This is a genomic window from Mesorhizobium sp. CA5, from assembly GCF_020165105.1.
GTDB lineage: Bacteria > Pseudomonadota > Alphaproteobacteria > Rhizobiales > Rhizobiaceae > Mesorhizobium.
In genome coordinates, this window is the sequence record NZ_JAIUHJ010000014.1 from 114,261 (window position 1) to 167,478 (window position 53,218).

Genomic DNA, 53,218 nt, shown 5'->3' on the forward strand with positions numbered 1-53,218 from the left:
CACCGCCGCCTCGATCAGCTCGAGGAAGCGGCGCATCGCCTGGCGAGGTGGATAAAGACGGTGTGAGAAAGGCGGCTTCAGCCGCCTGACTTCGGCACCAGCAGCGGAATGATCCGGTCGCTCTTGGCGACGGCGGGACGGCCGGAGCTGGCATAGGGAATGCCCAGCGCATCCCAGGTCTCGACCAGCGCATCCTGCAATTGGGCGATCAGCGCGTCCGAATGGAATGGCGTCGGCGTGATGCGCAGCCGCTCGGTGCCGCGCGGCACCGTCGGATAATTGATCGGCTGGATGTAGATGCCGTGCACGCCAAGCAGCCGGTCGCTGGCCATCTTGCAAAGCTCGGGGTCGCCGACCTGCACCGGCACGATATGCGTGGCTGAGTCCATCACCGGCAGCCCGGCCGCGGCAAGCACCTGCTTGGTGCGCGCCGCCTGGCGCTGCTGCGCGTCGCGCTCGGTCTGCGAGCGCTTGAGATGCCGGATCGAGGTGGTGGCGGCCGCGGCGATCGCCGGCGGCAGCGCGGTGGTGAAGATGAAGCCCGGCGCATAGGAACGCACCGCATCGATGACGGCGCTGGTGCCGGCGATGTAGCCGCCCAGCGTGCCGAAGGCCTTGGCCAGCGTGCCCTCGATGATATCGATGCGCTCGGCCAGGCCTTCGCGTTCGGTGATGCCGCCGCCGCGCGGCCCGTACATGCCTACGGCATGGACCTCGTCGATATAGGTCATGGCGTTGTAGCGCTCGGCGAGCTCGACAATCTGCCTAATCGGCGCGATGTCGCCGTCCATCGAATAGACGCTTTCGAAGACGATCAGCTTGGCGCGCTCGCGCCCCGCGGCCTGCAAGAGGCTCTCTAGATGCGCCACGTCATTGTGGCGGAAGATCTTCTTCTCCGCGCCCGAGCGCCGCACGCCTTCGATCATCGAGGCATGGTTGAGCTCGTCCGAGATGATCAGGCAGTTGGGCAGAAGCCTGGCGATGGTCGAGATCGAGGCCTCGTTGGAGACGAAGCCGGAGGTGAAGACCAGCGCTGCCTCCTTGTCATGCAGGTCGGCGAGCTCCTGCTCGAGCTCGACCAGCGGGTTGGAGGTGCCGGAAATGTTGCGGGTGCCGCCGGCGCCCGAGCCCATCTTGGCGGCCGCGTTCTGGAAGGCGGCAATCACGTCCTCGTTCTGGCCCATGCCGAGATAGTCGTTGGAGCACCATACGGTGATTTCCTGGGCGCGGCCGTTGGAACGCCAGATGGCGCGCGGGAACTTGCCCACGATGCGCTCCAGGTCGGCGAAAACGCGGTAGCGACGCTCGGCGTGGAGCTGGTCGATCGCATCCTCGAAGAACCGCTGATAGTTCATGTCGACTTCCCAATTTTGCGCCGGATCATAATCACTGCCCCATGCCGCGTCCACCGCGCCCAACCGGTCAAAATGCCACGCCCGTGCCCTGTTCCTAACGATGCCGGATCGTGGCCTATTCCCTGCTGTTTGAAGCAACTTGGTTTCAGTACGATGCCTCGGGCGCGACGAACTGTTACGGACTTAACACATAGGGAGGCTAGTGGGCTTGCGGCGGGTTTTCCAGCGCGGTGGCTGTTGAGACAGTTTCCGACAAATCTTGATCAGCGAGGTAGATGATGACGGTTTTGGTGACAGGCGGTGCCGGTTATATCGGCAGCCACATGGTCTGGGAACTGCTGGACGCCGGCGAGAGCGTCGTGGTGCTCGACCGGCTTTCCACCGGTTTCGAATGGGCGGTCGCCCCGGAAGCAAGGCTCACCGTCGGCGATGTCGCCGATCGTGATCTGGTCGGCCGGATCATCCGCGACAACAAGGTCGACGCCATCATCCACTTCGCCGGCTCGATCGTGGTGCCGGAATCGGTCGCCGACCCGCTTGGCTATTACGAAAACAACACCTGCAAGACCCGCACGCTGATCGAAACGGCGGTGCGCGAGGGCGTGCCGCATTTCATCTTCTCCTCCACCGCCGCCGTCTATGGCGGCGCCGGGCTGGAGCCGGTGCGTGAGGATGCCCGCCTTGCGCCGGAATCGCCTTACGGCCTTTCCAAGCTGATGAGCGAATGGATGCTGCGCGATGCAGCGTTGGCGCACGACATCCGCTATACGGCGCTGCGTTATTTCAATGTCGCCGGCGCCGATCCAAAGGGCCGGACCGGACAATCGACGCCCGGCGCCACGCATCTCATCAAGGTCGCCTGCGAGACCGCGCTCGGCAAGCGGCCCTTCATGCAGGTCTTCGGCACCGATTATGCGACGCCGGACGGCACCTGCATGCGCGACTACATCCATGTCAGCGATCTCGCCGCCGCGCACCGGTTGGCGCTGCAGCGGCTGCGTGATGGCGGCGGCAGTCTCGTCGCCAATTGCGGCTACAGCCACGGCTATTCGGTGCTCGAGGTGATCGACAGCGTGCGCCGCGCCTTCGGCCATGACTTCGATGTGCGCATGGGGGACCGCCGGCCGGGCGACGCCCCCGCCGTGGTCGCCAATTCCGAGCTTGCCCGCAAGGAATTCGGCTGGACGCCGCAGCGCGACGATCTCGACCTGATCGTCAACGACGCGCTGGCCTGGGAACGGATCCTGACGACCAAGAACTCCGTTCGAAACTGATCTGTTGGGCCAAGGGCTCGTCCGGCGCGTTTGGACGCGGTATTGAGCCTCATGCAGCGGCGGCGCGCGGGCCCGCCGCTGCGATGATGCTTGAGGGAACGGCATGAAGGTCTTGGTTCTCGGCGCCGGCGTGGTTGGCACGGCGGCCGCCTATTATCTGGCAAGGGACGGTCACGAGGTGACGGTGATCGAGCGCCATGAAGCGGTGGCGCGCGGCACTAGCCAGTCGAATGCCGGCCTGGTCTCGCCGGGCGACGCCACAGCCTGGGCTTCGCCCGCGGCGCTGAAGACCTTCCTGCGCGCGCTCTGGAACCACGATCTCGGCATCAAGGTCAGGCTGCGCCTCGATCCCTATTTCTATGCCTGGAGCCTGCGCTTCCTGCGCGAATGCACGGTGACCCGGCTGCGCGCCAACACCGACGTCAAGTTGAGGCTCGCGCTCCATTCTCGCGAGTGCATCAATCAATTGTCGGAGGAAACCGGCATCCATTATGACGAGCGCAAGAAGGGCATTCTCTACTTCTTTCGCTCGCAAAAAAGCCTGGACACCGGCACCGACAATTACCGCTATCTGGGCGAGCACGGCCTGCCGATCGAGATCGTCGACCGCGAGCGTCTGGTCGAGCTGGAGCCTGGTCTTGCCGGCGTGAAGGAAAAGATCGCCGGCGGCATCTATTCGCCGATCGACCAGACCGGCGATTCCAAGCAGTTCACCGACCGGCTCGCCGCCTATGCAGCCGAGAGGCTCGGCGTGAAGTTCCTGTTCGGCACGACGGTTGAGGGCTTTGACATTGAGGGAGATCGGGTGCGCGCGGTGATGACCTCGGCAGGACCGGTCACCGGCGATGCTGTCGTCATTTCCATGGGACCGGAAAGCGGCCTGCTCGGCCGCCGCTACGGTATCGACCTGCCGGTCTATCCGGTGAAGGGTTACACCGCGACCATCCCGCTCGAGGACGAGAGCAAGGGGCCGACCATGGGCGGCGCCGACGAGGACCGGCTGATCGGCTATTCCAGGCTCGGCAATCGCCTGCGCATGTCTTCGACGGCCGAATTCACCGGCTTCGACCGTAGCTTCAAGCCGGGCGATTTCCGGACCATCCTGGAAACCGGCAAGGATCTTTTTCCCGGCGCCTTCGACGAGAAGAAGGCCCTGCTCTGGGCCGGCCTGCGGCCGATGATGCCGAATTCGGTGCCGGTCATCGGCCAGGCGAAATACCGCAATCTCTATCTCGACACCGGCCACGGCCATGTCGGCTGGACCATGGCCTGCGGCTCGGGGCAGTTCCTAGCCGATGTCGTCGCCGGCAGAAAGCCGCAGATCGATCCGCGGGGACTGCTTTACGGGACGGCGCGCTGAAGGCTTTTAATTGCCGAGGTCGGCGCTGCCCCTCATCCGCCTGCCGGCACCTTCTCCCCGTTGAACGGGGAGAAGAGAGCTGTGGCCATGCCGACACGCATTTCCGCGGCGTTGAAAATTGGCGAAATCGCCGGTGACGGCCTCTTTCTCCCCGTCACTATACGGGGAGAAATGCCCGGCAGGGCAATGAGGGGCAGAGCCAACCTATCAAGTAGAGCGGCGCCAAGCCCGAGCATATCCGCCCCAGGACTGATCGGTCGGTGGTTCCGTGCGCTCACCCTTGCTCATCGCGATGACGCGATCTGAGGCTAACAAGGCCGCGCCGATGCTGGTCCCGGTCGAGGTCTCTGACGCAATGACCGGTCGCTCGGTAGCTGCCGCCAGCATTCTGATGAAAAGCGGGTTCTGCGCGAAAGGTCCCTCGACGGTCGTCGGTCCGTCGCCGCCGATCAATTCCAGGCAGGTCGCGGTCGTCAGCGCCAGATAGAACGAGATGGTGGCGAAGCGCTGGCCGGCGCTTAGGTTCTCGGCATTGACCCATTGCGCGCCGCGATGCGGAAACGGTCCCGAACCCCGCTGAGTGGCAGGCAGGAGCAGCACCTGCCGCGCCAGAACGGCGGCAACATCGTCTTCGCTCCATTCCTGGCTTTGGCCGTCGGTCAGAAGCGAGAACTCGCGCCCACCCATGAAGCGCGCCGAAGGCACCGGATCGCCGAGCGCGTTGACATTGACCAGGGTGTCGCGCGCCGGGTCGAGCTCGACCCTCCTGCCGCCCACCGCCATCGACACCACCCATGTGCCGGTCGAGACGACGGAGAAGGGCGGTGTGTCGGATAAAAGGTGCGGCAGCAGCGAGGCGTTGGAATCGTGCAGTCCGCAGAACACGGGCGTCTGCGGGTCGAGCCCTGTCCGCCGCGCCAGCTCCGGCAGGATCGGGCCAAGCCGATCCTTTGCCGGTCGCACCGGCGCCATCAGCCGGCGCCAGCCCATCCTGTCGACCAGCGACGAGTAATCGGACGTCCAGGGATTCCAGAGATCGGTGTGGCAGCCGAGCGAGCTCACCTCATTGGCGGCGACGCCGGTCAGCCGCAGCGCCCAATATTGCGGATACATCAGCATCGCGGCGGCCATAGCGAAGTCCGCCGGGAAACGCTTCTGCTGCCAGAAGAACTGCGCGCCGAGATTGAGACCGATGGGCAGCCGCGGCGTGCCGGTTTCGCCGAAGGGCGGACGCACGGCGTCATAATCGGCCGCAAGCTGGTCGGGGCCGTCGAATTCGTAATCGAGCACAGGCAGCACCAGTTCGCCCGAGCCGTCGACCAGCGCGCCGGTCGCGCCATGCGTGGTGATCGAGATTGCATCGATCCGCCGTTCGCGGTTGAGATCGGCGAGGCTGTTTAGGATGAACGTCCACAGCGCCTCGACATCGTGATGCGGGTAGGGCGCCTGCCGCACTGGCGCGTTGGCGATACGGCGCAGCCCAATCTCGCTCAGCGTCGCGAGATCGACCAGCGCCATCTTGGCGTTGGTCTTGCCGATATCGATGACGGCGACGATCATGCCATATGGAACACGGTTTCCAGCGGCGCCGCCACCGGCTCGTTGTCGGGTTTGGTCTCCATGACATCGGCCATGTGCGCCCACCAGCGCTGCATCACCGGGTGCTTCGGAAGATCGGCCATGCCGTGATCATCGCGGCGCCACAGCACCCCGAACAGGATGTTGGTCTCCTCGTCGAGATGGATCGAATAGTCGGAGACGCCGGCCTCTCTCAGCAGCGCGACCAGCTCGGGCCAGATCTCGTCATGCCGGCGCTTGTACTCGGCCTTCATGCCGGGATTGAGCTTCATCTTGAAGGCGTATTTCTCCATCAGGCGAAGCGCCCTTCGCGCAGCCGCCGCCAGACGATCGGCAGCGCAATGACGATGATCAGCAGCAGGCCGATGAAGATCGACATGACAATGCCGGGCACATTGAGCAGTCCGAGGCCGAACGTCACCAGCCCCATGATGAAGGCGGCGAGCACGACGCCCAGGATGCTGCCGGCGCCGCCGAGGATCGACACGCCCCCCAGCACCACCATGGTGATCGCCTCGAGCTCGTAGCCCTGCGCGATCGACGGCCTTGTCGAGCCGAGCCGTGAGGTGATCAGCACCGAGGCGATGCCCGACATCAGCCCGGTCAGGCAGAACAGGATGAATTTTATGCGGTCGACGCGCACGCCGGAGAACTGGCAGGCGACGGGGTTGTTGCCGATGGCGAAGACGCGGCGGCCGAAGCTCGTGCGGTGCAGCACGAACCAGTAGATCAGCGCCGCGACGAGGAACAGCGCCAGCTCGAACGAGAAGACCCACCAGACATAGCCCTGGCCGAAGAACGCGAAGCCTTCCGGATAGCCTTTGTAGGCCTGGTCGCCGAGGATGATGAAGGCGATGCCGCGAAACAGGCTCATCGTGCCGATGGTGACGACGATGGAAGGCAGGCCGAGCCGGGTGACAAGCAGCCCGTTGCAGGCGCCGCAGCCCAGTCCCACGACGACGCCGATTGCCACCAGCACCGGTGTTCCCACGCCGGCCTGCAGGGCCATGCCCATCATCGTCGAGGCTAAAGCCACGATCGCCGCGACCGACAGGTCGATCTCGCCCGAGATGATCAGCAGCGCCATGGCTAAAGCGATCAGGCCCTTTTCGGTGAAGTTGAAGGTCAGGTCCGACAGCGACCATGGATCGAGGAAGTAGGGCGAAGCAAAACTGTTCACCGTGAAGATCAAGACCGCGATGATGACGAGCAGCGCCTCCCAGGAGAAGATCGCTGACGACAGCGGCTTGTCGAGCCGGTCGGGGATACGGCGCGGGGCAGGGGTGTCGGTCATGCCGCTTCCGCCTTTCTCAGGATGATGCGGCCCTGCCGGCGCTCGCCGCGCGCGTTGAGCACCACGGCCAGGATGATGGCGCTTCCCGAAATCGCCATCTGCCAGAAGGGCGAGATATTGATGACCGGTAGCGCGTTGGAGATGATGCCAAGGAAAAGCGCGCCCAGCACCGCGCCGCCGACCGAGCCGATGCCGCCGGCGATCGAGATGCCGCCGATCACGCAGGCGGCGATGATGTTGAGCTCATAGCCGTTGGCGACCTCGACTGAGGCGATGACGTAGCGCGAGATCCACAGATAGCCGGCGAGCCCGCCGATCATGCCGGAAATGCAGAACACGATGAATTTGGTGCGGCCGACATCGATGCCGGCATAGACCGAGGCGGTCGGGTTGACGCCGATGGCGTAGATCGAGCGGCCGATCTGCGTGCGCGTCATCACCAGGAAGAACAGCGCGATCACGATGATCGCGATCCAGGACAGCACCGGCAGGCCGACGAAGGCGGCGCGCTGGAAATTGATGAAATCCGAGCTCATCTGGTCGGCATTGACCCAGGCGCCGCCCGAGACGACGAAGGTGGCGCCTCGATAGATCGTCAGCGTGCCCAGCGTCACCACGATCGACGGGATGTTCAGCCGCCACACCAGGAAACCGTTAATGGCGCCAAGCACCAGGCCAACGGCGAGAGCGATCACGATCAGCACCGGGATCGGGATCGCCGGATGCGCGGCGTTGAGCATCGCCACCACCATGCCGGTGAAGCAGAGGTTGGACGCCATCGAGAGATCGATCGAGCGCGTCAGGATCACCACCATCTGGCCGAGCGCCAGGATCATCAGGATCGAGGTATCGTTGAACACCTGGCGCAGATTGGCGGGGTCGGCGAAGCCGGGGAAGCGTGTCGAGATCAGGCCGATCAGCACGACGATGCCGGCGAGCAGCCAGATCTCGCGATATTTGAGGAAGCTCTTCATGCCGCGATCCCCGCCGCCGTTCGAACCAGCGTCTCGGCGTCCAGCCATTTGTTGTCATAGGTCGCCGCGATGCGGCCTTCGCGCATGACCACGACGCGGTCGGACATGCCGAGGATTTCCGGCAGTTCCGACGAGACCATGATCACCGACAGGCCTTGCGCGACCAGTTCGGCCATGAAGCCGTGCACGGCGGCCTTGGAGCCGATGTCGATGCCCTTGGTCGGCTCGTCGAGGATGATCACCTTGGGCGTGGTCGCCAGCCATTTGGCGATAACGACTTTCTGCTGGTTGCCGCCGGAAAGCGTGCCGACATCCTGGCTGAGCGATGAGGCGCGCAGATCAAGCCGCTCGGTGTAGGAGCGGGCGAGCGAAAACTCTTCCGCGAGCCTCAGCACGCCGGATTTCGAGGTGCGCTTCAGCGACGGCAGCGACACGTTCTGGAAGATGGGCAGGCCGATCACCACGCCTTGCTTGCCGCGCTCTTCCGGCACGTAGACGATGCCGGACTCGATCGAATCCGCCGCCGACTTCGGTGCGATCGTCTTGCCGTCCAGCGAAATCGCGCCCCGACTGGTGCGGGTGATGCCGGCGATAGCCTGCATGACCTCGCTGCGCCCGGCGCCGACCAGCCCGTAGAAGCCGAGGATCTCGCCCTTGCGCAATTCGAAGCCGATGTCGTCGAACTCGGTCGGATGCGACAGGCCCGAGACGGACAGCACCGGCGCGCCGATCTTCGGCTCGCGCTGCGGAAAGATATGGTCGACGTTGCGGCCGACCATCATGCGCACAATCTCGTTCTGGCCGGTGTCCTTGAGCAGGCCCTCGCCGACCATCTCACCGTCGCGGAAGACGGTGTAGCGGTCGGCGATGCGGTAGATCTCGTCGAACTTGTGGCTGATGAAGAGCACCGCCTTGCCTTCGCTCTTCAGGAATTCGATCAGGAGGAAAAGCTCCTCGATCTCCTTCATCGAAAGTGCCGCGGTCGGCTCATCCATGATGACGATGCGCGCGTCGATCGACATGGCGCGTGCCACCGCCACCAGATGCTTATTGGCGATGCCGAGGTCCTTCAGCCGCGCGTCAGCGTCGATATGGCCGGCGCGCATCGTCTCCAGCACCTCGCGGGCGTTCTTGCGCATGGTGCGCCAATCGATGGTGCCGAAGCGGGTGCGCGGCGCATGGCCGAGAAAAATGTTTTCGGCGACCGAAAGATCATCGAACAGCACTGTCTCCTGGTGGATGGCGGTGATGCCGTGGCCGAAGGCGGCATGCGCGCTGGGCAGCGTCGTGGTCAGGCCGTCGATGCCGATCTCGCCTGAATCGGGCTGGTAGATGCCGGTCATGATCTTGACCAGCGTCGACTTGCCGGCGCCGTTCTCGCCGATCAGCGCCGTCACCTGTCCGGGATAGAGCGACAGGCTGACATTGTGCAGCGCGCGCACGCCCGGGAAACTTTTCGAGATGCCTGAGAGCGTCAGGCGAGGAGCGGAGGCGGGGAGCCGCTCCTTTACCGTGCCGTCATGGGCCGTCGTGTCCATAGTCGTATCAAGCCCGGTCAATCTATTGCGTGTAGACTTCCCCTCACCCGACCTCCGCTTCGCTCGGTCGACCTCTCCCCGAGGGGAGAGGAGATTTCCGAGCTTGGCTCCAGGCCCTTCTCCCCGGCGGGGAGAAGGTGGCCGCGAAGCGGCCGGATGAGGGGGGCAGCGCCATCAGTCCGAGATCAATAGATCTTGGAGAACTTCTCGATGTTGGTCTTGTCGAACTGGAAGGGCGGAGCCATCGCGGCCGAGTTGGTGTCGTCGAGCGTCACCTTGCCGACGCGGCCGATCGACAGCGTGGCGCCGGGCTTGGCTTCTTCCTTCTTCACCGCCAGGTCATGGGCGAGGTAGATCGCCGAATAGCCGAGGTCGATCGGGTTCCAGAGAGCGACAGCCTGCGAAGCGCCGTTGTCGATGAACTTCTTGAACTCCGATGGCAGCGCGAGGCCGGTGACGTTGACCTTGCCGATCAGGTTCTCGTCGGTGACAACCTGCGCGGCGGCGACGACGCCCACCGTGGTCGGCGCGATGATCGCCTTGAGGTTCGGGTAGGACTTCAACAGGCCCTTGGCTTCATCCGTGCTCTTGGCCGAGTCGTCATCGCCATAGACAGTGGCGACCAGCTTGATCTTCGGGAACTTCTCCGGCAGCACCTTCTTGGCCGCTTCGATCCAGGCGTTCTGGTTGGTCGCGGTCGAGGAGGCCGACAGGATGGCGACATCGCCGCCTTCCGGCAGATAATCGGCGGCGAGCTTGATGATGGTCTCGCCGATCAGATTGGTGTCGGACGGGTTGAGGTGGAGCTGGCGGCCTTCCTTGGCGACGCCCGAGTCCCACGAGATCACGGTGATGCCGCGCTCCATCGCCTTCTTCAGCACCGGCACCAGCGCGTCTGCATCATTGGCTGAAACGGCGATCGCATTGACCTTCTGCGCGATCAGCGAATTGATCACCTCGATCTGGGCTTCGGCGGTAGCCTTAGTCGGACCGGTATAGATGACATCGACATCGCCCAGTTCCTTGGCCGCTTCCTCGGCGCCCTTGTTGGCGGCGTCGAAGAAGCCGTTGCCGAGCGACTTCACCACCAGCGCGATCTTGACGTTCTCGGCATAGGCGGCATTCACGAACATGGCGGCGGAAAAGGCCGCCGTAACCAGCAGTTTCTTCAAAAAGCTCATCGAATATCCTCCCTTGAGCGTTGCATTCCATCGCCGCTGCGGGCGCGAGTTTCCTCAGGCCTGCAGTGAAGATTCCTCCTTGTCGCTTGACTGTCCGCGGGCGACGATCAGCGCCACGCCCGCCGTTTCCAGCATCTTGGCCTCGCGGTCCTCGATGCCGTCGTCGGTGATCACGGTTGCGATGCGCGACAGCCCGCACAGGATAAGGCTCGAGCGCATGCGGAATTTCGAGGAATCGACCAGCACCACCAGTTCGTCGGCCTGGTCGATCAGCTTCTGCTCCGCCTGGATCAGAAGCGGGTCGCCTTCCATCAGCCCGAGCGGCCCCAGCCCCTGCGCGCCCATGAACATGCGTCGCGCATAGAAGTTGCGCGTCACGTCATTGTCGAAGGGCGACAGGATGATGTTCTGCTCGCGGTAGATCGTACCACCCGACAGCATCACCGTGTTCTTCGAGTGCTTGAGCAGATGCTCGGCGATCGGGAAGGAATTGGTGAAGATCGGCATGCGGCGTCCGGTCAGGAAATGCACCATCTGGAAGGTGGTGGTGCCGCCATTGATGATGATCGGTTCGCCGTCCGCGCAAAGGTTCACGGCTTCGCGGGCGATCGCCCGTTTCTGCGCGGCGTTCAGCGTCTCGTTCACGGAAAAGGGCCGGCCGGCGAGGCCGATGAATTGCGGCGGTGAGATCGCCTCGGCGCCGCCGCGCACGCGGCGCAGGCGCTTTTGCACATGCAGCGCCGCGATGTCGCGCCGGATCGTCGCCTCGGAGGAGTCCGTCAGCTCGACCATCTCCTGCACCGTCACCACAGGCTTTTCCTGGACGGCGGACAGTATGATCCTGTGGCGCTCTTTCTCGTGCATGGTTCCTCCCTGCCCAAGCATCAGGCCTTAGAAAACGCGCAGTGTCAATCATTTCCGATCACATATTTCCATTGTGCAGTGCAATATGATCGATATTGATCGTTTGTGATTGACAAGCGCGACGCTTGCGTAGACATTCCCGGGCGAGAAATGAGGGGCGCGGCGCTCGCGCCTCAGGGAGGACACCTATGCTCGACAAGCGCTCCGGCTCGCGCCTCGCCAATCTTTGGGACGATGCAAAAGCCGAAGGGATGAGCGGTCCCGAGCTCCTGGTCTATCGCTCGAACACGCTGGGCTCCGACAAGCGCGTCACCAATTATGGCGGCGGCAACACCTCGTCCAAGGTCTGGCAGAAGGATCCGCTCACCGGCGAGGATGTCGAGGTGCTGTGGGTCAAGGGCTCGGGCGGCGACAGCGCCTCGATCAAGCTTGACGGTTTCGCCACCCTCTACATGCAAAAGCTGCGCGCGCTGAAAGGCCTTTATCGCGGCGTCGAGCACGAGGACGAGATGGTGAGCTATCTGCCCCACTGCACCTTCAATCTCAATCCGCGCGCGGCCTCGATCGACACGCCGCTGCATGCCTTCGTGCCTAAGGCTTGCGTCGACCACATGCATCCTGACGCCATCATCGCGGTCGCCGCCGCCAAGGATTCCAAGGCGATCACCAAGGAGATTTTTGGCGACGCCATCGGCTGGCTGCCGTGGAAGCGGCCAGGCTTCGAACTCGGCCTGTGGTTGGAGAAATTCTGCCTCGAGAACCCTGATGCCAAGGGCGTCGTGCTGGAAAGCCATGGCCTGTTCACCTGGGGCGACACGCCCAAGGAGTGCTACGAGACGACGATCTCGGTGATCAACCAGGCGATCGACTGGTTCGAGCGCAAATCCGAGGGCAAGGCGATCTTCGGCGGCGAGGTGGTCCAATCGCTCGACGCTTCCGCGCGCCGCGCCATCGCGGCCAAGCTGATGCCGCGGATCCGCGGCCTCATCTCCGAAAAGAGCCATAAGCTCGGCCATTTCGATGACCAGCCCGCCGTGCTCGAATTCGTCAATTCGAAGGACTTGCGGCCGCTGGCGGCGCTCGGCACCTCATGCCCCGATCACTTCCTGCGCACCAAGATCCGGCCGCTGGTGATCGAGTTCGATCCCGCAAAGCCGGATGTCGATGCCGTCATCGCGCGCCTGGCCGACGACATCGCCGAATACCGCGTCGGCTATCAGGCCTACTATGACAGCTGCAAGCATCCGGACTCGCCCGCCATCCGGGATCCCAATGCCGTGGTCTATCTGATGCCGGGCGTCGGCATGTTCACCTTTGCCGGCGACAAGGCGACGGCACGCATTTCCGGCGAGTTCTATGTCAACGCCATCAATGTCATGCGCGGCGCCTCGACGGTCTCGTCCTATGTCGGTCTGCCTGCCCAGGAAGCCTTCGACATCGAATATTGGCAGCTTGAGGAAGCCAAGCTGCAACGCCTGCCGAAGCCGAAAGCACTCGCCGGTCAGATCGCGCTGGTCACCGGCGGCGCTGGCGGCATCGGCCGCGCCACCGCCACCCGGCTCCTGCGCGAAGGCGCCTGCGTGATGCTGGCCGACATCGACGAGGCCGCGTTGGCCAGTGCCAATGACGAGCTTTCGAAAGCCTACGGCAAGGACTTCGTCCGTCCGGTGCGGATCGACGTGACGTCGGAAGATCAGGTCGCCTCGGGCTTTGCCGAGACGTCGGTCGAATTCGGCGGCATCGACATCCTGGTGTCCAACGCAGGTCTGGCCTCCTCGGCGCCGATCGAGGAGACGACGCTGGCCTTGTGGAACAAGAACATGGACATCCTGTCCACCGGCTATTTTCTCGTTTCGCGCGAGGCGTTCCGGTTGTTCCGCGCCCAGAAGATCGGCGGCAATGTCGTCTTCGTCGCCTCCAAGAACGGGCTTGCCGCCTCGCCGAACGCGTCCGCCTATTGCACGGCCAAGGCTGCCGAGATCCATCTGGCCCGCTGCCTCGCTCTGGAAGGGGCGGAGGCGCAGATCAGGGTCAATGTCGTCAATCCGGACGCCGTGCTGCGCGGCTCCAAGATCTGGACCGGCGAATGGAAGGAACAGCGCGCCGCCGCCTACAAGATGTCGACCGACGACCTCGAGGAGCATTACCGCTCGCGCTCGATGCTGAAGCGGTCGGTCTTCCCGGAGGACATCGCCGAAGCGATCTACTTCTTCGCCTCCGATATGTCCGCCAAGTCGACCGGCAACATCGTCAATGTCGACGCCGGCAACGCGCAGAGCTTTACGCGCTAAGCTTCCTTCTCCCCGTTCCACGGGGAGAAGGTGCCGGGAGGCGGATGAGGGGCAGCGCCAGCCGAACGCATTCTTGGGAGGAATAGCTTTTGTCCGAAGTGATCATTTCAGCCGACCTCGTCGCTAAGCACAACGCCGCGCACCAGGCCGATCTCGAGCGCGACTACGCCGCGCTAGGCGAGCGCCTTGACCGGCGCGGTATCGCCATCGATCCGATCCGCGACAAGGTCGAGAAATTCGGCGTCGCGATCCCGTCCTGGGGCGTCGGCACCGGCGGCACGCGCTTTGCCCGTTTTCCCGGCGCCGGCGAGCCGCGCGATATCTTCGACAAGATCGAGGACTGCGCCGTTATCAGCCAGCTGACGCAGGCAACGCCCACCGTCTCGCTGCACATCCCGTGGGACAAGGCCGATCCGAACCGGTTGAAGCAGGCGGCGTCCCGCTTCGGCCTCGGCTTCGATGCCATGAATTCCAACACCTTCTCCGATGCCAAGGACCAGAAGCTCTCCTACAAGTTCGGCTCGCTGTCGCATGCCGATGCCGGCACGCGCCGCCAAGCGGTCGAGCACAATCTTGAATGCATCGAGATCGGCAAGACGCTTGGATCGAAAGCGCTGACGGTGTGGATCGGCGACGGCTCCAACTTCCCCGGCCAGGTCAATTTCGCAAAGGCTTTCGAGCGCTATCTCGACGCCATGCGCGAGATCTATGCCGGTCTGCCGGATGACTGGCGGCTGTTCACCGAGCACAAAATGTATGAGCCGGCCTTCTATTCGACGGTCGTGCAGGACTGGGGCACCAACTACATCATCGCCAAGGAGCTCGGCGACAAGGCCTTCTGCCTGGTCGATCTCGGCCACCACGCGCCCAACGTCAACATCGAGATGATCGTGTCGCGGCTGATCCAGTTCGGGAAGCTCGGCGGCTTCCACTTCAACGATTCCAAATATGGCGACGACGATCTCGACGCCGGCTCGATCGACCCCTACCGCCTGTTCCTTGTCTTCAACGAACTGGTCGATGCGGAGCTCGCCGGTGCCAAGGGCTTCGATCCCGCGCATATGCTCGACCAGAGCCACAACGTCACCGATCCGATCGAGAGTCTGATGCTGTCGGCGGTCGAGGTGCAGCGCGCCTATGCGCAGGCGCTGCTGGTCGATCGCAAGGCGCTGGAAGGTTTTCAGGATGCCAATGATGCTTTGATGGCGACGCAGACGCTCAAAGTCGCCTATCGCATAGATGTCGAGCCGATCCTCGCCATGGCGCGGCTGAAGAAGGGCGGCGCCATCGATCCGGTCGCTGCCTATCGCGGGGCGGGCTACCGGGCGAAGGTCGCGGCGGAGCGGCCGGCAGTCGCGGGTGGCGGCGGCGGGATTGTGTAGTCAACTTCCTGTCGATCCAACGGGCGACGGCAGCGCTTGAGCACCCCCCTCTGTCCTGCCGGACATCTCCCCCGCAAGGGGGGAGATCAGCAGTTCCGCCGACGGCGCTGTTTCTTCAACGTTGGTGATTGGCGAACGCGATGGCGACATCCGATCTCCCCCCTTGCGGGGGAGATGGCCGGCAGGCCAGAGGGGGGGTGTGAAGGATTGCCAACCGTCACAATTGGCTGGACTCACCCACCTCAACGGTCTTTCCTAGGCGTCCCCCAACGCCAGGAGCACCGCCATGCCCTTGACCCGCCGGACGCTGATCGCCGTCAGCCTTTCGCTCACCTTTGCCTTCACGCCGACCACCGTCTTCGCCGCTTCGCCAACTCCCGCCAAAGGCGAGCACGGCATGGTGGTGACTGCCCAGCATCTTGCAACCGAAGTCGGTGTGGACGTGCTGAAGAAGGGCGGCAACGCGGTCGATGCCGCGGTTGCCGTCGGCTATGCGCTCGCCGTAGTCTATCCCAATGCTGGCAATATCGGCGGCGGCGGCTTTATGACCGTGCGCATGAAGGACGGCCGCACGACCTTTCTCGATTTCCGCGAGCGCGCGCCGCTCGCGGCGACCAAAACCATGTATCTCGACAAGGACGGCAAGCCGATCAAAGGCGCCAGCCTCGACGGCTATCTGGCGGTCGGCGTGCCCGGCTCGGTCGCGGGCTTCGAGATGGCGCATGAGAAATACGGGACCTTGTCGAGACAGGATCTGATGGCGCCGGCGATTGCCTACGCCAAAGACGGCTTCGTGCTTAACCAGGGCGATGCGGCTTCGTTCGCCGGCAGCGCTGACCGGCTGGCGAAGGACCCGGCGGCGGCCGCCATCTTCCTGAAGAAAGACGGCAAGCCTTATGGAATCGGCGAGAAGCTCGTTCAGCCGGACCTTGCCGCCTCCCTTTCGGCGATCTCGGAAAAAGGCCCGGACGCCTTCTACAAAGGGTCGATTGCCGATGAAATCGTCAAGGCGAGCGGCGCGAAAGGCGGCATCCTCGCCAAGCCTGATTTCGAGCAATATGCCGTGCGCGAGCTGAAGCCGGTGACCTGTTCCTATCGCGGCTACGAGATCATTTCCTCGCCGCCGCCGAGCTCGGGCGGCGTCATCATCTGCGAGATACTCAACGTGCTGGAGGGCTATCCGCTCTCCTATCTCGGCGCCGGCTCGGCCGAGACGGTTCACGTCATGGTGGAAGCCATGCGCCACGCCTATGTCGACCGCAACTCGGCGCTCGGCGACCCTGATTTCATCGACAATCCGGTCTCGAAGCTGGTCGACAAGGCTTATGCGAAAGACATCCGCGACAAGATCGACCCGTTCCGCGCCGGCGTCTCGAAGGAGCTGATGCCGAAGGGCTTCGGCGAGTCGAAGGAAACCACGCATTATTCGATCATCGACAAGGACGGCAACGCGGTGGCCGTCACCTACACGCTGAACGGCTCCTTCGGCGCCGGCGTCGTCGCCGACGGCACCGGCATCCTGCTCAACAACGAGATGGACGATTTCACCCAGAAGCCGGGCGTGCCGAACCTCTACGGCCTGGTGCAGGGCGAAGCGAACGCCATTCAGCCGAAGAAGACGCCCTTATCCTCTATGAGCCCGACGATCGTCACGAAGGACGGCAAGCCGTTCATGGTCATCGGCAGCCCGGGCGGCTCGCGCATCATCACCATCACGCTGGAGGCGATCATCAACGTCATCGACCACGGCATGGACATCCAGCAGGCGATCGACGCTCCGCGTATCCACCATCAATGGCTGCCGGACACGGTCTATGTCGAGCCATTCGGGCTGTCGCCGGACACAGAGAAGCTGCTTGCCGGCATGGGCTACCACCTCGATCTCAGCGACCAAACCTGGGGGCAGGCGGCTGGCATCCTGGTCGGTGGCAAGAGCCTGGCACAGATCGAGAAAGGCGGCGGCGCGCGCTACAACGGCGCCATCGACAGCCGCGCTGCCGCCGGTGAGGCGCTGGGATATTAATTGATCAGATGACCAGCGTGATGGTCGAAGCGATCAGCATCACGGCGGCGATGGCGACGAACAGCGCATAGATGCGCGGCCGGTCGAGTAGCAGCGCATTGCCGGAAATCCAGGCCGCCGTGGCGCCGCCGAGCGCGAACAGGAAGCCGTTGCGATGGCCGAAGGACATGGAGGCAGCCATCAGGCCGCCGATGATCAGCGCGCCGAAGACGATGATGACGGCGACCGCGTATTTCTCGAAATCATTGCCGCCACCCATCGCCGGCCCCATCGCATTGAGATTGGGCAGGTCGTCAGGGTCGAAGGGACTGGTCGAGCCATATTCGTCTTGGCCGAGGGATTCGCGCATCATTCGTTCTCCGCTGGGCGGCAACAAACCATCAACGCCTGCCGAGCGCAACCCGGCAAAACCGCCACGCCGATGCATTCGCTGCCCGGCTGATGCCGACGTGCCACGGTTTCCCGGTCGGTTTCAACGGCGCAGCGGCGTTGCGGTTCCCACAGCATGATGCCGAAAGATGCGAAGGGTTTTCCGACGATATCAGCTCCATCTCTGGCCCTGATCTACTTGGAAAAATCACTGCGCACGATGCCGTGCCGTTGCAGCTTGTCGTAGAAGGTTTTGCGCGGGATGCCGAGCGCCTCGATGGTGCGCCGGACGTCGCCGTCATTACGGCCAAGTGTCTCGCGGATGAGTTCGGCCTCGTAGCGATCAAGCCGTTCCGGCAAGGACACGGAGGTGTCGCGTTCCGTTGCCGCCGGGGAAGGCGATCCGGCGACGTTCTCGAGCCCGAGCACGAAACGTTCGGCGAAATGAGCGAGCTCGCGCACATTGCCCGGCCAGTCATGGTCGCTGAGGTGGCGCCGGACCGAGGCGGAGATTGCCGGCACGCCGCGCCTGAAACGGGCCGCCGCCCGCTCGGCGAAGTATCCGAACAACAACGGCACGTCGTCCCTTCGCTCGCGCAGCGGCGGGATCGACAGCGTGACCACATTGAGCCGGTAATAGAGATCCTCACGGAAAGCCCCGCGCTGGCTGGCATCGCCGAGATCGACCTTGGCTGCCGCGACCACCCTCAGGTCGACCGGCCGCACCTCATTGGTGCCGAGCGGCGTCACCTCGCGCATTTCCAAGACGCGCAGCATCTGCACCTGTGTCGAGGCTGGCATGCTTTCGATCTCGTCGAGAAACAGCGTGCCGCCGCTCGAATGCTCGATACGGCCGACGCGCTTCTTCTGCGCACCGGTGAAGGCGCCGGCCTCGTGTCCGAACAATTCGCTCTCGATGACCGTCTCCGGCAGCGTGCCGCAGTTGAGCGCCACGAAATTGCCCTTGGCGCGGCGGCTCCAGCGGTGCAGCAGGCTCGCCACCACCTCCTTGCCGGAGCCGGTCTCGCCGGTCACCAGAACGTCGACATCGGTATCCGCGATCTGCCGCAATGTCCGGCGCAGCCGCTCGATCGCCGGCGTCTGGCCGATCAGCGGCAATCCCTCCTGGGCCTGCTCGGCCGCTTCTCGTAAAGCGCGGTTCTCGATCACCAGCCGGCGTTTTTCCGCCGCGCGCGCAACGCTCTGCGCCAGCCGGTCGGCGGCGAAAGGCTTGGTGATGAAGTCGTAGGCGCCGTCCTTGATCGCCTTGACCGCCATGGCGATATCGCCATGGCCGGTGACCAGGATGACGGGAATGTCGGGGTCGAGCCGCAGCACGCGGTCGAAAAGCTGCAGCCCGTCGATCTCCGGCATGCGGATGTCCGACACCACCACGCCGGCGAAATTCCTGTCGAGCGCTGCCAGCGCTTCCTTCGCCACCGAGTAGGCCGACACCGCAAAGCCGGCAAGCTCCAGCGTCTGTCTTGTCGCCTTGAGCAGATCGCTGTCGTCGTCGATCAGGATCACCGGTGCTGGGTCGTGCCTAGTCATGCCGCGCCGGCTTTCGACAAATGGATGGTGAAGCGTGTGCCTTGGCCGCTGCTCGAAACCTCGATGCGTCCGCCATAGTCGGCGACGATGTCCTTGGAGATGACGAGGCCGAGCCCGAGGCCCCTTTCCTTCGAGGTGTTGAAGGGCGTGAACAGAGATTTCAGGATCGCGGGCGGGATGCCCGGCCCGTTGTCGGATACGACCAGCGCCACGTCTTCGGCGGTTTCGGTGGCGGAGACTTCGACCCGCGCGCCATCACGGCCATCGAGCGCCTCCAGCGCGTTCTGGAACAGGTTGATCAGCACCTGCTCCAACCGCAACCGGTTGCCCATCACCTTCAGCGCCGGCGGCGGCAGCGTGATCGCCAGCGCGTCCAGCCGGCCGGCGAAGCGGCTCCTGAGCAACACCACGGCGCCCTCGATCACGCTGCGCAGCTCGACCGGCTCGGCGGCGGTGCGGCCCTTGCGTGCAAAGGCTTTCAGCTCTTCGGTGATGGCGCCGATCCGCTCGGTCAGCGCCGCGATGGCGCCAAGGTTCTCTTCGGCCGACGCGCTCTGCTTGCGCTCCAGAAAGACGCGCGCATTGTCGGCATAGGCGCGGATCGTCGCCACCGGCTGGTTAATCTCATGCGCGACGCCGGCCGCGACCTGGCCAAGCGTGGCAAGCCGGTTGGCCTGCACCAGCTCCTGCTGCATGACCTGCAGCTTGGCCTCGGTGCTGCGATGGTCGGCGATCTCCGCCTGCAGCCGGTCGCGTGCCAGGCTGAGGTCCTGCGTGCGCTCGACGACGCGGCGCTCGAGCTCGGCCCGCGCGGCCTGCTCGGCGGCGATCCGCATCTGCGCGGACTGCCTGCGCCACAACAGATAGGCGGCTAATGCGAGGAGCGGGACAAGAACGCCCAGTGTCAGCAGCCGCATCTCGCGCTGCGCCGCCGCTATCGGCGCTTCGGCCGGAACGAGATAGTCGAGCCGCCACGGCGTCGACGGCACCGCGGTCGACAGCCGCAGATACTCGGCGTCGCTGCCCCCGGGCGTGATGGCATGGACCAAGGCGACGTCGGAGCTGAGCGGTTGGGGCTTCGTGACCGGCAACGGCACCAGCGGCGCATCGCCGAATTGCTGGCTGGCGCGGATACCGGCGAGCATCGGCCGGCTGAGCGGCTCTGTCGTCAGGAAGCGCCAGGAGGGCACACTGGTGATCAGCACCACGCCATGCTCGTCGCTGACATAGGCCGGGCGGTTGGCCTCGTGCCAGTCGGCCTCGAGCTGGTCGAACTCCATCTTGACCACGACGACGCCGAGCGGCGTCGCCGCGCTCCCGACGCGGCGCGAGATGTAGAGGCCTGGGCGCTTGCTGACATTGCCGAGCGCGAAATATTCGGCCGTGCCGGACTGCATCGCGCCTGAGAAGTAGGCGCGAAAGCCGTAGTCGTTGCCGACGAAGCTCACCGGCTCGCGCCAGTTGCTGGAAGCGATCGCTAGGCCGTCCGTGCCGGTGACATAGAGCACCGAGGCCTTGGTGCCGGACACTAGCCCTTCGAGCTTGCGGTTGAGCATATCGATCGCGGCAGGGCTGCGTTGCGTCAGCGCGTCATGCACCTGCTGGTCCTCCGACAGAAGCAGCGGCAGCGCGCGCGGATTTTCCAATACAGCGCGCAACAGCGCGACCTTGAGGTTGGCGTCGGTGCGCCCTTGCGTGGCTAAAGCCCCGATCTCGGTCGAACGGCCGTAGAGGCCGGCGCCGTAAAGCGCCGCGAGCACGATCAGCAGCGCCACCGCCGCGAACAGCAGCCAGGCGCGACGCGCCCGCCCGGCAAGCAGTTCGGGCGTGGCAGCAAGAACAGCGGCAGGGCGTTGCAGCATGCCGCATCTGTGCATGATTTCGCACAAAGCGCAAATCGATCTATGCGGATAACCGCACTAGCCTTCTCCAAAGGCGCTGTCACAGAATCGAAAAATCAAACAAAATCAACAAAGAGAGACACCCGGCACCATCTGGCACGCGCGTTGCAGATGCTTCCGCAGCAGCCGCGAGGCTGTGGAGGTCAACAGCCCCCTGGGAGGTCGAGCGTTTCGATCGGGGGCCGAACGGAGGATATCATGCAGACAGCAATCGCTGCCGCCGAACCGCGCGGCAAGGTTCCCCTTTACCGGCATCTCTATGTCCAGGTCCTGGTGGCGATCGCCGCCGGCATCCTGCTAGGCCATTTCTATCCCGACCTGGGCGCCTCGCTGAAGCCGCTCGGCGACGCCTTCATCAAGCTGGTCAAGATGGTCATTGCACCGGTGATCTTCCTCACCGTGGCGACCGGCATTGCCGGTGTTTCCGACCTGCACAAGGTCGGCCGCGTTGCCGGCAAGGCGATGATCTATTTCCTCGTCTTCTCGACTCTGGCGCTCGTCGTCGGCCTCGTCGTCTCCAACGTCGTCCAACCCGGCGCCGGCATGCACATCAATCCGGCCACGCTCGACGCCTCGAAGGTCTCGACCTTCACCGAGAAGGCGCATGACACGACCATTGTCGGCTTCCTGATGAACATCATCCCCGACACCATCACCGGCGCCTTTGCGCAGGGCGATATCCTGCAGGTGCTGTTCTTCTCGGTGCTGTTCGGCATCGCCCTGGCGCTGGTCGGCGAACGCGGCCGCCCGGTCGTCGATTTCCTCCAGGCGTTGACCGCGCCGGTCTTCCGCCTCGTCGCCATCTTGATGAAGGCCGCTCCCATCGGCGCCTTCGGCGCCATGGCCTTCACCGTGGGCAAATACGGCATAGGCGCGATCGCCAACCTCGCCTTCCTGATCGGCACCTTCTATCTGACGTCGCTGCTCTTCGTGCTCGTAGTGCTGGGTGCCGTCGCATGGTACAACGGCTTTTCCATCCTGGCGCTGATCCGCTACATCAAGGAAGAGCTGCTCCTGGTGCTCGGCACCTCGTCGTCGGAAGCGGCACTTCCCGGCCTGATGGCCAAGATGGAGCGCGCCGGCTGCAACCGCTCGGTGGTCGGTCTTGTCATCCCGACAGGCTATTCCTTCAACCTTGACGGCACCAATATCTATATGACGCTTGCCGCGCTGTTCATCGCCCAGGCGACCGACACGCCACTCACCTTCGGCGACCAGATCCTGCTTTTGCTCGTCGCGATGCTGAGCTCGAAGGGCGCGGCCGGCATCACCGGCGCCGGCTTCATCACGCTGGCCGCCACGCTCTCGGTCGTGCCCTCGGTGCCGGTCGCCGGCATGGCGTTGATCCTCGGCGTCGACCGCTTCATGTCGGAATGCCGCGCGCTCACCAACTTTGTCGGCAACGCGGTCGCGACCATCGTCGTGGCCCGCTGGGAAGGCGAGCTCGACCAGAAGCAATTCGCCGCCGCCATGGCCGGCCAGTTGCCGGAGGAGGCAGACCTTGCGCTCTCGGGCGGCCTGCAGCCTGCCTAGCCAACCAGCATCCTCCCGATGCCGAACAGGCCGCGGCGATCGCCGCGGCCTGTTCTTTTTGTCGGCTGCCGCATAGGGTGGCGCGGCGCGGCACTCCTGCCGGTGCATTCCCGTTGCATTCAAGGGCGGTCGATGAGCAGTGCGTTTCCCGAGATCTATGTCGTTCGCCATGGCGAGACGGAGTGGAGCGCATCGGGCAGGCATACCGGGCGCACCGATATCCCGCTGACGGCGAAAGGCGAAGAGGCCGCGCGCGGCGTCGCCTATCGGCTCAAGGGCCCGACGTTCCAGGCGGTCTGGTCGAGCCCCTCGCAACGCGCTTTCGACACCTGCCGGCTCGCTGGCTTCGGCGAGCGCGCGGTCAAGAAATCCGACCTGCAGGAATGGGACTACGGCGCTTATGAAGGCGTGACGACCAAGGAGATCCTGTCCAAGCGACCCGGCTGGCAATTGTTTCGCGACGGCTGTCCGGGCGGCGAGACGGCGGCCGATGTCGGTGCCCGCGCGGACGCCATCATCGCCGGGCTGCGAGCGGTTGCCGGCAATGTGCTCATCTTCTCCAGCTCGCATTTCCTGCGTGTCTTGGCAGCACGCTGGGTCGGCCTGCCGCCGGAAGGCGGCGAGCACTTCGTGCTCGATACCGCCAGCCTCAGCATCCTGGGCTATGAGCACGATCTGACCGAGCCGGTCATCCGGCGGTGGAACCAGAAGTAGCCGCAGCTCGATAGCAGCTCAGGCGTCTCTGGAGATTAGGCGAAACCCTTCAGCCTCGTCATTTTAGGGCGGAGCAAGGAGCGAAGCGACGCGGCGCAGACCCTAGAATCATTCCGTTACCAATGAGCGTTGCCGCGGTGCAGAGCGACCCCTGTCTTGCGCCGCCTTTACCCTTTGCGCCAGGTCACGGAATGGATCCTCGGGTCTGCGCGTCCGCTTCGCTCCCGCTCCGCCCGTGGATGACGAAGCTGAGGCGTTTCGCTAGACTCTGACCATCGCCAGCTCCTCGGCCGTCAAATGCCGAGCCTTGCCCTTGGCCAGTTCGCCAAGCTGCAGCCGCCCGATCGCCACCCTGACCAGCCTCAGCACCTCAATGTCGAAAGCGGCGAGTAGCCTGCGGATGTGCCGGTTGCGTCCCTCGTCAAGCACGATCTCCAGCCAGGCTGTCCGCCCGCCGCTGCGCAACAGCGCGATCGAGCTTGCGGCGAGCAACTCGCCGTCGACGACGGCGCCCTGACGAAAACGCTCCAGCATTTCTTTGTCGGGCGCGGCCGCGATCTGCACGTGATAGGTCTTGGCGACATGCGAGACGGGGTCGAGCAGGCCGTTCGCCCAGCGCGTGTCGTTGCTCAGCAAAAGCAGCCCTTCGCTCGCCTTGTCGAGGCGGCCCACGGGCGACACGAACGGCAGGTCAAGCCCTCCCAGGCAGTCATAGACGGTTCCGCGGCCCTCCGGATCGTCGCGGGTGGTGACCAGCCCGCGCGGTTTGTTGAGCATCAGATAGACCTTGCGCTCGGCAATGACGCGCTCGCCGTCGACGGTGATGCGGTCGCGGTCGGGATCGATGCGCAGCAAGGCATCGCGCACTGTCTTTCCGTTGACCTGCACGCGGCCCTCGACGACGAGACGCTCGGCCTGCGTGCGCGAGCAGAAGCCAAGCTTGGAGAGCGCTCGGGCGAGACTGACTTTGGCGACGATGGATCGTCTGTCGGGTTGGCGTGCCACTATCTCTGTCTTCGAACGTCTCAAAAACGCGCAACTGATGCCACGCCTGGCGAGATGGGCGCAAGCGGCTGTGTTACCCGGTTCAGATCGCCAATTTCACTCCTGCGGCGCGCTCAGCCGCCGATAGGAGACGCCGTCGAATGTTGCCGTCACGAAGTTGCTGACCGACATCTTGCGCTTGCGCCCGTCGCTGCAGGCATAGAGCGGCCAGCCGGCGTCGCTGCATTCGATGGCCATGCAGATGCGGGCCACGCAGTTGCCTGTGGTCAGCCGGAAACCGCCCTTGCCGGCAAAGCCCTGCAGCAGGCTGCCATCCGAGGAACGCCATGTCCGCTGCTGGAATTCGGGCCGCAGCAGCCGAGGCTCGAGCGGCGCGGCTAAACCGGTTTGGGCCGCGGGGCCCGAATATTGAAGCCGGTAACGCGCCATGCCGGTCGTGTATGCGGTGATAAGATCGGATTGGCCCGAATAGGCCGCCGCGAGGCCGGGTCGGTCGAAAAGATGGGACGCGCGCGGCTCCGCCCCTGACGGTCTCGTCAGGGCAGCGATGGCGACAAAGGCCAGGCAGACGCGCAACATCCCGATTTCCAGCAGCCATACCCCATCCGGCGTGCCGGGTTGCCCGGTGCCTGCGCGTACAATCTTTCCAATCGGATTTTCGCGCAAGCGCCCGTTTTTGGGGCGCCGTAACGGATCGCCCTCGCTTCCGTCAGCTATTGGCGGCCGACGGCAGCTCGAACAAGGTGGCGCCGTTCTCGCGCCCTCGGTCGACATAACCGATCACGCGGAACCATTTCGCGACGTCGGGCCTGTGCAGCCAGCTGCGCGAATGGACGGGAAGGTTGCCGGCCAGCGCTTGGACATGGCGGATGTGGCGCTTGCAGAAGCGGACCGTCGTGGCGTTGAAGAAATCCTCCCGCGCGGCAAAGAGCGTGTCGGCGGCGTCCGCGTGCTCATGCCAGGCGATGATCGCCACCGTCCTGTCGTCCTGCACGAGCGCATGGGCCCGGCCTTCCTTCAGGTTCATCATCAAATTGTCATAGGCGCTTTTGCTGTCCTTGCCGGCCGCCACATATTCGTCCGACATTCGCTTGGACAGGCCGCGGAAAACATCTTCCAGGTCTCCGACCGTCGCCGCGCGTGCTCTCATTTCTCCTCCTGACAGCCCGCCAGCAGTTTGCCCCAAGGAACAGGGATCACCAAGAAAATCAAATTCCCGATCCGCAGTGTGCGCGCAATCGTATTCCGCACGGAAGTGCCCGACCGCTGATCATGCTCGCATATCAGCGTTGGCTTGAGATCGCTTTTCCGCTGTCGGACCCCGGCGGCAGCTGCGTGCGCTCTGGCAACGCGGACATCCGGCTGGCGGCCGATCTTGCCGCTGGCCTCACGCCGGCGACGACGGCGAGAGAAAGCGTATCGTTGAATTCATTGCAGCCCTGCCGTAAAAGGCGCAAGTTCTCGATGGCCTGCACGGTCTGGCTGCAGCGTTAGGGGTATGCATTGACGTCGAGCAGGCCGATCCTGATCACCGGCGCAGCCGGCTTCATAGGTTTTCACCTTTGCCAGAGGCTGCTTGCCGAAGACCGGCAGGTTGTCGGCCTCGATTCCATGAACGAGTATTACGACGTCACCTTGAAGCAGGCGCGGCTCGAGCGGCTGAAGGCGTTCCCAAACTTTCATTTCGAGCATGTCGATCTCGCCGACCGCGATGGCATCTCGGGGGTCTTTGCGTCGGTCGCGCCGCAGATCGTCGTCAACCTCGCCGCGCAGGCGGGCGTCCGCTACTCGCTGGTCAATCCGCATGTCTATGCGCAAAGCAATCTCAACGGCTTCCTCAACATCCTGGAGGGGTGTCGGCAGGCCTCGGTCGGCCATCTCGTCTATGCGTCGTCAAGCTCGATCTATGGCGGCAGCACGCGCATGCCGTTCTCCGTGCATGATTCCGCCGACCATCCCCTCAGTCTCTATGCCGCCAGCAAGAAGGCAAACGAGCTGATGGCTCACACCTACAGCCATCTGTTCGGGCTGCCGACGACGGGCCTGCGCTTCTTCACCGTCTACGGTCCGTGGGGACGGCCCGACATGGCTTTGTTCATCTTCACCAAGGCCATCCTCGCCGGTCAGCCGATCGATGTCTTCAACCATGGCAACATGCAGCGGGATTTCACCTACATCGACGACATCGTCGAGGGGGTGGCCCGCGTCATGCAGCATCCCGCGACGCCCAATCCCGATTGGACAAGCGCTGCACCGGACCCCGCGACGAGCATCGCGCCGTTCAGGATCCATAACATTGGCGACAGCTCGCCTGTCGAGCTCAGCCGGCTGATCGACGTTCTGGAAGACGTTCTCGGGCGCAAGGCAATCCGCAACCTGATGCCGCTGCAGCCGGGCGATGTGCCTGCGACTTATGCCGACGTCGCATCGCTCGAGGCGGTGATCGGCTTCAAGCCCAGGACCCCGATCGAGATCGGCGTCCCGCGCTTCGTGCAATGGTATCGGGATTTCTACCGGGTCTGATTGCAGGTCAGAGCAATTCCAGGAAAAGTGTGAGCGGTTGAGTTCGGCGCCTTCGCCGTAACCTTCCGTCAGGAATTGCGTCAAAAACAAAGGGATAGAGCGGCGACTATCCGAGCTCGCCGCTCGTTCAGTCGGCCCGGCGTGCCTGCCTGTCGATCCAAAGCGCGATCAGCGTGCAGGCGGCGCCCGAAAGCAAATAGGCGCCGGCGGCGATGAGGCCGAAATTGCCGGCCAGGAGCAGCGCCGCGAGCGGCGCGAAGCCGGCGCCGAACATCCAGGCCAGGTCCGATGTCACCGCCGAGCCGGTATAGCGGTGCTGGCGCGAGAAGCTCGATGCGACGACGCCTGAGGATTGCCCGAAGCTCAAGCCCAGCAGGATGAAGCCGAGCACCATGAACACCGTCTCGCCGACGGTGCCGCCGTTGAGAAGTTGTGGGGCAAAGCCGCTGAAGGCTGCGATGGCGACGGCGCCGCCGCCGAGCAGGGCGCGGCGTCCGACACGGTCGGCCAGCGGACCCGATGCAACGATCGCCGCGATACCGAACAGCGCGCTCACCACTTCGATGACCAGGAAACGTTCCGGACCCTCATTGGTGAACAGGAACACCCAGGACAGCGGGAACACCGTCACCATATGGAACAGGGCGAAGCTCGCCAGCGGCGCGAAGGCGCCAACGATGACGTTGCGTCCTTCCGTCCGGACCATCTCCCTGATGCGGGTCGGCTGCAGGTCGCCGCTCTCATAGAGTTTCGAGAATTCGGGCGTCACCACGATGCGCAGTCTGGCAAACAGCGCCACGACGTTGATGGCGAAGGCGACGAAGAAGGGATAGCGCCAGCCCCAGGCGAAGAAGTCTTCGGCCGAGAGGTTGGCAACGAAGAAGGCAAACAGCGAGCTGGCCACGATGAGGCCGATCGGCGCGCCGAGCTGCGGGATCATCGCATAGATGCCGCGCCGGTTCTGCGGCGCATTCAGCGCCAGGAGCGAGGGCAGCCCGTCCCAAGTCCCGCCAAGCGCAAGGCCTTGCAGGAACCGGGTAAGCGCCAGCAGCCAGGCGGCGACCGCGCCGACGTCTTCATAAGAAGGCAGGAACGCCATGGCGACCGTCGAGGTGCCGAGCAGGAACAGCGCGATCGTCAGCTTCGCGCCGCGGTCATAGGCGCGGTCGATCGCCATGAACAGCACGGTGCCGAACGGGCGCGCGACGAAGGCCAGCGCGAAGATGGCGAAGGAGTAGAGCGTTCCGACCAGCGGGTCGTGGGTTGGGAACACAAGCTTGGGGAACACGATCACGGAAGCGATCGCATAGACGAAGAAATCGAAGAATTCCGACGTCCTTCCGATGATCACGCCGACCGCGATATCGCCAGCGCTGACTTGGCCGTGATGCGAGCCGATCAGCCTGCTGTCCGTTTCGGAAGTCGAAGTTTCAGCCATCGTTTCCGTTGTCACCAAACTCAACTTCGGAACGCGATTGTCGTCGTCCCGACGCTATGTTGTCGTCATCCAATTATGCGTGCACACTTTCGCGAAAGCCATACCGGCTGGGCATTGGACAAATTGTCCAATGTCGTCGCTGTGCCCGCGGCAGTAGCCGTTGGTCCATATCGCATCGCAACCTGCAGAGATCCTGCTGCAGGGCCATCGAGGGCAGCGTTTGATGAGACGATCCGGAGCCTTGCTTCTTTTTCCGCTCGCCGTGCTGCTGAGCGGCTGCGACCTGGTCGTGCTGGCGCCCGCGGGCGACGTGGCAGTGCAGCAGCGCGACCTGCTCGTCGTCTCGACCCTGCTGATGCTGCTCATTATCCTGCCGGTCATGGCGCTGACCGTGCTGTTCGCCTGGCGCTACCGGCAATCCAGCACCACGGCGATCTACACGCCGGACTGGGACCATTCGACCAAGCTGGAGCTGGTGATCTGGGCGGCACCCCTGCTCGTCATCATCTGCCTCGGCGCGCTCACCTGGCTCGGCTCCCATCTGCTCGATCCGTACCGGCGCATCGACCGGATCGAACCAGGACAGCCGGTCACCCAGAACCACAAGCCGCTCAGGGTCGACGTCGTCGCGCTGGATTGGAAATGGCTCTTCATCTATCCGGATTACGGCATTGCCTCCGTCAACGAGCTGGCGGCGCCGGTCAACCAGCCGATCGACTTCCGCATCACCTCCTCGACGGTGATGAACTCCTTCTACATTCCGGCCCTTGCCGGACAGATCTACGCCATGCCCGCCATGGAGACGAAGCTGCACGCGGTCATCAACCGTCCGGGCACCTATTCCGGCTTCTCGGCCAACTACAGCGGCGCCGGCTTCTCCGGCATGCGCTTTGCGTTCCACGGGCTCTCCGACAAGGCCTTCGGTGAGTGGGTGACGCAGACCAAAGGCGCGCAGGCTACGCTCAGCCGCGAGACGTATCTCGAGCTCGAGCGTCCGAGCGAGAACGAGCCGGTCCGCCACTATGCCTCCGTCGATCCCGACCTCTATGGCGCGATCCTCAATCTGTGCGTCGAGCGCGGCAAGATGTGCATGAACGAGATGATGTCGATCGACGCCAAGGGCGGCCTTGGGCTGGCCGGCGTGCGCAACACCTTGCCGCTGCAATATGACAAGCTTGCCCGGCGCGGCGCGGTGTTCGGCAACGATCCGTCCTATGTCGCCAGCATCTGCACGGCGGAGGAAGCAGCCGCCGCCTCGCGCGCGGCCCGCGATGCCGGCGCGAAATACTGGCCAATGCCCGATCTTTCCCCGCTGCGCGGGGCAGGGCTGCTCAGTCCAGGGGCAGGCAGCCGCCGCGCCGATGCCGGGACCCCGTCGCTCGGCCTGCTGCGCTTCGAATTGTGAGGGATGGCGGATGCCTGAGTCGCTGACCAAATTCATCTTCGGCCGCCTCACTCTGGAGTCGCTGCCGCTGCACGAGCCGATCGTCGTCGTCACCTTCATCGTCGTGGCGTTGGGCGGCCTCGCGGTGCTCGGCGCGGTCACCTATTTCAAGCTTTGGGGTTATCTGTGGCGCGAGTGGTTCACCAGCGTCGACCACAAGAAGATCGGCATCATGTACATGGCGCTCGGCCTCGTCATGCTGCTGCGCGGCTTCTCCGACGCCATCATGATGCGCCTGCAGCAGGCCATCGCCTTCAACGGTTCCGAGGGTTACCTCAACGCTCATCACTACGACCAGATCTTCACCGCCCATGGCGTGATCATGATCTTCTTCGTGGCGATGCCTTTCGTCACCGGGCTGATGAACTTCGTCGTGCCGCTGCAGATCGGCGCGCGCGACGTCTCGTTCCCTTTCCTCAACAATTTCAGCTTCTGGATGACGGTCGGCGGCGCGATCCTGGTCATGGCCTCGCTGTTCGTCGGCGAGTTCGCCCGCACCGGCTGGCTGGCCTATCCGCCGCTCTCCGGCATCAATTACAGTCCCGACGTCGGCGTCGATTACTACATCTGGGCGCTGCAGGTCGCCGGCGTCGGCACGACATTGTCCGGCATCAACCTGATCTGCACCATCATCAAGATGCGCGCCCCAGGCATGACCATGATGCGCATGCCCGTCTTCACCTGGACCTCGCTCTGCACCAACGTGCTGATCGTCGCGTCCTTCCCGGTGCTGACGGCGGTGCTGACGCTGCTTGCGCTCGACCGCTATGTCGGCACCAACTTCTTCACCAACGATTTCGGCGGCAATCCGATGATGTATGTGAACCTCATCTGGATATGGGGTCACCCGGAGGTCTACATCCTTATCCTGCCGCTGTTCGGCGTCTTCTCCGAGGTCACCTCGACCTTCTCCGGCAAGCGCCTGTTCGGCTACACCTCGATGGTCTACGCCACGATAGTCATCACCATCCTGTCCTATCTCGTCTGGCTGCACCACTTCTTCACCATGGGCTCCGGCGCCAGTGTCAATTCCTTCTTCGGCATCACCACGATGATCATCTCGATCCCGACCGGGGCGAAGATATTCAACTGGCTGTTCACCATGTATCGCGGCCGCATCCGCTTCGAATTGCCGATGATGTGGACGGTGGCCTTCATGCTCACCTTCGTCGTTGGCGGCATGACCGGCGTGCTGCTTGCCGTGCCGCCCGCCGACTTCGTGCTGCACAACAGCCTGTTCCTGATCGCGCATTTCCATAACGTCATCATCGGCGGCGTGCTCTTCGGCCTGTTCGCCGGCATCGCCTATTGGTGGCCCAAGGCCTTCGGCTTCAGGCTCGATCCGTTCTGGGGCAAGGTTTCGTTCTGGTGCTGGGTGCTCGGCTTCTGGCTAGCCTTCATGCCGCTCTATATCCTCGGCCTGATGGGCGTGACCCGCCGCATGCGCGTCTTCGACGATCCCTCGCTGCAGATATGGTTCGTGATCGCCGCCTTCGGCGCGGTGCTGATCGCCTGCGGCATCGCCGCCTTCCTGGTCCAGATCTTCGTCTCCATCCGCAAGCGCGAAGCGCTGGCCGATCACACCGGCGATCCCTGGGACGGCCGCACCCTCGAATGGTCGACCTCCTCGCCGCCGCCGGCCTACAACTTCGCCTTTACGCCGGTCATTCGCGACAACGACGCCTGGTTCGACATGAAGAAGGCCGGCTACCGGCGCCCGCTGTCCGGATTCAAACCGATCCACATGCCGAGCAACACCGGCACCGGCGTCGTCCTGGCGGTTTTCAGCGTCGCGCTCGGCTTCGGCCTGATCTGGTACATCTGGTGGCTGGCGGCGCTGAGCTTCGTCTGCCTCATCGCAACCGCGATCGGCCACACCTTCAACTACCACCGCGACTTCGACATCCCGGCTGCCGAGGTCACGCAAACCGAAGAGGCGAGGACGACGCTCCTCGCCGCCCAGGGCTAGGAATTGAGCATGGCATCGAGCGCGATCACGGCCGTCGCGGAACCGGTCTTCCACCTGGAAGAAGAGCACGCGCACGCCGAAGGCGGCAGCACCATGCTCGGCTTTTGGCTCTACTTGATGAGCGACTGCCTGATCTTCGCCATGCTGTTCGCGGCCTATGGCGTGCTCGGCGGCAATTACGCGGCGGGTCCGGCGCCGAAGGATCTGTTCGATCTCGGTCTGGTGGCGGTCAACACCACCATGCTGCTCTTGTCCTCGATCACTTATGGCTTTGCCATGCTGACCATGGACAAGGGCCGTGTCGGCGCGACGCAGGCCTGGCTCGTGGTGACCATGCTGTTCGGCCTGGCGTTCCTCTCCATCGAGCTATCCGAATTCGCGCACATGATCCATGAAGGCGCGACGCCGCAGCGCAGCGCCTTCCTGTCGTCCTTCTTCACCCTGGTCGGCACGCATGGCCTGCACGTGACCTTCGGCATCGTCTGGATGGTGACGCTGATGGTGCAGGTCGCGAGACACGGCCTCATCGAGGCCAACCGCCGCCGGCTGATGTGCCTCTCGATGTTCTGGCACTTCCTCGACGTCGTCTGGATCGGCGTCTTCACCTTCGTCTACTTGATGGGGATGCTCAGATGAGCGCTCATGATCATGCCGATCGCGACCATACCCATGGCGGCGCCGCGCACGGCTCGCTGAGGGGCTACCTGATCGGCTTCGTCCTGTCAGTGATCCTCACCGCCATCCCGTTCTGGATGGTCATGACCGGCGCCATGGACAACAAGCAGGCCGCGGCCATCATCATCATGGCCTTCGCGGTGGTGCAGATCGTGGTGCACATGGTCTTCTTCCTGCATATGACCCCTGCGTCGGAAGGCGGATGGTCGATGCTGGCGCTCATCTTCACGGTGGTTCTCGTCGTCATCGTGCTGAGCGGCTCGCTCTGGGTGATGTACCACCTCAATTCCAATATGATGCCCGGGCTCCACGAGATGCGGGAGATGCCATGAGCCCCATTTCGGGCGTGGGCGTGTGGCGCGCGGGGAGGGCCAAAGCCGAGGCAAAGGACATGACCGGCCGGGCAGGTATCGGCTCTCATGCTGCCTCGAAGGGTTCCGCGTCGCGATTCTTGCTCGCGCTGCTTGGGCTTCTCGGCGTTCTGATGTTTCTCGGGCTCGGCGTCTGGCAACTGGAAAGACGGGTCTGGAAGCTCGACCTGATCGCCCGCGTCGACCAGCGCATCCATACTCCCGTCGTCGATGCGCCCGGCCCGCAGGACTGGAGCGGGTTGAGCGCACCGGACTACGAATATCGCCACGTGCGGTTGACCGGGCGCTTGCAGGGCGGCGCCAACACGCTGGTGCAGGCGGTGACCGAGCTTGGCGGCGGCTATTGGGTGCTGACGCCGATGCGCGACGACCGCGGGTTCACGGTCCTCGTCAACCGCGGCTTCATCCCGCAGGAGCGCAAGGTGGAGTTCGAGCGGGAGAATGCCGCGCTCGCCTCACCGGCGACGGTTGACGGGCTGCTGCGCATCAGCGAGCCCGGCGGCGGTTTCCTGCGCAGAAACGATCCGGCTGCCGATCGCTGGTATTCGCGCGACGTCGCGGCAATCGCCAAGGCGCGCGGCCTGGCGGATGTTGCGCCCTATTTCATCGATGCCGAGGCATCCGGCGCTGCTGGCTGGCCGCGCGGCGGGCTCACCGTCGTCACCTTCCGCAACAGCCATCTCATCTATGCTTTGACCTGGTTTGCCCTTGCAGGGATGCTGGCGATGGCGCTTGCCAGACAGGTTTTCTCCGGCCGCCGGAACTGGGATGCAGCGTGATGAATATCGCGTGGCCCCATCGCGACAAGCCGTTCCTGACGCTTCTTCCAACGCGGCAGGGAGGCGCCCCGTCGGACGCCGACGTCACGAACAGGAAGAACCTGCTCCTGCTCATCCAGCTGCGCTGGCTGGCAGTGGCGGGGCAGGTGCTGACAATCCTGGTCACGCAATACTGGTTCGCCATCCCGCTGCCGCTCACCGAGATGGCGGGCGTGGTGCTTTTCCTGGTCGGCCTCAACATCTTCAGCCTGCTCGCCCTGCGCGGCAACCGCCGGATCTCCAACGCGCAGCTCTTCGTCGCGCTGATTTTCGACATGGCGGCGCTGACGACGCAGCTCTACCTGAGCGGCGGCGCCTCGAATCCGTTCGTGTCGCTTTACCTGCTGCAGATCACGCTCGGCGCTGCGCTCCTGGCGCCATGGTCGACCTGGCTCCTGGTGGTGGCGGCCTCGGCCTGCTTCGTCTTCCTTATCTTCGTCTTCCAGCCGATCGCACTCGCGCATCACGGCGGCAGCGATCTCCTGGCGCTGCATCTGCGCGGCATGTTCATCTGCTTCGTGCTCGCGGCCGGGCTGATCGTGATCTTCATGACGCGCATCAACCGCAACCTGCGCGAACGCGATGCCTATCTCGCCGACCTGCGCCAGCGTTCGGCCGAGGAAGATCACATCGTGCGCATGGGCCTGCTGGCCTCGGGTGCCGCCCATGAACTGGGCACACCGCTGTCGACAATATCGGTCATCCTGTCCGACTGGCGCCAGATGCGCGGCGTCAAGCGCAACCGCGAGCTTTCCGAGGACGTGGCCGAGATGCAGGCGCAGATCGAGCGCTGCAAAGGCATCGTCACGGGCATTCTCATGTCCTCCGGCCAGGCGCGGGGCGAGGGCACCATCCGCACTACGATCCGCCGGTTCCTCGACGATCTCGTCGAGGAATGGCGCGTCAGCCGCCAGCCTATCAAGCTGGACTACGGCAATGGTTTCGAGCCGGACGAGCCGATCGTGTCCGACACGGCGCTGAAACAAGTGATCTTCAATGTGCTCGACAATGCGCAGGAGGCATCGCACGATTGGGTCGGCATCACTGCCGAGCGGCAGGATGAGAAGCTGGTGCTCTCCGTCACGGATCGCGGACCCGGTTTCGACAAGGATATTCTGGCAACGCTCGGCCAGCCCTATATGTCGAGCAAGGGGCGACCAGGCGGCGGCCTGGGCCTCTTCCTGGTGTTCAACGTGGTGCGCAAGCTTGGCGGCGACGTTTCGGCGCACAACATGGCCGAGGGCGCCCGTGTTACCCTTTCGCTGCCGCTGGCGGCGCTGACCTATGGAGACGATCGTGAAATCTGATCGATCCTTGTTCGTCATCGAGGACGACGCGACCTTTGCGCGCACGCTCAAACGCTCGTTTGAAAAGCGCGACTACGACGTCGTGGTCTGCCACGACCGCGAGGCGCTGCTGGTCGCGCTGGAAACGGCCGTTCCGGCCTACGCCGTCGTCGATCTCAAGCTCGGATCGGGATCGGGTCTCGAATGCGTCAAGCTTCTCAGCGCCCGCAACCCGTCGATGCGCATCGTCGTGCTGACGGGATTTGCCAGCATCGCCACGGCGGTCGAGGCGATCAAGCTCGGCGCGGGCCACTATCTGGCCAAGCCCGCCAACACCGATGACATCGAAGCCGCCTTCGGCCGCGCCGAGGGCGACGTTTCGGTGCCGCTCACCAGCCGCCCCACCTCGATCAAGAACCTCGAATGGGAGCGCATCCACGAAACGCTGGTCGAAACCGGCTTCAACATCTCCGAAACCGCGCGCCGGCTTGGCCTGCACCGGCGCACGCTTGCCCGCAAGCTCGAGAAGCGCGTGGTGCAGTAGGGCGCCGCACCAAGATTATTCGCGAACGGCCACGGCCAGCACCGAGACGCAGTCGCCAGCCTTGACCAGGCCCGGGAAATGACGCGCGGCGAGCAGTCCCGACATCCTGGCCCTGATCTCCTGCGGCGGCTGCCCGGTGCGCCCGACCGGATGGATGCGCGCGACCACCTGGCCGTCCTTCACAGGCTCGCCGAGGTCGACCACCGTCTCGATCATGCCGTCATCCTCGGCGAAGGCGAAGCAATCGCCCGACGGCATGTCCAGCCATTGGGTTCTGCCCTTCTCGACCTCACCATCGACGATGCCGGCGTGGCGGAGCACGTTGAGGATGCCGCGCCGGGCGATCCGCACCGTCTCGGCGCGCGAGGTTCCGCCGCCGCCGAGCTCGGTAGTGACAAAGACCTTGCCCATCTCCTCGGCGGCCGTGTCATACATGCCGACCGCGTCGATCTCGGTCATGCGCATGGAAAAGGGCGCCGAGAAAGCCTCGACGGCGGCGAAGGCCTTTTTCTCCTGCTCTTTGTCGGGCAGCGTATGCGCCGCGCAGAAGGGCACGAAGTCCAGCGTTTTCCCGCCCGAGTGGAAGTCGAAGACGATGTCCGCGCGCGGCAGCAGCTCGCGCTGGAAATAGTCGGCGATCTTCTCCGTCACCGTGCCGTCCGGCCGCCCGGGGAAAGAACGGTTCATATTGCCTTTGTCGATCGGCGAGGTGCGCGTGCCGGCCCGGAACGCCGGATAGTTCATCGCCGGCACGATGATGACCGTGCCGGAGACATTTTTCGGATCGAGCGTGCGGGCGAGTTCGTAAAGCGCCAGCGGACCCTCATACTCGTCGCCGTGATTGCCGCCGGTGAGCAGCGCCGTCGAGCCCTTGCCGTTGCGCACGACACAGACCGGGATCATCACAGAGCCCCAGGCGGAATCGTCCCGGCTGTAGGGCAGGCGCAGGAAGCCGTGCTGGACGCCGTCGCGCTCGAAATCGACGGTCGGCGTGATCGGCGAGGGACGCAAAGCGGACATCGGCTCAGTCCTTCACGAACAGCTTGCGCGGCACATTGGCCAGGCACTCGACGCCGGTGTCGGTGATGAGGATGGACTCGGTGATCTCCAGCCCCATCGTCTCCAGCCACAGGCCGGTCATGAAATGGAAGGTCATGCCGGGCTTGAGCTCGGTGCGGTCGCCGGGGCGCAGGCTCATGGTGCGCTCACCCCAGTCCGGCGGATAGGAGATACCGATCGGGTAGCCGGTGCGGTTGTCCTTGACGATGCCGTATTTCTTCAACACGGCGAAGAAGGCGTTGGCAATATCCTCGCAGGTGTTGCCGGGCTTGGCGGCCGCGAGGCCGGCTTCCATGCCCTCAAGTGTGGCCTTCTCGGCGTCTAGGAAGGCCTGGGTCGGCTTGCCGAGGAACACGGTGCGCGACAGCGGACAATGGTAGCGATTGTAGCAGCCGGCGATCTCGAAGAACGTGCCTTCGTTCACCTTCATCGGCTTGTCGTCCCAGGTGAGATGCGGCGCCGAGGCGTCCGCTCCCGACGGCAAGAGCGGCACGATCGCCGGATAGTCGCCGCCGATGCCGGCGACCCCGCGCGTGCCGGCATCGTAGATCTCGGCGACCAGGTCGCATTTGCGCATGCCGACCTCTATTTTGTCGACGATCCGCTGGTGCATCGCCTCGACGATACGGGCGGCGTTGCGCATATACTCGATCTCGGTCGGGCTTTTCACGGCGCGCTGCCAGTTCACCAGCGCTGTGGCATCGGCGAAGCGGGCGTTGGGCAGGTGCTTCTGCAGCGCCGCGAAGGCGGCGGCCGAAAACCAGTAATTGTCCATCTCGACGCCGATGCTGAGCTTGTCCCAGCCGCGCTCGGCCAGCACGCTGGCGAGGTAATCCATCGGATGCCGCTCGGTCGACTGCACATAATGGTCGGCATAGCCGATGATGTTGTCATGCGCGAGATAGGCGGTGCGCTTGGCGCCGTTGGCGTCCTGGCCGCGGCCGTACCAGACCGGCTCGCCGGAAGGCGGCACGATGACGGCCTGATGCACATAGAACGACCAGCCGTCATAGCCCGTCAGCCAGGCCATGTTGGAGGGATCGCTGACGATCAGCAGATCGACGCCTTTAGCCTCCATGGCTTTTCGTGTCTTGGCGAGGCGCTCCGCATATTCGCCGCGCGAGAATTTCAAATTTGGCTGCATTTTGTTGTCCTCGTTTGTTGGGCCTGGCGGCCAGCATCAACTTTCGAAATCGAGCCCGGCATTGGCGGCGCGCGCACGGTCACGGGCCAAAGTGGCGATCGCGGTGTCCTGCACGCCGGTGCCGGTGAGGTCGGCGATGGTGATGTCGCTGGCCGAGCGCCGTCCGGGCTTGCTGCCGGCGATGATCTGGCCGAGCTCTGTCACCTCGGCGTCGGTGGCGAAGACCGCCGCCTCGATGGCGTGGTGGAGCTCGCCCAGACGCCGCGTCTGCTTGGCGCTGTCGGCGACATAGAGATCGGCCATGCGCAGGATCGCCGGCGCGATCTCGTTCTTGTGCTCGGCGTCTGAGCCCATGGCGGTGATGTGCTGGCCGGCAGTGACGAAGCCTGCCTTGATCAGCGGTTCGGTCGAAGGCGTGGTGGTGACGATGATGTCAGCGCCCGCTGCCGCGTTCGCCGCATCCGGCTCGGCCCGCACGAGGATACCGAGCTTCTCGCGCAGGCGCGCGGCGGTGGCTTCAGCCTTGGCGGCGTCACGCGCCCAGATGCGCGCTTCCTCGATCGGTCTGACGAGACACAGCGCTTCCAACTGCAGGCCGGCCTGAAGGCCGGCGCCGAAGATCGCGGCGACGCTGGAGCCTTGGCGCGACAAATGCTTGGCCGCGACCGCGCCGGCGGCAGCCGTGCGGATATCGGTGAGATAGCCATTGTCGAGCAACAGCGCCTCGACCACGCCGGTCTTGGCCGAAAGCAACACCATCATGCCGCCGCCGCTCGGCAGGCCGAGCGTCGGGTTGTCGAAGAAACCGGAGCTTATCTTGACGGCGAAGCCGTCTATGCCGGGCACATAGGCGGACTTCACGTCGACCTCGCCGCGATGCTCGGGAATGTCGAGCCGCAGGATCGCTGGCATCGCCACCGGCAGGGTGGCCAAGGCGCGAAAAGCGTCCTCGATGCAGGCAACGGCGTCCAGATCAAGCGTCACGATCTTGCGCAGATCACTCTCGGTGAGAATGGTTATGCGGCTCATGCTGCGCGCTCCGCGATTGTCTCGCCGCAGACGATGCGGCGGTGCAGGTCCATGTCGATGTTCTTGCCGGAGAGGATGAGAACAGCGGGGCCGCTCACTTTGACCTTGCCGGCAAGCAGCGCGCCGATGCCGACGGCGCCGGCGCCTTCGACTATCTCGCGCTCCTCTTCATACGCATGGCGGATGCCGGCGGCGATCTCGTCCTCGGCAAGCAGGACGACGTCGTCGAGCAGTCCCCGGCACATGGCAAAGGTCAGCCGGTTGTCGAGCCCGATGCCGCCGCCGAGCGAATCCGCCAGCGTCGGCAGTTCCTCGACCTGCACCGGCCGGCCGGCGTCGAGGCTGGCCTTCATCGCAGCGCCGCGTGCCATCGAGATGCCGATGACTTTGGTGCGCGGGCTCACGCCTTTGACCGCCGCCGCCACACCTGCTGCAAGCCCGCCGCCGGAGAGCGGCACCAGCACGGCCGCGGCATCCGGCACCTGCTCCATGATTTCCAGCCCAAGCGTGCCTTGTCCGGCGACGATATCGGGATGGTCGAAGGGCGGCAGCATGACCAGCCCTTCTTCCGCCACCAGCCTGTCGACTTCCTGCTGCGCGTCGTCCTGGCTGTTGCCGACGATGCGGATATCCGCGCCGAGACGACGGATGGCGTCGAGCTTGTTTTCCGGCACCAGCCTCGACATGCAGATCACCGCGCGGATGCCTTCGAGCTTTGCCGCATGCGCCAGCGCGCGGCCGTGATTGCCGGTCGAGGCGGCGACGACGCCGCGCGATTTTTCTTCCGCGCTCAATGCTGCGATCGCATTGGAAGCGCCGCGCAGCTTGAACGCGCCGGTGGTCTGGTGATGCTCCAGCTTGAGATGAACAGGACGGCCCGTGCGGTCCGAGAGGCTTTGCGACAGCACGATAGGTGTCCGCTCGACCTTGCCTGCAATGCGCTCGCGCGCCGCGCGAATATGCTGATGCTCAACAATCATTTCGATCACGGGCATTTCGTTCACTGGGCCAGCGGCTTCGTCCACAGTCGGCCGAATTCGGGCCGGGGCGTTTCGTTGCCGCACAGCCGCAGGCAATTCCAGGCACTGGCCTGGTTGCTGGTGACGACCGGACGTCCGATCGCCTCTTCCATGCCGGGAACCGCGAGCGCGGCGCGCAACGCGGTGCATGAGACGAATAGCGCATCGGCCTGCGGATGGGTGACGTTGCGCGCCAGCTCGACCAGGGACGCCGGCGTGATGCGCGCCATCTCGCGGTCGTCCTCGAAACCGAGGCAGGAGAAGCTCTGGATATCGAAGCCATGCGCCGCGAAATAGGTGGCCATCGGCCGGCTGGTCTCAACGGTGTAAGGAGTCAGGATGCTGATACGCTTCACCCCGAAAGCGTTCAGGCCGCGCACGCCGGCCATCGGCGGGGTGACGACGGGCACGCCGGGCTTGGCTGTTTGGATCGCCTGCTCGATCTCGGCGTCGCCGATCACCACCGACGCCGAAGTGCACGAATAGCATATCGCATCGAGCGGCTCGTCCGGCAGGATCAGCGCCGCGCCCGCCGAAAGCGACGGCTGCATTTTGCGCAGGTTTTCCGGCGTCGTCGGGTTGGCGTAGGGGATGCGCGCGACATAGACGCCGATCCGCTCGCTCGCCACCATGCGGCGGAAGTCCACCTCGCTGGTGTGATCGGTAGCTAAAGCAATCAGGCCGACGCGCTTTTCCAGCGGACGCGAGTCCAGCGTGGGGCGCGCTGTTTCGAGGCGGATGTCGGGCAATGCGTTCATGACTTTCATCTTTCGATCCTGCCGTAGCGATGCTCCAGCCAGCGCAACAGCACGACGGAGCAGAGGCTGATGACGAGAAAGAAGGCGCCGACCAGCGTCATCGGCTCGATGTAGCGGTAATAGGTGTTGGCGACGCTCTTGGCCTGGTTCATCAGCTCCAGCACGGTGATCGCCGACAGCAGCGGCGTCTCCTTGAACATGGCGATGAAATAGTTGGCCAGGGCCGGGATCATCGGCGGGATCGCCTGCGGCAGGATGATATGCGTCCAGGTGTGGCGGCCGCCCAGATTGCAGGCCTTGGCAGCTTCCCACTGGCCGCGCGGCACATTGTCGATGCCGGCGCGGTAAACCTCGGCCGTGTAGGTGCCGTAATGCAGGCCGAGCCCGATGACGCCCGCCACCAGCGGCGGCAGCAGGATGCCGACGTCGGGCAGCACGTAGAAGATGAAATAGAGCTGCACCAGGAGCGGCGTGCCGCGGATGAACTCGGCGAACCAGCCGACGCTGCGCGCGACGATGCGATTCTCCGAGCGCCGCGCCAGCGCGATCCCAAGCCCCACGATCGCCGCCAGGGCCGAGCCGAGCACCGTCGCCAAGATGGTGATCTTCACCCCCTGGATAAGGGTCGGCATGATCTCCCAGACGAAGTTCCAATCCCATTCCATCAGACGCGCACTCCGTCGAGGCCGCGCGCCATGCGGCGCTCCAGCGTGCGAATGCCCCAGGAGATGATCAGCGCCAGCGCGAAATAGATGACGAGAACGGAGAGGAAGGGCATCAGCGTGCTGCCGGTCTGCGAGCGCACCACCTGCGCCTGGAAGGTCAGGTCGGCGAGCGAGATAAGCGACACGACCGAGGTTGCCTTAAGCAGCTCGATCGCGTTGTTGCCGAAGGTCGGCAGCATGACCAGCAGCGCCTGCGGCAGGATCACATGGCGCATGCCTTGCCAACGGCCGAGATTGAGCGCCGTGCAGGCCTCGTATTGCTCGCGGCCGACCGACAGGATGGCGCCACGCACGACTTCCGCCGCATAGGCGCCGACATTCAAGCCCAGCGCCAGCACGCCGGCCTGCAGCGGCGTCAGCGACAGGCCGGCAAAAGGCAGCACGAAATAGGCCCAGAACAGCTGCACGAAAATCGAGGTGCCGCGGAAGAATTCGATGTACGTCGTCGCCAACGCGCGGATGATGAAGAAGCGTGACACGCGCCCCATGCCGGCCAGGAAGGCCATGATCAGCGCAAGCACCGACCCCATCAGCGTCAGCTCGATGGTGACAAGAGCTCCCTGCAATATCAGGCCGAGATAGCCGGACCACTGGGTCATGAAATTAGAAGTTTCCAACGTTTGCATTTGTGCTAGGCCGCCGTGACAGCCCCTTCTCCCCGTTCAACGGGGAGAAGATGCCGGCAGGCAGATGAGGGGCAGCGCTAACCTTGAAATGCTGGCGCCGCCCCTCATCCGGCTCTTCGAGCCACCTTCTCCCCGCAAGCGGGGAGAAGGCAAAGGAGCACTACTTCGCCGCGCAGAGCTTCTCGCGCGTCGTCGACATCGCCGCCTTGGCGGAGAAGCCGTAGGGCTCGATGATCTTGGCGAACTCGCCGGACTTCTTCATCTTGGCGAGCTCGACGTCATAGGCGTCGCGCAGTGCCTCGTCGCCTTTCTTGAAGGCCGCGCCATCGCAATAGACCGGCGCGCCCTGCACCGGCGCGATCACTTCGAGGTTCGGGTCGTTGGCCTTCTTCATCAGGTCGTTGATCGAGAGCACAGGCAACGAATAGGCGTCGATACGGCCGTCCTGCACCATCTTCAGGCCGCTCTGGCCGTCCGGCACGACGATGACGCGATCGCGCGGCACGCCGGCAGTGAGCGCCAGCTTCTCCTCGGTGCCGCCGCCCGGCGCACCGACCGTGGCGGAGCTGTCCTTGGCGATGTCCTCGTAGCTCTTGAAGCCCTTCGGGTTGCCCTTCTTCACCAGCATCGCTTCGGCATCGCAAAGCACCGGCTCGGAATAGGCGACCGCCGCGCAACGCTCCGGCTTCATGAACAGGCCGGCGGTGACGACGTCGAAGCGGCCGGCCTGCAGGCCGGGGATCATCGCGCCGTATTCGGAGATGGAAGCGACGATGTCGTTGACGCCGAGACGCTTGAAGATCTCGCGCGCCACGTCGGGCGCCGCGCCCGATACCTTCCCGTCGGCGGCGACCGCCGTATAGGGCGGCTCGTTGGCGATGGCGACGCGGGCGAAGCCTTGCTGCTTGAGCTGCTCCAGCTTGGCGTCATCCGCCGACCGCGCGCCGGGGGCGAGCAGCATCGCGGTGATCGCGAGGCCGGCGACGCCAGCCAGAATGCCAAGTTTCTTCATTGTTCCCAACTCCTTGTTTGTCTTCTTGGTTTGCCTTGGTTCGGGACGGCCTTTGACCGCCGGTGGACGGCTTGCGCCGCCCGTCTGCATTGCGGTCAGACGCGATGTCCGGCCGCGATGATCTTCTTCAGGAAGCTCTGCGTTCTTTCCTGTTTGGGATGGCGAAAAATCTCATCGGGCTTGCCTTCCTCGACGATCCTGCCGCGGTCGAAGAACAGCACGCGGTCGGCGAAGTCGTGGGCGAAGCCCATCTCATGAGTGACCAGAAGCATCGTCATGTCGGTCTCGGCGGCGAGCTTGCGCATGACATTGAGCACTTCCTCGACGAGCTCGGGGTCGAGCGCCGAGGTGACCTCGTCGAACAGCATGATCTTGGGCGACAGCGCCAGCGCCCGGGCGATCGCCACGCGCTGCTTCTGGCCGCCGGAGAGCTGCGCCGGCATCGCCTTCGCCTTGTCCGCAAGCCCGACCATGTCGAGCAGTTCCATCGCCCGCTTCTCGGCGGCGGCGCGCGCGACCCCCTTGGTCAGCATCGGCGCCAGGGTCACATTGTCCATGACGCATTTGTGCGGGAAGAGATTGAACAGCTGGAAGACCATGCCGATCTTCTGGCGCATCCTGGCCAGATGCCGCTCGTCGGCCGGCAGCAGCTGGCCGTTACGCTCCATGTGGTAGAGCTGTTCGCCGTCGACCTGGATATGGCCGCCGTCGATCTTCTCTAGCGTCATCAGGATGCGCAGGATCGTCGTCTTGCCTGAGCCGGACGGACCGATCAGCGCCAGCTTCTCGCCAGGCATGACCTGCATCGACAGGCCGTCCAGCACCTTGAAGGCGCCGAAGCTCTTCGAAATCGCATCGACCTTGATGATGGGCGCGGGCAATCCATGTCCCCGTTCTGGAGAAGCCTATGCCCTTAACGATGCGAAACGTGCCAAATCATGTCAATTGGAAAAATAATATCATGACAATATTTCCGGCGCGGCACAATTTCAGGGCAATCTGAGCTTCCTTTGTGCATCAGATGGCGAGCAGGAGATGCTCCGGATCGCCGAGCAGCAGTTTGGCGACAACGCTCAGGCCCGCCCGCAGTTCCCCCTCGGTGGTCGATCCGAGCGAGATGCGCACGGCCGGATGCCAGGGCGTGTCGGCGATGCGGAACGAGGTGCCCGGCGCGATCGCCACCCCCCGCAGGCGCGCCTGCGCGACAAAGCTCTCCTCGGCCCGGTCGCCCGGCAGCTCGAGCCACAGATGCAGCCCGTCGCGATGACAGCGATAGTCGACACCCGTGAGCACTTCCGCGGCGATCTCCTGGCGGCGCCTCAGCGCGCCACGCTGCCAGTTGACCAGTTCCATCGCTGTGCCGTCGGTCACCCAGCGCGTAGCGATCTCTGCAACCATCGGCGTCGCCATCCAGTTCGAGACTAGGTGGCGGTTGGCGACGGCCGCGACATAGCGGTCCGGTACCGCGAGATAGCCGATGCGCAGGCCTGGCACGACGATTTTGGTGAAGGAGGTGACGTAGAGCGTCCGTTCCGGCGCGAAGGCGGCAACCGCCGGCGGCCTGCCTTCAACCAGCGGCCCGAGCACGTCGTTCTCGATGATGGCAATGTCGTGCTTGCGCGCGACCGCCGCGATCTGCTCGCGCCTTGTGGCGTCCATCAGCGTCGCCGTCGGGTTGATCACCGACGGCTGCACGAACACAGCGCGAATGTCCGAGAGGCGGCAGGCCTCGTCGAGCGCTTCGGGGATCAGCCCGTTGCCGTCGATCGGCAGGCCCTCGAGATTGAAGCCGAGATAGCGGGCAAGCGGGATCAGCGTGTGGTGGCCGATCGCCTCGGTGGCGACCGTCGAGCCGGGCGGCGCAACGCTCATCAGCGCCACCGTCATGCCGGCAGTGGCGCCGTTGGTCAGGCTGATGTTCTGAGGCGACGCCTCCAGCCCGCAAAGTTTCAGCCATTCGACCGCGACCGCGCGGTGGCGCGGGAAAACCATGTTCGGCCGGAACGATAGCGCCGAGCTCGACGGCAGGTTCTCGGCCAGCCAGCCCAGCGCCTGCTTTAGTTTCTCCAAATGCATCGGCTCGCAGACCGGCTTCAGGATCGAGAGGTCGATGACCTCGCCCAGCCGTTCCGGGATGTAGGGCGGCTCGGGCTCGCGACGCTGCGTCTGCACGAAACTGCCGCGGCCGACCTCGCCGGAAATCAGTCCCCGGCGGATCAACTCCTCATAGGCGCGGCTGACGGTCTGCACCGAAAGCTTCAGATCGTCTGCCAGCCGGCGGTGCGTCGGCAGCCGCGTGCCGTTGGCCAGACGCCCGTCATGGATGGCGCGCGCGAACTGGTCGGCCAGCGAGAGATAGGCCGGCCGGCGGATGAGAGCAGGATCTGGCTGCCAAAATGTCATGACTTATTAGAGATCGAAATCAGTGCAATTGACAATCGAAATAATGCATCGTCATGGTGTCCGCAACGAAAGGCGGACCCGCATGGCGGCAGCGAAACTCGACCCGATCGACCTCAGGATTCTCGATGCCATCCAGCGCGACGGGCGTATCACCAAGCTCGCGCTGGCCGAGAAGGTCGGCCTGTCGCCAACGCCGTGCTGGATGCGGCTGCGCAAGCTGGAGAAGGCCGGCATCGTCTCCGGCTATCACGCCGCGATCGCCATGCGTGTCATCGCGCCGGTGGCGACGGTGCTGATGGAGGTCACCCTGGCCAATCATCGCCAGGCTGACTTCGACCGCTTCGAGCGGGTCGTGCGCGATATCCCGGAGATCGTCGCCTGCTGGTCGGTGGGCGGCGGCGTCGACTACGTGCTGAAAGTGATGGCGCGCGACATCGACGCCTATCAGCGGCTGGTCGACGGCCTGCTTGAGCGCGAGATCGGCATCGACCGCTACTTCACCTACATCGTCACCAAGACGGTCAAGGACGAGACCGTGCTGCCGGTGGCCGATCTGCTGCCGGAATAAGGGTGAGTCGGTCTCACGATCAGCGTGGAGATTAGCCGAAACGTCCGTCACTTCGTCATCCACGGGCGGAGCAAGGAGCGAAGCGACGCGGCGCAGACCCGAGGATCCATTCCGTAACGCCAAGGCGTTGCAACGGTGCAGAATTCTGCTCCGCTGCGCCCTTCGATCAAGGTCACGGAATGGATCCTCGAGTCTACGCGTCCGCTTCGCTTCCGCTCCGCCCGTGGATCACGAAGTTGTGGAGGCAGCCAATTTCACCGGTTGGTGGCATCCGGCGGCTGGTAAGCTAGAGAGATTGACCTGCTCTCCCGGACAAATAGAGACAATCTCTCTCTGTCAGCCTGTCGAAACAGCCTCTTTGTCCCGATTGCACGACTAGTCTCTCCATATCGCCTCGGCACCGGGAGACCCGACTGATGTCCGCACATTTTGCCCGTACCAACCACCATGAAGCGCTCGACCGCCTCGCCGATCGCCGGCTGCTGCGCGCGCTCGCCTATGTCGACGGTCACTGGACGGCGAGCGAAGCGGCGGCAAGTTTTGAGGTTACCGATCCGGCCACCGGCGCTACCGTCGCCTTTGTCGCCGCGCTCGATGCTGCCCAGACGACAAAGGCGATCAATGCCGCGTCACGCGCGTTTCTTGGCTGGCGCTTGGCGCTGCCGCAGGAGCGCTCGAAAATCCTGCGAAAATGGTTTGATCTCATCATCGCCGCCAAAGATGATCTGGCGCTGCTTATGACGCTGGAACAAGGCAAGCCGCTGAAGGAATCGCTGGGCGAGATCGACTACGCTGCGTCCTTTATCGAGTGGTATGCCGAGGAAGCGAAACGCCTCAACGCCGAAAGCGTCACCAGCCATCTGCCGAATGCGGAGATGTCGGTGCGCCGCGAGCCGCTCGGAGTCGTCGGGGTCGTCACGCCCTGGAATTTTCCGTCGGCCATGCTCACCCGCAAGGCGGCGGCAGCTTTGGCTGCGGGCTGCACGGTGGTGGCGCATCCGTCCTCGGAGACGCCGCTGTCGGCCCTGGCTCTGGCCGAGCTCGGCGAGCGTGCCGGACTCCCGGCAGGCGTCTTCAACGTCGTCACCGGCGATGCGCGCACGATTGTCGGCGCGATGTGCGCCGATGCGCGGGTCCGCGCGATGAGCTTCACCGGCTCGACCGAGGTCGGCCGGCTGATCGCCGCGCAGAGCGCTGCGACGATGAAACGACTGGTGATGGAGCTCGGCGGCCACGCGCCGCTGATCGTCTTCGACGACGCTGACATCGACAAGGCGGTGACGATCGCGCTCGATGCCAAATTCGCCACCTCCGGCCAGGATTGCCTCGCCGCCAACCGCATCTATGTGCAGCGGCCGATCTATGATCGCTTCTGCGCCGCTTTCGCCCGCCGCATCGAGCAGCTCCGCACCGGCAATGGCCTAGCCGCAGACGCCGATATCGGACCGCTGATGCATGAGCGCGCGGTCAAGAAGGTCGAGGAGCAAGTCGCCGATGCGCTCACCCACGGCGCGCGCTGCCTGGCCGGCGGCAAGCGTCACGCGGCCGGGCCGCTGTTCTACCAGCCGACGCTGCTCGCCGATGTGCCGGACGAAGCGCTGATCATGCGCGAAGAAACCTTCGGCCCTGTCGCGGCTGTGACGCCGTTCGACGACGAGGCGGAAGTCGTCGCCCGCGCCAATGCCACGGAATATGGCCTGGTCGCCTATGTCGTCACCGAAAACGGCGCGCGGCAGGCGCGCATGGGCCGCGCCTTGGAGTATGGCATGGTCGCCATAAACCGCGTCAAGATCACCGGCGCGCCGATCCCGTTCGGCGGCGTCAAGCAATCCGGCATCGGCCGCGAAGGCTCTCGCCACGGCCTCGAAGCTTTTACAGACCTCAAATACCTTTGCCTCGACGTAGCCTAAGCTACCCGGGCCTCATTCTCGTCAGGAGTCAAAAATGCTCGAACAGTCCAACGAACTCTCCGCTTGGGATCGCGACCACTTCTTCCATCCCTCGACGCATATGGGCACGCACGCGCGCGGTGAATCGCCGGCCCGCATCATGGCCGGCGGCGAAGGCGTCACCGTCTGGGACAACACCGGCAAGAAGAGCATCGATGCCTTCGCCGGCCTCTATTGCGTCAATGTCGGTTACGGCCGCCAGAAGATCGCCGATGCCATCGCCGAGCAGGCGAAGAACCTCGCCTACTACCACGCCTATGTCGGGCATGGCACCGAGGCCTCGATCCGGCTCTCCAAGATGATCATCGACCGCGCGCCGAAGGGCATGAGCCGAGTCTATTTCGGTCTCTCCGGCTCGGATGCCAACGAGACCAACATCAAGCTGATCTGGTATTACAACAACGTTCTCGGCCGGCCGGAGAAGAAGAAGATCATCTCGCGCTGGCGTGGCTATCACGGCTCGGGTGTCATGACCGGTTCGCTGACCGGGCTCGAGCTGTTCCACAACGCCTTCGACTTGCCGCGGGCGCCGATCCTGCACACAGAAGCGCCGTATTATTTCCGCCGCGCCGACCGCTCGATGAGCGAGGAGCAGTTCTCGCAGCATTGCGCCGACAAGCTGGAAGAGATGATCCTGGCCGAAGGCCCCGACACGGTCGCGGCCTTCATCGGCGAGCCGATCCTCGGCACCGGCGGCATCGTGCCGCCGCCGGCCGGATATTGGGCAAAGATCCAGGCCGTGCTCAACAAATACGACGTGTTGCTCGTTGCCGACGAGGTGGTGACCGGCTTTGGTCGTCTCGGCACGATGTTCGGCTCCGACCATTACGGCATCAAGCCGGACCTGATCACCATCGCCAAGGGCCTGACCTCGGCCTATGCGCCGCTTTCCGGCGTCATCGTCGCCGACAAGGTCTGGCAGGTGCTGGTCAAGGGCTCGGACAAGCTTGGCTCGCTCGGCCATGGCTGGACCTATTCGGCGCACCCGATCTGCGTTGCCGCCGGTGTCGCCAATCTCGAACTGATCGACGAGATGGACCTTGTGCGGAACGCCGGCGAGACCGGCGCTTACTTCCGCGCCGAGTTGGCCAAAGCCGTCGGCGGCCACCGGAATGTCGGCGAGGTGCGTGGCGATGGCATGCTGGCCGCAATCGAGTTCGTCAAGGACCGCGACGACCGCGTCTTCTTCGATCCGGCGCTGAAGGTCGGGCCGCAGATCGCCACCGCGCTCGCCGCCAGCGGCGTCATTGGCCGCGCCATGCCGCAGGGCGATATCCTCGGTTTCGCGCCGCCGCTCTGCCTGACGCGCGAGGAAGCCGACATCGTCGTCGCAAAGACCGCCGACGCGGTGAACAGTGTATTGACCAGCATCTGAGAAGTGACATGAATGCCATGACAAGAACTCTTCCCGCCACCATGGCCGCCGTGCAGCTTACGGGCCATGGCGGCCTTGAGAAGCTCGTCTACCGCACGGATGTGAAGGTGCCGGCACCTGCCGCCGGCGAGGTGCTGGTCAAGGTCAGCGCCTGCGGCATGAACAACACCGATGTCTGGGTGCGCCAGGGCGCCTATGGCACGGAGGAAGATGCCGGGGCGGTGTCGACGTGGCGCCGGCAAGGCAACACGCTCACCTTCCCGCGCATCCAGGGCACCGACACGGTTGGCACAATCGTCGCCGTCGGCGACGGCGTGTCCGCGGAGCGCATCGGCGAGCGCGTCATGGTCGATTTCTCGATCTATAATCGCGACGACGATTCGTTGGCCGACATCGACTATATGGGCCACGGCCGTGACGGCGGTTATGCCGAATACCAAGCGCTGCCGGCCGAGAACGCACATGTCGTCGACACCGATCTGAGCGATGTCGAGCTAGCCACCTTCTGCTGCGCCTATCTCACCGGCGAGCAGATGCTGGAGCGGGCGGGCTTGAAAGCCGGCGAGCGTGTGCTGGTCACCGGCGCCTCTGGCGGTGTCGGCTCCGGCATCGTGCAACTGGCGAGGGCGCGGGGCGCCATCCCCTACGCCGTCGTCGGCAAGGGCAAGGAACAGGCCGTGCTCGACATCGGCGCCGAGAAGGTGATCACGCGCGGCGTGGCCGACCTGCTCACCGCCGTCAACGAAGCGACTGGCGGCCAACCCATCGACGTGGTCGCCGACCTCGTCGGCGGCGCCATCTTCAACGATCTCCTACGCATCCTGCGGCCCGAAGGCCGCTACACCACGGCCGGCGCCATTGCCGGCCCGGTCGTGCAGTTGGACCTCCGCACCATGTATCTGAAGCAGCTCCAACTCCACGGCTCGAGCCAAGGCACGCGCGCGGACTTCCGTCGCATCGTGCGCTACATCGAGGAAAAGAAGATCAAGCCGCTGGTCGGCGGCGTCTACAAACTGTCGGATTTCCACCGCGCCCAGACCGACTTCATGGGCAAGGACTTTGTCGGCAAGCTGGTGGTGGTGCCGGACGCGATGTGGAGCGGCGCCTGACGAGGAAAGAGGCCGGCTCGGGCTCGGCGGGTCGCCGTAGCCTTCCGTCCGGAATTGCGTAAAAGCAAAGAGATAGGACGCTTTCGCCGTTCCCATGAAACGCTGCGGCGTCACAGACACGCAGCGCTGCGCGGAGGCGTGGCTCGCCGATGGCGATCCTGCATCGACAGACGGCGACGCGCTTATCCAGGTCATTGCGGCGCCGAGGTCTCTGGGTTATTTTAGCAGTTAGTTGAATGCGCGATCTGCCTTGCCATCGCAGGCGCGTTCGTTGCCGTCTTGGCAGATTGTGAAGTCTTTAACAGACCGCGATGCCGCAAGCTGCGTTCTTGTGGCCGACAGGTGATAGCAGTTAGGGATTTTACCATGCTGCGATGCTGTGCGCTGATTGCAGCCTTGATCCTCGTGGGCCTCGCGACGGTGCAGGCGCACGCCGATCGGAGGGTTGCGCTTGTCATCGGCAATTCCGAATATCGCGAAATCCCGGCGCTGAAAAATCCGGACAAGGATGCCGACGACGTGTCGAGCACGTTCCGGCTGGCCGGCTTCGATGTGTTCGTCGCCAAGGATCTCACCAAGCTCCAGTTCGAGAAGGAATTTCGCAATTATCTCGCGGCGGCGGACGGCGCCGATCTGGCGGTCGTCTACTATTCCGGCCACGGCTTTCAGATCGGCGGCGAGAATTTCCTGATCCCGGTCGATGCCTCGCTCAAGGATGCGGCCGACATCGAGGTCCAGGCGGTCAAGCTCGACGATGTCCTGCAGCAGTTGCGCGCCAAATCGAAGATCCAGGTGATCATCCTCGACGCCTGCCGCAACAACCCGTTCCCGCGCAAGGATTACTGGCTGCGCGACCAGTTGATCGCGGCCGGCGGCACCGGCCTCGCGCAGGTGAAAAGCTCGCTGAACACGCTGATCGCCTTCGCCACGGAACCCGGCGCCGTCGCCTATGACGGGTCCGGCGATCTCAGCCCGTTTTCATCCGCCTTCTCGCGCCGCGCGCTGGCGCCGAACCAGGAGATACGTTCGGTCATGGCGGCGGTGCGCCGCGACGTGGTCGAGGCCACCAAGGGCGCGCAGGTCCCTTGGGAGAATTCCTCGCTGATTGACGAGGTGGTGCTGATGCGCCGGGCCAACCGGCCGGCTTTGCCGCCGGTGCTGGAAAAGACCGTACCGTCGGGCGTCGGTCCGGTCGCGCTCGACCTGCCGGTGCCGGTCGATGTCGATGGCGGCGCGGTCACCATCAGCATCGAAAGGCCGCCGGCGCTGGGGCGTCTGATCCTGGACGGCAAGCCGGTCGCGACGGGCGAGCCGATAGAGGGCAAGGATCTGCCGCGGCTCGCGATGGATGTGCCGAAGGGCGCCGACGCCGAGGACCAGGTCGATATGTTGGCCTACGCCGCGCATGACGAGTGGGGCGGTGTATCGCAAGGCATCCTGGTGTTCCGGGTCAAGAACGGCGATGGCGCCGCGGGCAAGCAGCTTGTCGCCTCGCTCGAGTCGGAACAGAAACAGCAGGTGGTGGAGCGCGGCATCCACATCGCCGGCGCCGCCGAGGCGATCGAGAACCGCGACGTCAAGATTCCGGTCGGTGTCGGCCCGGTGCCGCTGAAGCTGGATTTCCCGACCAACGATCCGGCCGTAAGCGTGAAGCTTGCGAGCTATCCGGCAACCGGGACGCTGTCCCTGCCGGACCGGACCTTGTCGCCGCAATCGAGCCTGATGGCCGACGAGGTCGATAAACTACGCTACGAACCGCAGATAGGCGCGGTCAAGCCATTGATAGTCGGCGTCGAAATCAGAGCTGACAACACGTCATCGAAGCCGGCGACGATGAAGCTTTCGCCAAGCGTCGATCCCTGCGACACGCAGGCAGGCGAACCCTTGGACCTGCAGGGCGTCGTTCCCGGCCTGTTGCCAAACGAGATCGGCGCCGGCGCGGTGGAGGCCTGCCGGGCGGCCGTGAAGGCCTATCCCGATGTCGCCCGCTTCCACTACGAACTCGGCCGCGCGCTGCTCGCCGCCGGCAAGGTCGAGGAGGCCAAGAAGGCGATCAAGGAAGCCGCTGACCAGGGACATGTCCGCGCTGTATTCGAGCTGGGCTACCTCAACGCGACCGGCACGGGTATGCCCGCCAACCGCAAGCAGGCCAACGCTTTCTATGCCGCGGCGTCCGACAAAGGCGATCCCTATGGAATGACTTCATGGGGCCGCGCCTTGTTCAACGGTTACGGCGTCGACCGCGATACCGGCAAGGGGCTGGACCTGCTGCTCAAGGCGGCGGCGATGGGCCATACCTATGCGATGAACGACCTTGCGGCGATCTTCACCGAAGGCCGCAACGGCGTGCCGGCCGATCCGGCTCGCGCCGTGGCCTTCCTCAAGGCCGGCGTCGAGCGGCAGGACATGTATTCGATGAACCTGCTTGGGCGCAATTATCTCTCCGGCACGGGGGTCGAGAAGGATCCAAAAACCGCGCTCACGCTGTTCCAGAAATCGATGGATCTCGGCCAGCCCTATGCCCCCGGCAGCCTTGCACGCATGTACAGGGACGGTGTCGGCGTGCAGCAGGATCTGGCAGAGGCGCAAAGGCTGTTCGAGCTGGCGACCGATCGCGGCGATCAGTCGGCCGCATATGATCGCGCGGCGCTGGAGATGCAAAGAGGCGACAAGGCCGACCAGGCGGTGGCCGCGCGCTATCTTGCTTTCGCGGCCGCGCTCGATCTTCGCAACGAGATTCCGGACGCAAAGGCGACGCTCGCGAAATTTGGAGCCAAGGCGAAGACAGCGGCTCTGAAACAAATGCGTGGGGAACTCAAATCCAAGATTTCGGCGGACGGCTCGTTGGACGATCAGCTGGTCACCACGGCCAGGGCGGTCTGGGAACAAGCCAATCCGCGACGGGACCTGTTCTGATCAGCAAGGAGGCAATGTTGTGGGCTGGGCATCGAAACACGCAATCGTCGCAACAATCCTGTCCGGTGCTCTCGCAGTCGCGGGCTGCACGACCGTGACGCCCAGGGTCGAGCCGGCCCCGACGGAGAAGCACAGGACGAAGGCTGTTCGCACGACGACCGCGCCAAAAGTCGTCGAGCGCAAGAAGGTTACCGCCAAGAAACTGATCAAGCCCGTTCAGACCGAAACCGCGCCTGTCATTGCACCGATAGGCGGGGGAGGGGGCGGAGGC

Annotated in this window: 47 protein-coding genes (1 of these 47 running past the window's edge); 22 read left to right on the top strand and 25 right to left on the bottom strand. The window is 64.3% G+C overall.

What is annotated here, in order from left to right; all coding sequences use genetic code 11:
* Positions 1-66 carry the 3' portion of a pyridoxal phosphate-dependent aminotransferase gene (locus tag LB529_RS19165; protein WP_224711982.1) on the top strand. The gene continues 1,101 nt to the left of window position 1, outside the view, so 66 of the gene's 1,167 nt are visible here — the last part of the coding sequence; its start codon lies beyond the left edge, outside the window; it ends in the stop codon at positions 64-66.
* A gap of 11 nt (positions 67-77) precedes the next feature.
* Here the strand turns inward: LB529_RS19165 and hemA are convergent, their stop codons facing one another.
* Positions 78-1,355: a 5-aminolevulinate synthase gene (gene hemA, locus LB529_RS19170; RefSeq protein ID WP_224711983.1), complete on the bottom strand. Its 1,278-nt coding sequence runs from the start codon at positions 1,353-1,355 to the stop codon at positions 78-80.
* A 278-nt stretch (positions 1,356-1,633) separates the two neighbouring features.
* Between hemA and galE the strand changes: the two genes are divergently transcribed.
* Together galE and LB529_RS19180 are read left to right on the top strand one after the other, a co-directional pair.
* Positions 1,634-2,629 (top strand): UDP-glucose 4-epimerase GalE, encoded by a 996-nt coding sequence (gene galE / locus LB529_RS19175; protein ID WP_224711984.1) that lies wholly within the window; start codon positions 1,634-1,636, stop codon positions 2,627-2,629.
* 103 nt (positions 2,630-2,732) lie between these two features.
* Entirely contained in the window at positions 2,733-3,989 is a 1,257-nt protein-coding gene (locus tag LB529_RS19180) for a D-amino acid dehydrogenase (protein ID WP_224711985.1), read from the top strand.
* Between the two features lie 207 nt (positions 3,990-4,196).
* On the opposite strand, the gene LB529_RS19185 is transcribed toward LB529_RS19180, so the two are convergent.
* From LB529_RS19185 to LB529_RS19215, 7 genes are all read right to left on the bottom strand, one after another.
* The gene (locus LB529_RS19185; protein WP_224711986.1) at positions 4,197-5,549 is read right to left on the bottom strand and encodes an FGGY-family carbohydrate kinase; all 1,353 of its coding nucleotides are present in this window, start codon (positions 5,547-5,549) and stop codon (positions 4,197-4,199) included.
* Positions 5,546-5,860, bottom strand: a complete 315-nt coding sequence (rhaM, locus tag LB529_RS19190) for an L-rhamnose mutarotase (protein WP_181181204.1) — start codon at positions 5,858-5,860, stop codon at positions 5,546-5,548. Before rhaM ends, LB529_RS19185 begins: the two co-directional genes overlap by 4 nt.
* Positions 5,860-6,861, bottom strand: coding sequence for an ABC transporter permease (locus LB529_RS19195; protein WP_224711987.1), 1,002 nt, complete (start codon positions 6,859-6,861; stop codon positions 5,860-5,862). The genes rhaM and LB529_RS19195 overlap by 1 nt, the downstream gene beginning before the upstream one ends.
* Positions 6,858-7,835, bottom strand: a complete 978-nt coding sequence (locus LB529_RS19200) for an ABC transporter permease (protein WP_224711988.1) — start codon at positions 7,833-7,835, stop codon at positions 6,858-6,860. Before LB529_RS19200 ends, LB529_RS19195 begins: the two co-directional genes overlap by 4 nt.
* Positions 7,832-9,373, bottom strand: a complete 1,542-nt coding sequence (locus tag LB529_RS19205) for a sugar ABC transporter ATP-binding protein (RefSeq protein ID WP_224711989.1) — start codon at positions 9,371-9,373, stop codon at positions 7,832-7,834. The genes LB529_RS19200 and LB529_RS19205 overlap by 4 nt, the downstream gene beginning before the upstream one ends.
* Positions 9,374-9,558: 185 nt before the next feature.
* Positions 9,559-10,554 (bottom strand): rhamnose ABC transporter substrate-binding protein, encoded by a 996-nt coding sequence (gene rhaS / locus LB529_RS19210; RefSeq protein WP_201413304.1) that lies wholly within the window; start codon positions 10,552-10,554, stop codon positions 9,559-9,561.
* 54 nt (positions 10,555-10,608) lie between these two features.
* Complete coding sequence (locus tag LB529_RS19215; protein WP_140844017.1) at positions 10,609-11,418, bottom strand: DeoR/GlpR family DNA-binding transcription regulator; 810 nt, start codon at positions 11,416-11,418, stop codon at positions 10,609-10,611.
* Between the two features lie 188 nt (positions 11,419-11,606).
* Between LB529_RS19215 and LB529_RS19220 the strand changes: the two genes are divergently transcribed.
* The 3 genes from LB529_RS19220 to ggt all read left to right on the top strand — a co-directional run bounded on the left by LB529_RS19220 (position 11,607) and on the right by ggt (position 17,114).
* Positions 11,607-13,709 (top strand): bifunctional rhamnulose-1-phosphate aldolase/short-chain dehydrogenase, encoded by a 2,103-nt coding sequence (locus LB529_RS19220; RefSeq protein ID WP_224711990.1) that lies wholly within the window; start codon positions 11,607-11,609, stop codon positions 13,707-13,709.
* Positions 13,710-13,798: 89 nt separating this feature from the next.
* Positions 13,799-15,091, top strand: coding sequence for an L-rhamnose catabolism isomerase (gene rhaI, locus LB529_RS19225; protein ID WP_224711991.1), 1,293 nt, complete (start codon positions 13,799-13,801; stop codon positions 15,089-15,091).
* A 286-nt stretch (positions 15,092-15,377) separates the two neighbouring features.
* Positions 15,378-17,114, top strand: coding sequence for a gamma-glutamyltransferase (ggt, locus tag LB529_RS19230; protein WP_224711992.1), 1,737 nt, complete (start codon positions 15,378-15,380; stop codon positions 17,112-17,114).
* A 4-nt stretch (positions 17,115-17,118) separates the two neighbouring features.
* Here the strand turns inward: ggt and LB529_RS19235 are convergent, their stop codons facing one another.
* The 3 genes from LB529_RS19235 to LB529_RS19245 all read right to left on the bottom strand — a co-directional run bounded on the left by LB529_RS19235 (position 17,119) and on the right by LB529_RS19245 (position 20,896).
* Positions 17,119-17,466 carry a hypothetical protein gene (locus LB529_RS19235; RefSeq protein ID WP_224512899.1) on the bottom strand — a complete coding sequence of 116 codons (348 nt, stop codon included), beginning with the start codon at positions 17,464-17,466 and terminating at the stop codon, positions 17,119-17,121.
* Between the two features lie 212 nt (positions 17,467-17,678).
* Complete coding sequence (locus tag LB529_RS19240) at positions 17,679-19,034, bottom strand: sigma-54-dependent transcriptional regulator (RefSeq protein WP_224711993.1); 1,356 nt, start codon at positions 19,032-19,034, stop codon at positions 17,679-17,681.
* Positions 19,031-20,896 (bottom strand): ATP-binding protein, encoded by a 1,866-nt coding sequence (locus LB529_RS19245; protein WP_224711994.1) that lies wholly within the window; start codon positions 20,894-20,896, stop codon positions 19,031-19,033. The genes LB529_RS19240 and LB529_RS19245 overlap by 4 nt, the downstream gene beginning before the upstream one ends.
* A 237-nt stretch (positions 20,897-21,133) precedes the next feature.
* Between LB529_RS19245 and LB529_RS19250 the strand changes: the two genes are divergently transcribed.
* Complete coding sequence (locus LB529_RS19250) at positions 21,134-22,468, top strand: dicarboxylate/amino acid:cation symporter (protein WP_224711995.1); 1,335 nt, start codon at positions 21,134-21,136, stop codon at positions 22,466-22,468.
* Between the two features lie 132 nt (positions 22,469-22,600).
* Entirely contained in the window at positions 22,601-23,182 is a 582-nt protein-coding gene (locus LB529_RS19255; protein ID WP_140844033.1) for a histidine phosphatase family protein, read from the top strand.
* Between the two features lie 261 nt (positions 23,183-23,443).
* Here LB529_RS19255 and LB529_RS19260 read toward each other — a convergent pair whose 3' ends face one another.
* The 3 genes from LB529_RS19260 to LB529_RS19270 form a co-directional block, all read right to left on the bottom strand.
* On the bottom strand, positions 23,444-24,190 hold the full coding sequence (locus LB529_RS19260; RefSeq protein WP_140844183.1) for a pseudouridine synthase: 747 nt from the start codon (positions 24,188-24,190) through the stop codon (positions 23,444-23,446).
* Positions 24,191-24,283: 93 nt separating this feature from the next.
* Positions 24,284-24,853, bottom strand: a complete 570-nt coding sequence (locus tag LB529_RS19265) for a hypothetical protein (protein ID WP_224711997.1) — start codon at positions 24,851-24,853, stop codon at positions 24,284-24,286.
* Positions 24,854-24,896: 43 nt separating this feature from the next.
* On the bottom strand, positions 24,897-25,337 hold the full coding sequence (locus LB529_RS19270; RefSeq protein WP_140844035.1) for a hypothetical protein: 441 nt from the start codon (positions 25,335-25,337) through the stop codon (positions 24,897-24,899).
* Between the two features lie 353 nt (positions 25,338-25,690).
* Here LB529_RS19270 and LB529_RS19275 point away from each other — a divergent pair, with 353 nt between their 5' ends.
* A complete protein-coding gene (locus LB529_RS19275) occupies positions 25,691-26,710 on the top strand; it encodes an NAD-dependent epimerase (RefSeq protein WP_224711998.1) in 1,020 nt (339 codons plus the stop codon).
* 127 nt (positions 26,711-26,837) lie between these two features.
* On the opposite strand, the gene LB529_RS19280 is transcribed toward LB529_RS19275, so the two are convergent.
* A complete protein-coding gene (locus tag LB529_RS19280; protein WP_224711999.1) occupies positions 26,838-28,148 on the bottom strand; it encodes an MFS transporter in 1,311 nt (436 codons plus the stop codon).
* Between the two features lie 223 nt (positions 28,149-28,371).
* On the opposite strand from LB529_RS19280, the gene cyoA reads away from it, so the two are divergent.
* From cyoA to LB529_RS19315, 7 genes are read left to right on the top strand one after another with little or no spacing between them, the layout of a single operon-like run.
* Positions 28,372-29,553: a ubiquinol oxidase subunit II gene (gene cyoA / locus LB529_RS19285; protein ID WP_224712000.1), complete on the top strand. Its 1,182-nt coding sequence runs from the start codon at positions 28,372-28,374 to the stop codon at positions 29,551-29,553.
* 10 nt (positions 29,554-29,563) lie between these two features.
* The gene (gene cyoB, locus LB529_RS19290; protein ID WP_224627364.1) at positions 29,564-31,561 is read left to right on the top strand and encodes a cytochrome o ubiquinol oxidase subunit I; all 1,998 of its coding nucleotides are present in this window, start codon (positions 29,564-29,566) and stop codon (positions 31,559-31,561) included.
* A 9-nt stretch (positions 31,562-31,570) separates the two neighbouring features.
* Positions 31,571-32,197: a cytochrome o ubiquinol oxidase subunit III gene (cyoC, locus tag LB529_RS19295; protein ID WP_224523506.1), complete on the top strand. Its 627-nt coding sequence runs from the start codon at positions 31,571-31,573 to the stop codon at positions 32,195-32,197.
* Positions 32,194-32,568, top strand: coding sequence for a cytochrome o ubiquinol oxidase subunit IV (gene cyoD, locus LB529_RS19300; RefSeq protein WP_224712001.1), 375 nt, complete (start codon positions 32,194-32,196; stop codon positions 32,566-32,568). Before cyoC ends, cyoD begins: the two co-directional genes overlap by 4 nt.
* The gene (locus LB529_RS19305) at positions 32,565-33,386 is read left to right on the top strand and encodes an SURF1 family protein (RefSeq protein ID WP_411962544.1); all 822 of its coding nucleotides are present in this window, start codon (positions 32,565-32,567) and stop codon (positions 33,384-33,386) included. The genes cyoD and LB529_RS19305 overlap by 4 nt, the downstream gene beginning before the upstream one ends.
* A complete protein-coding gene (locus tag LB529_RS19310) occupies positions 33,386-34,732 on the top strand; it encodes an ATP-binding protein (RefSeq protein ID WP_224712002.1) in 1,347 nt (448 codons plus the stop codon). Before LB529_RS19305 ends, LB529_RS19310 begins: the two co-directional genes overlap by 1 nt.
* Complete coding sequence (locus tag LB529_RS19315) at positions 34,722-35,255, top strand: response regulator transcription factor (RefSeq protein ID WP_210239569.1); 534 nt, start codon at positions 34,722-34,724, stop codon at positions 35,253-35,255. Before LB529_RS19310 ends, LB529_RS19315 begins: the two co-directional genes overlap by 11 nt.
* Positions 35,256-35,270: 15 nt before the next feature.
* On the opposite strand, the gene doeB is transcribed toward LB529_RS19315, so the two are convergent.
* From doeB to LB529_RS19365, 10 genes are all read right to left on the bottom strand, one after another.
* Positions 35,271-36,275 carry a N(2)-acetyl-L-2,4-diaminobutanoate deacetylase DoeB gene (gene doeB, locus LB529_RS19320; RefSeq protein ID WP_224712003.1) on the bottom strand — a complete coding sequence of 335 codons (1,005 nt, stop codon included), beginning with the start codon at positions 36,273-36,275 and terminating at the stop codon, positions 35,271-35,273.
* Between the two features lie 4 nt (positions 36,276-36,279).
* Positions 36,280-37,458: an ectoine hydrolase DoeA gene (doeA, locus tag LB529_RS19325; protein ID WP_224523512.1), complete on the bottom strand. Its 1,179-nt coding sequence runs from the start codon at positions 37,456-37,458 to the stop codon at positions 36,280-36,282.
* 36 nt (positions 37,459-37,494) lie between these two features.
* A complete protein-coding gene (locus LB529_RS19330) occupies positions 37,495-38,487 on the bottom strand; it encodes a cyclodeaminase (protein ID WP_224712004.1) in 993 nt (330 codons plus the stop codon).
* Positions 38,484-39,482 carry a hydroxyectoine utilization dehydratase EutB gene (eutB, locus tag LB529_RS19335; RefSeq protein ID WP_411962546.1) on the bottom strand — a complete coding sequence of 333 codons (999 nt, stop codon included), beginning with the start codon at positions 39,480-39,482 and terminating at the stop codon, positions 38,484-38,486. Before eutB ends, LB529_RS19330 begins: the two co-directional genes overlap by 4 nt.
* A gap of 5 nt (positions 39,483-39,487) precedes the next feature.
* The gene (gene eutA / locus LB529_RS19340) at positions 39,488-40,264 is read right to left on the bottom strand and encodes an ectoine utilization protein EutA (protein WP_224712017.1); all 777 of its coding nucleotides are present in this window, start codon (positions 40,262-40,264) and stop codon (positions 39,488-39,490) included.
* A 5-nt stretch (positions 40,265-40,269) separates the two neighbouring features.
* Entirely contained in the window at positions 40,270-40,929 is a 660-nt protein-coding gene (ehuD, locus tag LB529_RS19345; protein WP_224712005.1) for an ectoine/hydroxyectoine ABC transporter permease subunit EhuD, read from the bottom strand.
* Positions 40,929-41,588: an ectoine/hydroxyectoine ABC transporter permease subunit EhuC gene (gene ehuC / locus LB529_RS19350; protein WP_095765846.1), complete on the bottom strand. Its 660-nt coding sequence runs from the start codon at positions 41,586-41,588 to the stop codon at positions 40,929-40,931. The genes ehuD and ehuC overlap by 1 nt, the downstream gene beginning before the upstream one ends.
* A gap of 187 nt (positions 41,589-41,775) precedes the next feature.
* The gene (ehuB, locus tag LB529_RS19355) at positions 41,776-42,627 is read right to left on the bottom strand and encodes an ectoine/hydroxyectoine ABC transporter substrate-binding protein EhuB (protein WP_095765844.1); all 852 of its coding nucleotides are present in this window, start codon (positions 42,625-42,627) and stop codon (positions 41,776-41,778) included.
* A gap of 95 nt (positions 42,628-42,722) precedes the next feature.
* Entirely contained in the window at positions 42,723-43,508 is a 786-nt protein-coding gene (gene ehuA / locus LB529_RS19360; protein WP_140844064.1) for an ectoine/hydroxyectoine ABC transporter ATP-binding protein EhuA, read from the bottom strand.
* Positions 43,509-43,644: 136 nt separating this feature from the next.
* Entirely contained in the window at positions 43,645-45,030 is a 1,386-nt protein-coding gene (locus LB529_RS19365) for a PLP-dependent aminotransferase family protein (protein WP_140782133.1), read from the bottom strand.
* An 82-nt stretch (positions 45,031-45,112) separates the two neighbouring features.
* Here LB529_RS19365 and LB529_RS19370 point away from each other — a divergent pair, with 82 nt between their 5' ends.
* The 6 genes from LB529_RS19370 to LB529_RS19395 all read left to right on the top strand — a co-directional run.
* Complete coding sequence (locus tag LB529_RS19370; RefSeq protein WP_140844068.1) at positions 45,113-45,598, top strand: Lrp/AsnC family transcriptional regulator; 486 nt, start codon at positions 45,113-45,115, stop codon at positions 45,596-45,598.
* Between the two features lie 416 nt (positions 45,599-46,014).
* Positions 46,015-47,508 carry an NAD-dependent succinate-semialdehyde dehydrogenase gene (locus LB529_RS19375; RefSeq protein ID WP_224712006.1) on the top strand — a complete coding sequence of 498 codons (1,494 nt, stop codon included), beginning with the start codon at positions 46,015-46,017 and terminating at the stop codon, positions 47,506-47,508.
* A gap of 34 nt (positions 47,509-47,542) precedes the next feature.
* Positions 47,543-48,922, top strand: coding sequence for an aspartate aminotransferase family protein (locus tag LB529_RS19380; protein WP_224712007.1), 1,380 nt, complete (start codon positions 47,543-47,545; stop codon positions 48,920-48,922).
* An 8-nt stretch (positions 48,923-48,930) separates the two neighbouring features.
* Entirely contained in the window at positions 48,931-50,031 is a 1,101-nt protein-coding gene (locus tag LB529_RS19385; RefSeq protein ID WP_224712008.1) for an alcohol dehydrogenase family protein, read from the top strand.
* Positions 50,032-50,397: 366 nt separating this feature from the next.
* Positions 50,398-52,947: a caspase family protein gene (locus tag LB529_RS19390; protein ID WP_224712009.1), complete on the top strand. Its 2,550-nt coding sequence runs from the start codon at positions 50,398-50,400 to the stop codon at positions 52,945-52,947.
* A gap of 19 nt (positions 52,948-52,966) precedes the next feature.
* Positions 52,967-53,218 (top strand): hypothetical protein (locus LB529_RS19395; RefSeq protein ID WP_224712010.1); only part of this gene is annotated, 252 nt, incomplete at its 3' end.

Coding starts and splice junctions, on each gene's coding strand:
- LB529_RS19195 (WP_224711987.1), bottom strand. CDS start 6,861: ATGACCGACACCCCTGCCCCGCGCCGTATCCCCGACCGGCTCGACAAG.
- LB529_RS19270 (WP_140844035.1), bottom strand. CDS start 25,337: ATGAGAGCACGCGCGGCGACGGTCGGAGACCTGGAAGATGTTTTCCGC.
- ggt (WP_224711992.1), top strand. CDS start 15,378: ATGCCCTTGACCCGCCGGACGCTGATCGCCGTCAGCCTTTCGCTCACC.
- eutA (WP_224712017.1), bottom strand. CDS start 40,264: ATGAACGCATTGCCCGACATCCGCCTCGAAACAGCGCGCCCCACGCTG.
- LB529_RS19220 (WP_224711990.1), top strand. CDS start 11,607: ATGCTCGACAAGCGCTCCGGCTCGCGCCTCGCCAATCTTTGGGACGAT.
- LB529_RS19380 (WP_224712007.1), top strand. CDS start 47,543: ATGCTCGAACAGTCCAACGAACTCTCCGCTTGGGATCGCGACCACTTC.
- rhaS (WP_201413304.1), bottom strand. CDS start 10,554: ATGAGCTTTTTGAAGAAACTGCTGGTTACGGCGGCCTTTTCCGCCGCC.
- LB529_RS19375 (WP_224712006.1), top strand. CDS start 46,015: ATGTCCGCACATTTTGCCCGTACCAACCACCATGAAGCGCTCGACCGC.
- LB529_RS19240 (WP_224711993.1), bottom strand. CDS start 19,034: ATGACTAGGCACGACCCAGCACCGGTGATCCTGATCGACGACGACAGC.
- ehuC (WP_095765846.1), bottom strand. CDS start 41,588: ATGACCCAGTGGTCCGGCTATCTCGGCCTGATATTGCAGGGAGCTCTT.
- LB529_RS19385 (WP_224712008.1), top strand. CDS start 48,931: ATGAATGCCATGACAAGAACTCTTCCCGCCACCATGGCCGCCGTGCAG.
- hemA (WP_224711983.1), bottom strand. CDS start 1,355: ATGAACTATCAGCGGTTCTTCGAGGATGCGATCGACCAGCTCCACGCC.
- doeB (WP_224712003.1), bottom strand. CDS start 36,275: ATGTCCGCTTTGCGTCCCTCGCCGATCACGCCGACCGTCGATTTCGAG.
- ehuD (WP_224712005.1), bottom strand. CDS start 40,929: ATGGAATGGGATTGGAACTTCGTCTGGGAGATCATGCCGACCCTTATC.
- galE (WP_224711984.1), top strand. CDS start 1,634: ATGACGGTTTTGGTGACAGGCGGTGCCGGTTATATCGGCAGCCACATG.
- LB529_RS19250 (WP_224711995.1), top strand. CDS start 21,134: ATGCAGACAGCAATCGCTGCCGCCGAACCGCGCGGCAAGGTTCCCCTT.
- cyoD (WP_224712001.1), top strand. CDS start 32,194: ATGAGCGCTCATGATCATGCCGATCGCGACCATACCCATGGCGGCGCC.
- rhaM (WP_181181204.1), bottom strand. CDS start 5,860: ATGGAGAAATACGCCTTCAAGATGAAGCTCAATCCCGGCATGAAGGCC.
- doeA (WP_224523512.1), bottom strand. CDS start 37,458: ATGCAGCCAAATTTGAAATTCTCGCGCGGCGAATATGCGGAGCGCCTC.
- eutB (WP_411962546.1), bottom strand. CDS start 39,482: ATGCCCGTGATCGAAATGATTGTTGAGCATCAGCATATTCGCGCGGCG.
- LB529_RS19245 (WP_224711994.1), bottom strand. CDS start 20,896: ATGCTGCAACGCCCTGCCGCTGTTCTTGCTGCCACGCCCGAACTGCTT.
- ehuB (WP_095765844.1), bottom strand. CDS start 42,627: ATGAAGAAACTTGGCATTCTGGCTGGCGTCGCCGGCCTCGCGATCACC.
- LB529_RS19255 (WP_140844033.1), top strand. CDS start 22,601: ATGAGCAGTGCGTTTCCCGAGATCTATGTCGTTCGCCATGGCGAGACG.
- cyoA (WP_224712000.1), top strand. CDS start 28,372: ATGAGACGATCCGGAGCCTTGCTTCTTTTTCCGCTCGCCGTGCTGCTG.
- LB529_RS19370 (WP_140844068.1), top strand. CDS start 45,113: ATGGCGGCAGCGAAACTCGACCCGATCGACCTCAGGATTCTCGATGCC.
- LB529_RS19390 (WP_224712009.1), top strand. CDS start 50,398: ATGCTGCGATGCTGTGCGCTGATTGCAGCCTTGATCCTCGTGGGCCTC.
- cyoC (WP_224523506.1), top strand. CDS start 31,571: ATGGCATCGAGCGCGATCACGGCCGTCGCGGAACCGGTCTTCCACCTG.
- LB529_RS19305 (WP_411962544.1), top strand. CDS start 32,565: ATGAGCCCCATTTCGGGCGTGGGCGTGTGGCGCGCGGGGAGGGCCAAA.
- LB529_RS19310 (WP_224712002.1), top strand. CDS start 33,386: ATGAATATCGCGTGGCCCCATCGCGACAAGCCGTTCCTGACGCTTCTT.
- cyoB (WP_224627364.1), top strand. CDS start 29,564: ATGCCTGAGTCGCTGACCAAATTCATCTTCGGCCGCCTCACTCTGGAG.
- LB529_RS19215 (WP_140844017.1), bottom strand. CDS start 11,418: ATGCACGAGAAAGAGCGCCACAGGATCATACTGTCCGCCGTCCAGGAA.
- LB529_RS19235 (WP_224512899.1), bottom strand. CDS start 17,466: ATGATGCGCGAATCCCTCGGCCAAGACGAATATGGCTCGACCAGTCCC.
- LB529_RS19365 (WP_140782133.1), bottom strand. CDS start 45,030: ATGACATTTTGGCAGCCAGATCCTGCTCTCATCCGCCGGCCGGCCTAT.
- LB529_RS19200 (WP_224711988.1), bottom strand. CDS start 7,835: ATGAAGAGCTTCCTCAAATATCGCGAGATCTGGCTGCTCGCCGGCATC.
- LB529_RS19205 (WP_224711989.1), bottom strand. CDS start 9,373: ATGGACACGACGGCCCATGACGGCACGGTAAAGGAGCGGCTCCCCGCC.
- LB529_RS19180 (WP_224711985.1), top strand. CDS start 2,733: ATGAAGGTCTTGGTTCTCGGCGCCGGCGTGGTTGGCACGGCGGCCGCC.
- LB529_RS19185 (WP_224711986.1), bottom strand. CDS start 5,549: ATGATCGTCGCCGTCATCGATATCGGCAAGACCAACGCCAAGATGGCG.
- LB529_RS19280 (WP_224711999.1), bottom strand. CDS start 28,148: ATGGCTGAAACTTCGACTTCCGAAACGGACAGCAGGCTGATCGGCTCG.
- LB529_RS19330 (WP_224712004.1), bottom strand. CDS start 38,487: ATGAGCCGCATAACCATTCTCACCGAGAGTGATCTGCGCAAGATCGTG.